The following is a 56,390-nucleotide window of genomic DNA, read 5'->3' as shown; positions in this document are numbered from 1 at the left end:
GCCTCGACCTTTTGCTTCCGCTCTTCGCTGCGGCGATTCTCGGGGGAATCGGCAGCGTCTACGGGGCGGTCGCGGGCGGCCTCATCGTCGGCCTCGCGGAAAGCCTGTCGGTGCCGCTCGTCGGGGCTGAATACCGAGCGGCCACCGCCTTCGTGGTGCTCATCGCCATCTTGCTTGTCCGCCCCACCGGTCTCTTCGGCGAGAGGACGTGATGCCCGATCTGCTCGGTCTGCTCTCATACGGCACCTTCTTTCTCGTCTTTGCCACGATTTTTGGGCTGGTGGTGCTCGGCCTCAACCTGCAATGGGGCTTCACGGGCCTGTTCAATGTCGGCGTGGCGGGCTTTGTTGCGATTGGGGCCTACACGTCGGCGCTCCTAACAGCGCCGGACTACCCAGATCAGATCGGCGGCTTGGACTTGCCCATTCCCCTCGGTTGGATCGGCGCGATGGCGACATCTGGGCTTGCAGCCTTCGTCGTTGGGGTGGCAGCACTGCGGCTGCGGCACGACTATCTGGCCATCACCACATTCGGTATTGCTGTTACCCTGCAACTGATCGCGTTGAATGCCCAGGGCCTGACGGGCGGGCCGTTCGGGCTGCAGTTCATCCCGAAGCCGTTCGCCGACATCATCGCGGATAACCTCGCCTGGAACCTGACCTACTTGGTGATAGCCGCGACATTGCTTGGTCTCAGCTATGTTGCCCTGGAACGCTTGGTGCGCAGCCCCTGGGGTCGCGTTCTGCGAGCGATCCGCGAGGACGAGACGGCGGCCGCGTCCCTTGGGAAGCGGGCCTTCCGGTTTCGTCTGCAAGCCTTTGTGATCGGCTGCATGCTCATGGGGCTTGGCGGGGCGCTTTACGCGCACTTTGTCGGCTACATTGCTCCGGAGGATTTTCTGCCGATTCTTACGTTTCAGATGTGGACCATGCTGATTGTGGGCGGCTCGGGCAACAATCTCGGGGCTGTCCTTGGAGCCTTCGTGGTATGGGCCTTATGGACCCTGTCCGGGAATGTGCTTCGTGAGTTGGTGCCGGCTGAGTATCAGGCCAGGGCAGCAACCCTGCAGGTCGTTCTTATCGGGCTGCTTCTGGTGCTCATTCTTTTGGTACGGCCGCGCGGGCTCCTCGGCGAGGAGACCGTGGTTTCACGGCACATGAAGGACTCAGCTGGCGAAGTTCGGGAGGAATAAGGCTGCCGAGGCGAGCTGGCCTGGTCGCAGTTCGCCGAAGGTGCTCGACGGTGATCCAACAAGCGGCAGGCTGACCTATTAGCACCAGAAGGGCGTTGGCGCAGGGATCGTGAATTTCACGGATTATGGTCTTTGATGCCGTCGTTTATGCGGTGGTTCCAATGCGACGGACGGATTTCGGGCGTGCGCATGCCAGCATGCGATTGAGGACGGTGCAGCCGAGGGCGGCCTCCGTCTGCTGGGCGCCGAACGACCGCGCCCTCAACCGTCTCCCGATGACAGCCTTGGATCGGCCGATCGCACTCTCGACCAGAGACCGTTTGCCGTAACCCATGACGGCTTGCCATGTCATCCGGCCATCCGTGGTGATCGCCGCAATATGGCGGTCCCGCTGGCTGGGCGGTTCGATCCTCGACCGATCGACGGCGTTGACCCGCGGCGGGATGACGACCGCCGCATTGGCGCTGTGGCTGGTGACGGCGTCGTAGGCCGGTTTGCCATCGTAGGCGCCATCGGCGGTGAACTGGCCGATCGGGACGTCGATCTGCTCGAGCACCGGCTCTACCTGCGAGGCGTCGCCGGTGTCCTGATCGGTCATGATATGGGCAATGATCTCGCCGCTGTCGGCATCCAGCGCCAGATGCAGCTTGCGCCATCCCCTCCGCGACCTGGCGCCGTGCTTTTCCTCCCGCCATGGGCCGGCGCCGTAGACTTGGAGCCCGGTGCTGTCGATGAGGATGTGAACAGGCCCTTCTCCTGGAACCCGGCGCCCCTGCCGTCCTACAGATGATTGCCAGGTCCATGCTCGCCGGCTGAGGGTGGTGTGATCGGGCACGGCGAGATCCAGCCTCATCAACTCCAGCACCGATGTGAGCAAGCCCTCCGTCTGGCGCAGCCGCAGGCCAAACACCAGGCCAACGGTCAGGGCCGTTTCGATCGCCAGATCGGAATCGCGCGGCTGCCCGCCGCGCGTCGTGCGCTTCGCCGCTTGCCAAGACGACAGCGCCTCCGCGGTCATCCACAGCGTCAGGCTGCCGCGCCGGCGAAGGCCCGCCTCATATTCCGGCCAGTTCGCCATCTTGAACGTCATCGTGCCGATACGATGGCGGCGGGCAGCAAGCTATTTCGATGACCGCTCGACTACACAAGCACCGCTAACGATCCATGCACCAACGCCCCTCAGCACACCTTCGGCGCTCGATGAGGAGCGCGGCGGCTTCGGGCCTGCTTCGCTTCGCTCCGGGCGCTACTGCCGTTTGACGCACCTGGACAGCTTTCGCGGGGGGCCGAGCCTCCCCGTTCACAAAGCCGCCGCCGTTGCCGGCGCCGTCATTCACAGATCCATGCTTTGGAGGAGGGGAGAGAGGCGCGCGGCCCTCTCTCCCCACGCAACCAGAAAATCCGGTCTCCCCATCCTTCGGGCCAATGGCCCTGCCAGGATCGCTGACGCGGCCCTCCAGCCGCCATGCGGCTTGCGGGTGGGTGATCCCCCTCCGGATTTTCCGGTTGCCCCCTCTCTCCCCGCTGTTCGCCACGAGGCAGGGGCGCTGGCGCTTGCGCCCACAAAAGGAGAGAGAGCATGAACCGGAACCTTTATCGCGATGTCACCGACCGCATTCTTGGAGAGATGGAAAAGGGCGCGCTTCCGTGGGTGAAGCCGTGGAGCGGCTATACAGGTTCACAGATGCCGCATAACGCCGCGACGGGCCGCGCGTATTCCGGCTGCAATGTCGTGCTGTTGTGGATCGCGCAAGCCGCAGGCGGTTTCACAAGCCCCCGTTTCATAACCTACAAGCAGGCTCAGGAGTTGGGCGGCAACGTGCGCAAGGGCGAGAAGGGCCACAAGATCGTTTACGTGAACGCCTTCGAGAAGGAGGAGGTCAACGACACCGGCGAGACGGAAACCCGCCGCATTCCCTTCCTGCGGGAGTTTACCGTCTTCAATCTCGACCAGATCGAGAACCTACCGGAGACCATCACGGGCAGCCAAACCACGGCTCAGAACCCCGAGCAGCGGATCGACGTTGCAGAGGACTTTGTGAAGGCGACCCGCGCCGACGTTCGCCACGGCGAGGGGCAAGCCTATTACCGCGCGAGCGCCGACTTTGTGATGATGCCCGATTTCATCACGTTCAGGAGCGCCGACCACTATTATGCAACCCTCTTCCATGAACTCGGCCACTGGACCGGCAGCGAGAAGCGCCTTGCGCGCGACCTGCGGAACCGTTTCGGCTCCGAAGCCTACGCCGCCGAGGAGCTTGTTGCGGAACTGACGAGCGCCTTCCTGTGTGCCGAATTTGGTTTTGACGGCGATATTCGCCACGCCGGATATATTCAGAACTGGATTGCCATTCTGAAAAAGGACGAGCGCGCATTCTTCACCGCCGCCAGCGCCGCACAGAAGGCCGCGGACCACTTGCGCAGCCTGGCCCTGGCCGACCTCACGCCGCTTGCGGCGTGAGGGGAGGATGGTCCTAAGAGCTGTAGGTCTCAGTCTTGCATGGACCGGATGCCAGGTGGAGCACCCTCAGGCTGCAGCATCCTGCGGCCAGATACGGACCGTCGGCAGGCCTTGGCTGAACTTCACATAGCCATGTCCCTGGCTTAAGGCCGAGATCTGTTCCGGCATCACGGCCCGCTTGGTGCGGTGCTGCACGATCTCGGTCTCGCTGTTGCTTTTGGTCGAGGCGAAGGAGGTTGGATTGTCCCTCGTTTGCGTACCACGTTGCAGACGGGTTTCCTCGACCTCCACGTCGCCGAGCGTCTTTGAGGACCACTCGGCGAGCCGGTGATCGGAGGCGCGCATGATCACCCGGTTACTCAAGGAGGCCAGCACCGTATCGGCTCCAGCCTCGCCATAGAGCTCGACCAGTTGCGTGCGGCTCTGGACGCCGACCAGGATGCGCACGCCTTTCTTGCGCAGGCGCGAGACTGCATCGCGGAAGCGGCCCAGCGCTCCGAGCGCATCCATCTCATCGATGACGATCCAGACCGGCGGGGCGTCGTCAGGCCGTTCGAGGCCGGCCGTCACCAGGATGTCAGCCCAGGTGGCAAGCAGAGTCTTATGGGCTGCGATGTTGGTTGCGTCATACGGCAGCCAGAGCCAGCGGGTGTCCTCGGCCATGAAACGGCGCAGGGAGAAGTCACCACCCTTCATGTACTTCCAGCCGGAGACGAAGGGCACGAGAGTTGAGCGCACCGAGGCGAGGAACGCCTTGTTGTCATCGCTGCAATGAGCGGCTGCCGCCGTGCCTTCAAGGGCGATCGCAAGCTCCGTCCGGTCGGCGACGGTGCACAGGCGCAGCAGTTCGGCATTGGAGGATTGCGCCCCGACATTGTGCCCGAGATTGGCGAGCAGATCGCGGGCGAAATTGCGCCAATCCGTGCTCGCGCCATAGCCTTCCGGCACGACGGAGGCGGCGAGCAGCTCCCAATCGTGTGGCGCGCGCACCTCGTTGCGCAGATCCCAGCCCGGCGAGCCTTCCTCAGCTGGAGACAGCGAGACTGCATCGACCTTCGGGAACTGACGCCGGAAGGCGCCACCATGATCAAAGCAGATCACCCGGTCGCCGCGCTTGGCGAGGTCGTGCAAGGTCTGCGCGATGAGGAAGGATTTGCCCGACCCAGAGGAGCCGGTGATGAGGGTATGTTCGGTCTCCACTTTGCGCGGCATCGGCAGCCCGCCGACGCGCACCATGCCCTGCTCATGAGCAGCGGCGACGATTTTGTGCCACGGTTTTTTGGCGAGGCGGACCACTTGGCGGAACGACATGTCTTTGGCCGAGTGGTGGGAGATCAGGGCCGCAGCCCCGAAGGCCATGTCATCGAGGACAAGCGCGCCACGCAGACGGCGCTCGGAATAGCGCGCTTTGTCCTTGAACAGGCCGAGTCGGCCCAGACCATAGATCACACCGACGATGAGCATCACTTCGAGCACGCCCGCGCCGATAATCACGCCCTTGATCGGAGGGTTGAAGCCGACCTTGCTCACCACCCCGTGGGCCCAGGCGATGGTGTCGCCAGGGCGAGACATCAGGGCGGGAATGGCCTCCCACCGCCAGAGCAAGGCATCGTAAGCGATAGGGAAGAGCGCGAAGTAGAGGTAAGCGAGCACGAGCACCGCAATGATGAGGCCGGCGAACGCCAGCAAGGCGAAGAAGCCGTCTCCTGAAGGTCTCTCGTCCGACATGCTCAGCCTCCGATCTCGGCGAGCAGATCGGCCATGACGGCGCGGTCGCGGTCATTCAGGTAATCAAACAGCGATTCCCGCAGCAGAGCGGCCAGGCGCGGATCGCCCTTGGCGTGCAGCACCCAGCCGCCCAGAATCACCTTCTGCTGGGTTTCGATCTTGCGGCGCTTTTCGGCAAGGGCCGCGGTCTTCTGGGCCAGGCGCAGCTCCGCCAGATCGAGCGAGAGGCGGCGCAGGCGCAGCTTCTCGGCGGGTGTTGCAGTTTTGGCCTTCGACTTTCCCCGCAGCATCTCGATCTCGGCGAGAATGCCGACGGCTGGATCAACCCCTTTGGCTGCCCCACCGGGAGCAGCGTTGTTCACTTCGATACTCATCGTTTGTTGTCAGTCCCCTTTGAATGACGGGTAGGCGGATATTGACGTTGGCCAAGCTTGGCAATAGGGTCCAGGGAAGTTTCAGACGCAATATACAAAATGCTTGTGCATTTTGTGCGCTCTCCGAGGGGTATGACATCCCGCATGGCCATCGAGTTCGCCTCCGTCGCGATTGTACGCGCCGGCTCCGGCTCTGCCGTGGGCCTGTCGCATTACATCGATCGCTCGAACGGGCGCGATCGTGTCAACGGCGCGAGCTATTGCTTCGATGGCAAGGATGTCGACGTGCTCGGGCGGGGCCTGATGGTGCCCGAGACTGCGCCGGACTGGGCGCTCGACACGAATGCGTTGTGGAACGCCGCGACGGAGCGCGAATTGGTGCGCGACCGCAAGACCGGCGAATTGCGGTTTTCGCGCCACGGCGAGCCGCAGGTGGCCAAGTCCTATGTGCTCGCGCTGCCGAAGGAATTGTCGGCCGAGGACAACCGCGCACTGCTGCAATCCTGGCTCGACCAGAAGTTCACCCAAGCCGGGGTTGCCGTGCAGTGGGCGATCCACCGCGATCACGGCGAGAATGGCAACGTGCACGCGCATGTTTTAGTCTCAACGCGCCGGCTTGGACCGGACGGGTTTGGAGCGAAGGCACGCGAGCTCAATCCGCAATTTGCGCGCGCGCCAGGGCTTCAGAAAGGCTTTATTGCCGAGACCGGCGCGCTGACGCGGGAGTGGCGGTCGTTCCAGGATGAATTCTTCCGGGCACGCGGGCTGGCGCTCACCGTCGATCCATCCCGCATGACACCGCAATTGCATCTCGGGGCCGCGTTTCGAACCGAGACCTCGGCACTGCACCAGGCCAATGCGGCGCGGGCGGAAAAAGAGCGGGAAAACGTGCGCCGGCCGGAGCGGGTTTTGGCGCATCTGACGGCCCGCGCGGCCACGTTCACGGGGCGCGATCTCGACACATATCTGAGCAAGTCCAGCCTGCCGGCCCAGGAGATCGAGACCGCACGAGCCGCGGTGCTCGGCCACGCTGATCTGGTGCGTCTCGAGGAGCGGCAATCCGGGCGCGACGGACAGGTGCTGGTCATTGAGCGCTTCACCACAAAGGCGGTGGTGGAGCAGGAGAGGGGAATCCTGGCCGATGCCGGTGCACTCACACGGCAATCCGCGCATCCGGTCAGCGCGCGGGCGGTGCAGGCCGCGCGGTCGACGCGGACGCTTGACGGCGAGCAGGAGAGGGCGCTGACTTATGCTGCGCAAGGGCAGGGTCTGGCGGTGATCCGCGGCCGCGCCGGCACCGGCAAATCCTACACCATGGCGGCGATCCGAGAGGCGCATGAGGGCAGTGGATTCCGAGTGGTTGGATTAGCCCCAACCAACACGGTGGCGGCGGACATGCGCAAGGACGGTTTTGGCGAGGGCCGCACGGTGGCAAGCGAGATGCTGCGCCAGGAGCGCGGCCGTGAGACCTGGGACGGGCGCACGGTGGTGATCGTCGATGAAATGGGGATGCTCTCGCACCGGGATATGGAGCGGGTGCTGTCGCATGCACGCGTGACCGGTGCGAAGGTGATTGGGCTCGGCGATGAGCGGCAACTGGCGAGCGTTGAGCGCGGCGGGATGTTCGCGCTGGTGGCAGAGGAGGCGAGGGCGGTCGAACTGACCCAGGTGCGGCGGCAGCGGGACGAGTGGCAACGCCAAGCGAGCGCGGCGGCGGCGCGGGGTGATCTGTCGGCGACGGTGCGAGCCTACAGCGAACGTGGAGCGGTGCGCTGGTCATCCGATCTGGTGAAGGCGCGCGCTGATCTGGTTCGCGATTGGACAGAGGCACTGCGCGCGCAAGGATCAACCCAGCCGCTTCCCTTTGTCTACGCCGCGACCAATGACGCGGTGGACGCGCTGAACCGAGATCTGCGCCAAGCCCGCATCGCTCTCGGGCAGATCGATGAAGAGGCTGGACGGACCTTTGCGACGGAGAAGGGCGAACGGCAGCTGGAGACCGTTATCAGCCCCGGCGACCGGGTGACGTTCCATGCCACCGTGCGCGACCGAGCGGCAAAACTCGAGCTGCGCAACGGGGAAAGCGGGGTTGTAACCCGCATCCAGGACAATCGGCTCACGGTCCACCTCGACGGCGGACGGGCCGTGAGCTTTGACGCCGTGAAGCATCGCGGCTGGGGGCTGGGCTATGCAGGCACGGTGTATAAGGGGCAGGGCAAGACGCAACGGCAGGTCATGACCCTCTACGATCATGCCCATGCCTGGCGGCGGGAGGCAAGCTATGTGGCGCTAACCCGGCACGCGCAGGACCTGAAGGTCTATGCGAGCCAGGATCTGGCGCGGAACGAGATGGCGTTGGGGCGGCAGATGGAGCGCGGGGACGGCAAGGCGGCCGCCCTATCGTACGACCTCGCGCAGGCGCCGCAGCTCACCCGGGACGCGGAGCTCGTGGCAGAGCAAGTGCGGGAGCCGGTCACAAACCAGAACCGACAGCGGCTGATGGAGGAGGCGCAGATGAGAGCTCAGGGTGAGGCCAGCCGAACAATGACGCCAGAGGAGCGCCGGGCGGCAATGGATGAGATCCGCGCGCGCAGCAGTGGCGAGCAAGCCTTAAGTGCCGACGAGCGGCAGGCGCGTATGGCCCAGGCCCGCCAGGAGCAGGAGGCGCGTCAGCAGGCCGCCCGGGAGCAAAGCCGGAGCCAGGAGGCCGAACGTGTGCCCACCCACCGCAGCCGTGAGGACGATCACCAGTTGAAGCGGTGACGAGCGGGCCTGATCCAAGACGTGATCCGTGCTAGCCTCTGGTGCTCGTAAATCAAGCCGCGGCACCGTCTTTCCTGGTTTTTCCTGCCGATGCAGGTGTGACAGACAAGTAGGTCCGCCCTGCCCATCGTCGATCACCATCATGCTTCAATCCGGCTGAGGCGGCTCTCGATGCCGCCGACGATCGAGGATACAAGGTGCTCTGGAAATCCTGATGGAAGCGATCGCACGACACGTTCAACGGCACCCGGTACGGCTGATTGAAGATCGTCCAGGATCGGCTGCACTACAGGCGCACCAACGCCGGCTTTCTCCGCCGTCTGCAGAAAGTGGCGTGGCATGATGTCGTCGATCCTGTAATGGCGCTTATCGCCCACAGACATGGCAAGCTTCATCTGCTTGCGCTGAATCTGGCCGGCATCAAGACTCGGCTGCGCCGACAGGACATCGTAGAAGGGCGTCAGCCGAAAGCGCCCACCGGGGTTGAGAAAAATGCTGAAGTTCTTGGCGTGACCGTCGGTGGCGCCGAGTAGCCAAAACACGATCGCGGCGCGGAGAAATGTCGACTGGTCCGCCTCGGGCTCGTCGCTTCCCTTCAGCAGGTCCAGAATATCCCGAATCCCAGGGCCGCCCTCTGCCTGGTATTTCAAGGTCGGTGGGATCGAGAGTGCCTGACAGCAATCTTCCTGCGGCAGGCGCAGAAGGCGGCTATCTCTGGTCCAGTGGCGGTCGAACCGCTGCACAACGAGCGCTCGCTTCCCACCGAAATCGCCAATAGCCACTTTCGCGCTCGGAATGCCGAGTTCGGCCGTCAGTCTCAGGCAAATGAATTCGTTCTCGATGCTGTCGGATAGGTCAATACCATTGGGGATCCTTCCGATCTGCGGTTTCAGAATGTGCGTGGTTGCCGTTGTGCCGTGTGGTTTGCACCATCTGCCCTCCCAGAACAGGAGGGCGGTCTTTTCCTGCGCTCCGGCAATCGAAATCCGAAAATCCTGATCGGGATCCAGTCCGAGGGGGGCGGAAGCGAGGTTGTTCAGCAGCCGCGCGATCTCGTCGTCGTCGACGGGTGTGCCATCGATTGTGCCGGCTGGGTCCGGATCTTGCCCATCGGGAAGGAATTGCAGGGCGCCAACACAATCCCGTCCGACGGCAGTCAGAAGACTGTAGGCGTCGACACCGTCGGCGCCGACGCGTTCAGCGACGCGCCTACGGATGGAATCGCTGTCAGGCAGCAGGTTGTCGAAGACCGCGACGACCGGAGCGCCGACATAACGGTCCTCGCGCAGAGGCAGGGACAGAGACACTGGAAAGGCATATTCCCATTCGAGCCATGAGGAATCGTACTGGAAGTCGATCGCGCCGCTTGCCTCCCGGTTCAGTCGTCCAACGAAGCGACTGTTGAGGAAGACATTCAAAGGGACATGCTTGCGGCGGCGAGCCATCAGAAGATATCCTCAATCTCGCTTGCCGAGGCGGCTGTCCGGGGGCGGAGTACAAGCTCCAGGTTTAGAGCGGCCAACACGTCATACAGTGTGCCAATTTGTGTACCTGGCTCTCCGGCCTCAACCGTCGAGATAGTCGCTTGGCGCAGTTTCGTTCTCGCCCCGAGATCGGTTTGGTTCAGGCCAAGTTTTCGGCGGTGCCGTCGCAAAGCTTCGCCCAGCTGCTTGGGAGTGCGGACAATCTGCTCCATGGGGTCTCCCCTCTCTCCTATTTAGTATACGGAGAAAGGTATAAAACTTCAATATACGGTTTAGCGTATTTACCCAAATTAATCGCTTAAGCGTATAAAAACAAAATATACTCTATAAGGTATAAAATGGAAGTTCGAAGCTGTGTGGATACGCTCGGCATTTGGGTTGCAGGGCTCACAGGCCGGATCACCCAGTGAATGCACCAGGCGTTATCAACCTACAAGGCGGGCTACTAGAACGACTGATCGCTCCTATCGTTGCGGTGGTAATGCGGTTCGCTGTCTGATTGCGAATGCCGAGATCAGTTCCAGAGCGCTCCAGAAGAAAGCCGCCGACAAGCCAGCCTGCCGCGATACCGATCTCGATCTGGGCAGCAATGGCGCGTTTGTCCAAAGCGTTCAGCGCCTCCCGATCTAAGCTGATGCGGATTGGCAGCTGTGCGCTGGTCGATTCAGGTGCTTTGCGCCTGCCTTGCGTTTTGCCTGGATTAGGTTTTGACGCTTTCGCCATGGCTTCGATATGGTTGGCCGTGGAAATAATCCAGGAGCTATGCCAGGGCGTGTTAGACCAGTCGGCATTCCCGGTATTCAGGACAGTGAGGGATGTAGTAATCCCCGGAGGTCTGTCCCGGCAGCAATTCCGTTCGGCTTCCGGACTTTTGCGTTGGCTTTCAGCTTCGCGATCTCAGCTTGGAGCAGCTCGATTTTCTCGACCTGCTCCCGGTTGGCGCGGATCAATTCCCTGGCTTCACTCCTCAGGTCAGCAATTTCAGCTTTGAGTTCATTGCAGTCGGCAGCAATGCTATCCTCATGCCTGGCTTGAGCTTGCAGCTCACGCAGCTGCTGCCTCTGATCCGCTACCTTCTCTTGCAACTTCCTGATTTGCTGCTCAGCTTTTGCGAGCAGCCGCCTCATATCCCTTGCCTGTTGTTCGGGCTCACCCAACTCGGTGAGCTTTCGGTCTGATCCTGTCCGAATCATGATCTGGTGGCCTCTCTTGATCTATACCTCGAAAAGAACAAACATAGAACATACGTCAGGGTCAAGTCACGCTTCAGCCTCCCACCCCCTCAGAGCCGATCGCGAGGCCGGGTACTTCCAGGCTTGGATGAAGTGGGTGGATGCGAAGGAGCACCACCTCGTCAGCGGCACCATCTAGCGATAGAGTCGAAGAGGCTGGGAGTTTCTCCTGGCAGACAGCATGGACCAGATGTTCCGACCGCCACAGGCTGATCAACGACCTGTCCTGGAGACTCTCGCGGGCTCGGTCGAGCGCGTCACCTTCCACAATGCCGAGAACGGCTTCGCTGTCCTGAAAGTCCACGCGCGAGGCAAGCGTGATCTTGTGACAGTCGTCGGCCACACCCCTACTGTTGCCGCAGGCGAATGGATCACCGCCAGCGGGCTGTGGATCAGCGACCGCACGCATGGGCTGCAGTTCAAGGCCGAGATGCTCAAGACCACCCCGCCGACTGGGGCGGAGGGCATCGAGAAGTATCTCGCCTCGGGCCAGATGCGCGGCATCGGACCAGCCATGGCGAAGCGGATTGTCGCTGCCTTCGGAGTGGACACCTTCGAGATTATCGAAGCCAGCCCTGAGCGCCTGACGGACGTCCCCGGCATCGGCCCGATGCGAGCCTCGCGCATCGTCTCGGGTTGGGCCGAGCAGAAGGCGGTGCGGGAGATCATGATCTTTCTGCATGCCCATGGGGTCGGCACGGCACGGGCAGTACGCATCTTCAAGACCTATGGCTATGAGGCCATTCAGGTCATGACCGAGGACCCCTATCGTCTCGCGAAGGACGTGCGCGGTATTGGCTTCAGGACGGCTGATGCCATTGCAGCCAAGCTCGGCATGGAGAAGACCGCGCCGCAGCGGATCCGAGCTGGGATCTCGTTCGCGCTGCAGACCGCCACCGATGAAGGGCACTGCGCCTTGCCGGTCGAGGCGCTCACCCGCCTGGCCGAGCGACTGCTTGAGGTCGGCCAGGCGTTGATCCGCACCGCCGTGGTCGAGGAGTTGAGCAAGGGCGAAATCGTCTCGGACACCATTGGCGACGAAACCTGCCTGTTTCTCAAGGGGCTTTATCTGGCCGAGCAGGCCATCGCATCCCGGTTGATCGAGAGAGCCTGCGGCCCGCCGCCCTGGCCTGAGATTGGCCTCGACAAGGCTATTCCCTGGGTGGAAGGCCGCACCGGCAAGACCCTGGCGGCCTCCCAGCGTGCGGCGCTGCAACTGGTGCTCGGCTCCAAGGTGGCGGTGGTGACCGGTGGTCCTGGCGTCGGCAAGACGACGCTGCTTGACACAATTCTGCGCCTGCTGGTCGCCAAGGGCGTTCGGGTCGCGCTTGCAGCCCCCACAGGACGAGCGGCCAAGCGCATGACCGAGCAGACCGGCTTGGAGGCCAAGACCATCCACCGCCTGCTCGAGATCGATCCCAAGCACGGCGGCTTCTCGCGCAACGAGGAGAATCCGCTCGACTGCGATCTCCTGGTGGTGGACGAGACCTCGATGGTCGACGTACCGCTGATGAACGCCCTGACCAAAGCGATTCCGGCGCATGCAGGCCTGCTTTTGGTCGGCGATGTGGACCAGCTACCGTCGGTTGGGTCCGGGCAGGTTCTGGCTGACATCATCGCCTCGGAGAGCATCCCTGTCGCGCGGCTGACAGAGGTTTTCCGTCAGGCGGCGGAAAGCCGGATCGTGGTCAATGCCCACAAGATCAACAAGGGCCAGATGCCCGAGCCGCCGAAGGCTGGAGAGGAGACCGACTTCTACTTCATCAGTATCAATGATCCCGAGGAGGGCGTGCCGAAGATCATCCAGATGATCAAGGAGCGCATGCCGCGCCGGTTCGGGCTCGATCCGATGAAGGACATTCAGGTGCTCTGCCCGATGAACCGAGGTGTGCTCGGAGCCCGCAACCTCAACATCCAGCTTCAAGAAGTGCTCAATCCGAATCCCCCGTCCAGGGTGGAACGGTTCGGCTGGCGCTTCTCGCCGGGAGACCGGGTGATGGAGACGCAGAATGACTATGACCGGGAGGTGTTCAATGGCGATCTCGGCACGGTGGTGCGGATCGATGACGAAGAAGGTGCCTTGATCGCATCCTTCGACAGTCGGGAGGTGATCTATCCCTTTGGTGAACTCGACACCCTGGTACCCGCCTATGCCACTACGATCCATAAATCGCAGGGCTCCGAATATCCCGCGGTGATCATTCCGGTCGTAACGCAGCACTTCACGATGCTGGCCCGCAACCTGCTCTACACGGGTGTCACCCGAGGCAAACGTCTCGTCGTCCTGGTCGGTCAAAAGAAAGCGATCGCCATGGCGGTAAGGGGAGGGCAGATGAAGAAGCGCTGGACGAAGCTGCGGGAATGGCTCTCGCGTGAACTCGCGCTCTCATAATGGCTAAGTGATGAGGATCAATGAGCGCCATCCGCATCGCGTTCCAGATCAGCTCCAAATTACCTGTGGTAATCCGCGCTGAGATTACGGTGGTTAGTGTCGCGGTATGGGGCTGGTGAACTTCAAGTCCTATGACTGACAGGCAATTCTCTCTATCAGCTCCGTTGCACCCACGATGTCCACCACCCGAATGGCTGCCAACAGATGCTCGACCTTATGCTCCCGCCGATCCGTGGGATCCTCAGTGCCTTAGTGGGGCAGGGTGCCCTTGGACGCAAGCGGTACCCAGCACTTGGTAGAATGAGCAGGTCAAGCAGACCATGGGGCAGGGCAATTCGAGAATCCTTCTTTCTCCCAAGTCCATGTTCGCGGAGGAAATTGCCTTGTTTCCGCCGCATCCGCAGGTAGCCTAAGAAGACAAGCTTAGAGGCCGATGCACCCCCAATGAAGAAACTCACCCTTGTCGTTGATGAACGAGAGTTGAGGACCATCCGTGCAGCCCTTCTCCTCCTCCAAGAGCACGTTGATGCACTTCCGGAAGATCTGGCAGAAATGACCGCGATGAGCGGAATGCCCATGACGGCATCCGAGATCGAGCAATTCAGTCTTCGACTTGGCGAAACAGCAAGACCGATACGAGACTATTCCGCACGGGGGCTGCCACAAGCGACGAGAGTTGTTGAGGTCGAGCGGTATCCCAAAAGCACAATTCCCCGGAGCCGCATGTGAGCCGTGTCGTAGGATCAAGGGGTTCAACCGTGATTACGCAAAGGACCCCGCCGATCCAAGACACGATCCTCGATCATCTTCGCGACAACAGGATTGAGGTCATGATGTTCCTGGTGAACGGAATCAGGCTGCAGGGCCGGATCAAGCGGTTTGACAAGTTTACGGTCGAGCTTGTGCGGGGCAACAACTCCCAACTCATCTATAAGCATGCCATTTCGGCGATCAATCCCGCAGAGACGCTCCAACTGGTGGACCCAACTTGATCCGGATAGACTTGGCCTTCTCCGACCCTATCGGGGGATGCCAACCAGGTTCACCTAAGGAAATGTGGCCATGCCGAGAGCGCTTTCTGTCTTCTATCCAATCGGGACAGTAAACGCGCAGTATCCACTCGAGGGGGAACTCGCATGAAAAAAGTGCGTAAGCTCTACGAAAGCTCTAGCGGCGACCGCTGGTACCTGATTGCGGACCCTTCAGGGGCTGTGTTCATTCGTCACGAAGCCAATGCGGCGTCTGGAGGGCAGGTGGATCATGAGGAGATCGCGACTTTCCTGAGTCGCGGCGCAGGTCCGGAACAGCAGGAATTGCTGCGCCTGATCGGAACTCTCGTCGAGGAACACCCCGCCGACGCATGATACCTTCTTTGAGAACGATCGGGTTGGTGATCGTGACGATGAACCGATGAGACAAATGGGCTCAGACAGCATGCCGAATGGAAGTGCGGTCGCGCCGCGTGCTATTCTTCTCACGAACTTCGTTGAAAGCCTTGGCAAAGCAAAGTTCCTGCGTCAAGCATTGTCCCAATACGGCTTTCGTCACTGATTTCACATTCTTCGAGCATGCCCTTGGTCGGGTACGGCAGTGCAGCAGAGCCAGTCGTGCCGTTCTCACACGACCAAGCTCCAGAACGAGCTTTTGCGGCCATGTTGGGCTTTGAGGCGTCGCATGTAGGCCTCATGAGTCTCGAACCTGCCGAAATCCTCGATCCGGTCCGCAAGGTTTTCGCACTCCTCGAGGTGGCGAGCGGCATGTTGATAGCGCTTGGTCCGGTTCCGCTCCAAGGCAAAGTCGATCAAGGCCCGACGAAGAACGGTGGCTGCAAGAGGATGCTTCGCCTCCAGCGCAGCCGCTGCCGGCGCCAGGATCTCGTAGAAGTCGCCATTGAGTTCATCTGCACGGGCAAGCACCAGGTGCGCGGCTTGGTCCAGCGCCGGCCAAGTCACCAGAAAACCCAGTGCATGGTCCACGCTCGGATGGCTCAGGGCATGGGCGATAGCCCGCTCCTCAGCCGCAAGATCCTCAAAGTCAGGCAGGCGCTTGAGATAGGAGCGCAGATGGTCCGGGTTGAGCGAGCGCTCGAAGCAGGCCCAGCGAAACGCCTGCGCCTCATCCACTCGGCTGAGGGCCTCGAGGACTTCTATCCGGGTCTGCTCCCATTCGGCGGGGATCCAGCCGGGCCGGTCCTGATCGACGGCATTGATGGCAGCCCACGCCTCCTCGGCGCGCCCTGCAGCCAACAGCCGGCGAGCAATCTCCACAGCAACACTCGGGACGTGCCGTGCCTTCTCACCTTGTTGTGCAATGAACCCGTCAACGTCTCCCTGAGCATCGGCGATCGCCTCCAGCGCCAGTCGAACAACGCTGCTGCGATGGCGCTCGGCCAAGTCATTGGCGTACAAGGGACCACCTATACCCCAGCTGACAACCTTCCGGTCTTCAGCACGAGGCTTCTGCCGCGGTTCCTGTGACAACTTGAGGATGAGCTGCTTGAGGTGGTCGAGGCCTGATGGGCCGAGGGCTGGAGCCAGAACTTCGATCAGGCCGTCGTACTGACCGTACTCGTTCTCAATCAGAGCCCGGTAAGCCTGCTCGGCCAGCACGTTAGGGGCGGCATTTGCTGAGTTGGCAATCTCACCCAAATCGCGGCAGGCAGATTGAAAGACGGCCATCACGCTTCCGCTGCTGTCGTCACAGCGATCAAAGATCGAATTGGCCAGTGCCATGAAGCGCCAGAGAAGGTCCAGCGCTTCAGCTGCATCGACTTTGGCGACCTGACTGATGGCCTGTCGCTGGGTCTCGAGATCCGCAACAAGGGCCTTGCGCTGGTGCCAATCGACGAAGGCGCGGGAGCGGGCAATGGCGGTCAGGCGCTTGCGGATCTCCTGCGCCATGTCGGCAGGGCTGGCGGCGCCGGCCAGTTCCAGCCGCAGGCGGCGTTGGGCTGTCGCGTTGCCCTGGCTAATCTCGATTAGCAGCTCAGCCAGGCGCTCGGCTCCAAGCGCTTCGAGGTTCTTTGCGTTCAGAGTCTTTCGTGAGCCCATGTCGCATTCCGAGTGCGTCTGAGGCTCTCATTTATGCGATCCAACGGATGACGATCAATCCTGCATGAGTTTCTGGTGGAAAGGGCCTTCAAGAGCCTGTTGTATTTGTGGAATCAAGCCGAAGTGCGACGGGTGGTGGGTCATCGGTCCGTGGTCGGTCAGAGACTGCCGGGGCGGAGCAGGTCAGGGTTGCACAGCCCCGGCCGTCTCGGGTCCAGAGAACTCATCAGGACCTCGTGCGGTGTCCTGTAGCCCAGGCACTTGCGAGGCGTCCCATTGAGCCGCTCGCAAACATCCCGCAGCGCTTCATCGGAGAGTTGCGCTATGTCGGTCTCCCGTGAGAGGAAGCGCCGGACCCGACCATTGGTGTTCTCGACCGAACCCTTCTGCCACGGCGCCTGCGGCTTGCAGAAGTAGCTGTCCATGCCGAGATGTTGCTTGAGCAGCGGGTAGTAAGCGAATTCCGTCCCGCGGTCGAAAGTGATCGACAGACGCGCCGTCTCCGGCAGAACCTTCAGCTTCTCGATCATCCCGGTCATGACACCGGTCGAGTTGCGATCCCGGTTGCGGGTCAGGATCGCGTAGCGGCTTTGGCGCTCGATGAGCGACGTGAGATTCTGCTTTCCCAGATCCTTGCGGAACATCATCAGATCGCCTTCCCAGTGCCCAAAGCTGATGCGGTCTGAGATCTCCGCCGGACGCTGCTCGATGGTGTTCCCGGCCGGAATGAAGAGGCCGCGGGGCTTGCGTTGGTAGCGCGCCCGCCGCCGGCGCCGTGCCATCGGCAGATCCTGGTAGAGCCCAAGCATTTGCCCCTGGGAGCTATAGATAAACCGGTAGATCGTCTCATGCGACAGTCGTTCGGGCGCACCGGATACCCGCAGGCGACCCGCGATCTGCTCTGGCGACCATCCGGCTTTGAGACGGTCCATGACGTAGGTTGCTAACACGGGCTTGCGGGAGAGCTTGCTCAGGCGCTGCCGTCGGGCACGAGCCTGCATGGCGGCGGCGACATGATAATAGCCACGATAGAGCGGCTCTTCATCGTGCACCCAGTTCCGCTTGATCTCACGGTAGACGGTCGAGGGATGTCGCTGCAGGCGTTCAGCAATCACACGGATCGGGATCTCGGCTGCATGCATGCGCGCGATCTCGCGCCGTTCAGCCAGGCTCAGGTGGATGTAGGGCAGGGTCATTCAGCCTCCGAGTGCAAACCCATTGTTTGTAACGGAATTCGCACTTCAGAATAGAATCCACCATTACAGTATAATATTTCGCATTTAGCTTTAGGCCCAGCCTGATACAGCTTTGGATTCAGGAGCTTAGACGTCGTGGACATGTCCAGAGTGAGGGCAGGGTGGAAGTGCCTTCGGCATGCTCGCCGTCAAGAACGGGCCTTCGGCCCGCCGCCTCTGGCGGTGCTGCGCATTCTTGACCGCTGCGCGTGCCTCCGGCCTTGAGTCTCGCATAGCCGATGACGGGTCTCTCCGTCATCGGCTATGACGATCTCACACTCAACCCTTCGAATGGCTGCGCGTCTCCAGTAACTCCGTGACGGCAGCCTGATGCCGGCTGCGCCATTCTTCCGCTTCGCCAAGAGCCTTTTCGAAGCGCCGCTCCAGCGCCGTCTTCTCCTTGCGAAGCTCCGTCAATTCCTGCTCCAGGCGACTGATCTTGTTGCGCAGCGCCAGCTCGATCGTGGCCGCCCGGCCGGCGGAGCGGGCAGGGACCGTCTCGCCTTCCACCACGACCGCCTGATGCTGCCCATCGGTGCGGAGCTGCTCGATGGTGTCCTTGAAGTGGGTGTAGAGATACTGGCGGCTCACCCTCGCCTGCTCGGCCACCGTTTTAAAGGTGATCACCTCACCGCGGCGACGCATCTCCGTGATGGTCTCCTCGACCAGGCGCCGTTTTCCCACACTGCGCTGCTCCGCTGCCGCAAGCAGCCCCCCGATACTTCCGATGGCTCCCACCGTACACCCCTTCCGTTTTGATCGTGCTGATGATCGTGGCGAGGTTCGCCATGCCATCCTCAGTGCGCCCGATCCGCCTGCGGCCGATCTCGGCCATGCGCAGCTGCCCCTTCTGCTCGAAGTCGGTCACCTCTGCCTGCAGGCGTTTCAAGCTTGACGCCATTGAACGCTTCTCCCGCTCAAAAAAGGGTAACTGCTCCACATCGGCCCGGAAGTAGACGCAGGTGAAGCACGCCCCATTGTGCTCGCACCATTCGCCAATCTGGCCGGGGAGGGAGCACAGACCGCCGGGAATATCGACTGCCAGGGCCGCATCTTTCCGGATCGCGAGTTCGGCAATCTTGTCATCCACCTCGCCCTTGATGGTGACGAACTTGCCGCCGCCCTTTTCCAGAAGAGCCTTCTTGCGCAACTTGAGGCGGCGGTTCACATACACGAGGCTCATGTCGGCCGAGGCATGGCCCAGTTCCATCTGGATCAGGTGGATGTCATAGCCGGCCAGCGCCATTTCGGTACCGTAGAAGTGCCGGAAGTCATGCCAGCCGAAGTCGTACAGCTTTCCCGTCGTGTCGCGGATGCCGTTGTCGATGCACCATCGACCGATGATCTCGCGGGTCCGGTTGCTGTCGAGAGCGACTTCCTTATCGCCGAGCCGGTGCGGGAACAGATACTCAGTGGCCCGGCCCCATTGCCGGCGACCTTCTGCGCGCTGCTCCTCGATTGCCTGGATGACCAAGGCATGGGCCGCGTCGTCCTTGTGCAGTGGCTTGGTGTTCCACTGCTTCACCTTCGATTGATAGAATGTCAGCAGCATGAAGCGGTCATCGTCCGGATCGGGCTTCAGACAACTGAGGCCAAGATGGTGAAGATCATGGCAGCGCATGCCGGTGTAGCGGACGATGATCAGCAGCCGCTTGCAGACTGGGGGCAGGGTGTCGAACCGGGCAAACATCTGCTCCACCACCTCCTCCGGAACCAACGCTTCTTCGAACTTGCGCTCGTAGTGGCGGCCCTTCGGATGGTAGCTATGCACCCGGCGAATGTTGCGTGGATCGAAGGAGAGACGTGACCAGCCCAAAGCGGGCAGGTGGGCTGACGCCCATTTGAGCAGGTTGATCGGATCGGCGTACCAGTTCTGCCCGACGAAGCCCCTCTCCTTGCCCCAGGCCAGGAAGGTGTGATCGACAAACTCCTGCGTCACATGCTTTGGCTTCGGCGCAGAGTGCAGCTCATGCAAGCACTCGTCGAGTTGCGACAACCTTTTGACATAGCTCACCAGGGTCGTGGCAGAGAGTTCTTTGTACGCGATCTTGCTCAAAATATAGCGCCGCGCGGCATCGCGCAGCCAGAGAGAGCGAAGCTTGTAGAAGTGGAAGTAGGGCTCCGTCCGTTTGCTCTCCGGAACCTCGTCGGCCGGATACACATCTTCGAACAGGATGAGATCCCTGGTCTCGAGGGGCTTGGCCTTCTCCCGCAGGATCAGGAGCGTCCGCACCAGGGAGTTTGCTGGCGTGAAGTTGCGATAGACGTTCTTAGCCAACGTGCCCTCGCCGCCCCGGAGGCGCCATTCCCCGATGTACTCTCGTGTGCTGTATCCTTGAGACTGGAACCACTCCCGCATCACCTGCGCCAGCCGCGTGCTGCCGTTGCCGTCACCATCCTCAAGCGGATCCCCGAAGTCGATCAGGCACGGGCGCACATTCACTGTTGCGGGCCGTCGGGTTGGATCGGCCAGATCGGCACAGAACGGGATGAGGCGCACGGCCCGGGCGTACCAGTCGTAGTGCCGGCTCTGCGAGCGGGCCAGCCGCCATGTAAAATAAGCCTTGAGCTCGGTCCGATACGGTTCGGGAACACTCGTGAAGTCGAAGCCGACGCCGCCCAGGAAGCGATCGTCCGAGCGCGGATCGGCGGCCAGCGCCAGAGCCTCCTGACGCAGTCTCTGCCGCGTCCGTGGCGGGAACTTGGGTGGCGTGTAGAGCGCTGAGACGCCGTCAATGCCGAAGCACTTTTCCAGGGTGTGATAGCCCCAGCGATCGCGCTTGAGGAGGAGGGGGCTGACGCTGGCAATGAAGGCCTGAAGGCCGCCGAGGTAAGCGTCCTGCGGCTCGTTCGTGACGACGATCTTCATAGCCATTTGACCTGCTCCTGCGTCAGCGTTCGACGCCGCAGATCGCTGAGCCGTCCCTCGAGTTCCTCATGGCTCCTGAGGCGCATCTTGCGGTACTCGGCGTTGAACAGGTGTTTGTAGATCGCGTTCGTGGTCTGCGGACTGGCATGGCCGAGCCGGTCGGCGACATCGAGCAGGCTGTAGCCTTGGGCGATGGCTTCGCTGGCATGGGAATGCCGGAACATGTGCCAAGTGAATGCAACGCCCGAGGCCTTCGCCAGCCGCCCCTGAATGTCGTAGACATTGCTCTCGGACAGCCCGCGCCCGATCAACCCGCCGGCCAGATTGCAGAACACGTAGTCCGTTCCGGCCTCAAAAGCGGGCAGGTACTCGTCGCTGGCGACGTAGTCCTCGTACATCCGCATGAGGAAGTCCGGCACCGGGATCGGCCGGGGATGGCCGCTCTTGACCCTGGCGCGGTTCTCGAGAGCGCGCGGCGTGACCCAGATCAGGTTCTCATCGAGGCGGATATCCTCATGCAGCAAACCCCGCGCCTCGCCGATCCGCATGCCGGTTGTGTAAAGGACGACTACGAGGAACGCATCGCGCATCAACGCAGCCGCCTGGATGATCCGCACGACCTGCTCCGGCTTCAAACGGTGGTCGGCGGCCCGCTTGGCGGCAGCCGCCATAGCGTCAGCATCGGAGCGGCTCTCTGCCTTGCGACGGGCCTTGCGGGCGGCCACATGCGCCAGAAACGGCTGATAAGCCTCGGGAGCATAGGCACGTGGCTTCGCGATCGTGTCGAAGAGCACCGTTGCATCCCGGAGCTTCAGAAAGGCGTAGAAGGCCTTGATGCCAAACAGGATCTGATTGTGCAGGCTGGCCGAGACCTCCACATGCTCTGGCCGCAGTGGAATGATCGTCATGGCGGTTCGGGCATCGAGCTTCCGGCCAGCCTTGGCGACGGCTGGAATGAAGCGGTCGAGATCCGTGGCCGTGATCTCGCGGAAGCTCTTGCCGAGGGCCGCGAGATAGTTGCCGAGCCTGACAGCGTGCCGGGCGTAATGGCTGACGGAGCGAGGCGCGTAGTGCCGGGCTTCGAGATAGATGACGAAGTCGCGGATCTCGGCGACAACCGCGTCGCCGTCATAGGCGGTCCAGGTGATCCGGCCACTGGGCAGAACGATGCGCTGGAGATGCATGAGCGCGCTCCAACCACGTTGTGGACAGCCTGAAGCTAATCTCGTCCACAACGGGCAGCAAATGCCCTAAGGTGGTGCGTGGATTACGTCGTTGACATGAAGAAAGATCCTAGAGCTAATTCCATAAAAAATGTTCAACGAAATTCACTGTAGCCGCAAAGTTAGAATGTCCTGAAAAGCTCGCAAAGTGGTCCGGCATCGATCCGAATGTGGAGACGATCCGGCGCTGGATGCTGTCCGAAGCAATCCAGATCTTCTTTGAAGCGACCCAAAGCCGGCGCGTCCTGGCACCGGATGCTCAACGGTTGCAATCGGCGCTCCTACACCGCACCGCCAGCTGGGTCCGGTACTCCGCACCAGTTTATTCGCCAACGTCAGAGGCCCCTAATTCAAGTCTGTCCGCAGCTTCGCACCCCGTCGCTGAGCGTCCTTCAGGTAATCGACCACGATGGACGGCAGCTCGCGCCGGTGGCCGGAGGCCCGTCGCTGAAACGCATCGAACTCGCCCTTGCGGATCATGGCTGCCTCAAAGCTCAGTCCAAAACGGTCCACAATATCCTCAACCGTATCGGTCGACCTGAGGAGATCGTTGGGAGCCAGGAACATCGCAGCGAAACGTCTTGCCTCACTCTCCTCTTTCTTGGCTTCTAACAACGATCTTCCAGCTGTCGGTTGGGTCGTGCTCCTGTTGCGAACACCCGAGTGCCGCATGGCGAAGTGCCCAATCTCATTGGCGATCATCATCCGAGCTCGTGGCTCACCCCTCTGCATGGCACCAACGACGCTCTCACGGATCCGCAGGACGCCTTTTCGGGCCTCCCATTGCGCCTCGGCATCGGGCATTTCGGCGTCAGGGATCTGCTGGTAACTGAAGTGCCGAAAGCGGGCGGTGAGCTTTTCGATCACGTTCCTCAGGTCGGGGCGGCTCTGGTTCTGAAGACCGAGTTCCCGTCGCAGAACCTTCACGCGCTGCTCAATCTCTTCATCCGTGACATGCCGCAACATATGGGGCCTCGGAATCATAGCACTTACTAAATATAGAATATAGTGTGGTCCTTGGGATTGCAATCCCTCGTCCGAGTGCAGGGTCGGAGGCGCAGTCCTCACGTTTCGAAAGCTGTTCTAATGATCGTCACGGGATGCCGGTAACGGAGAGACCTGCATGGCGGAAGAAGCGGACGATCATTTCGGGGCGGCGCTTCAGCCGGCCGAACTCGCGGCGGGCGAGGCGATGCAGGTCGTCGACTGAGCCGGGCAGAGCGTTCGCCATCGCGTGCTTGACGAGCGCATTGCACTGCTCTTCCGGATTCAACTCGGGGGCATATGCCGGCAGATAGGCCACCGCATAGTCTCGTGCGTGCGCTGAGACGAAGTCCATTGTTGCCCGTGAGCGGTGCGCGTTGAGCCGGTCCCAGACCACCAGCAGCGGCGTGCCGATCTTGCGCCGGACAGAGCGCAGGGCCTGGATGACACAGCGGCTGGAGATAGGGGTGCGGAAATGGCGGGCATACAGCCGCCCGTCGGGCGTGATCGCCACCACGCTCGACACCTCGCGCCGTTTGCTCACCCGCCGTAGCACCGGGGTCAGCCCGCGCCGGGCCCAGGTCGTGCCCGGCCGGATCCGGAAGCTGTGGCCGGTCTCGTCCCAGAGGACGAGGGTGCGCTGCTCCCGGCGCGCCTTTTTTTCAACGCTACCCAGTCCCGCTTGGGCCAGACCGCGATCATGAGTTCGTCGCTCTCCTTGGCCCGTGTGGCGGGACGCTGCACGCTGAAGCCATGCGCCTTGAGAGGCCGCTCCAGGTAGCGCGGATGATAGTGCACCCCAAACTCCCGCTCGATCACGGCCGCGATGCGCGCGAGGGTCCAGCGCTCGGTGGCAAAGCCGGCCGCCACCGCGCCTCGATCCAGCAGCCGGCCCAGCCGAGCCCAGGCCTTCTCATCGAGGCGAGAGGGAGGCCCGAGGTTGGGCCGCGCGGCCAGGCCGTGCCGACCCTCCTGGGCGAGGGTGGTGGCCCAGTGGCAGACACTGGCGCGGCTGACCCCCACGTGCCGGGCGACGTCTGCTTGAGAGAGATGTCCCTGGCGCAACAGCGTCGCGGCCACCAGGCGCCGCTCCTCCATCTGCTCCGGCGTCAGATGCGTCGGACGCCAAACGTTGCCCTCCATCGCGCACCTCCTCACGATGACCGACACCGCCCTATGTTACACCCTCTGCGTGAAGATCATTAGTGCTTAAGCCGGGCGGGTGTGTTTGCGCTGTTCTTCGAGGCCCTCGCGGCGCTGAGCGAACCCGCTCACCTGGTGCAGGTGCCTGACCTTGGTGCGCGCCGATGTTTCGGCCCGCACCGATGCGGCTCTCCGGACGATAACCGGCTCGATGCGTTGCTTTGTCTTGAGGGCGGCGTTCACTGGAATTCCATCAAGCCACAATCGATGGGAGTGGAGGCAAGGTCTGCCAAAAGAGCTACCCACGCGAATGGAACATCTCATCCGCCCAGAGGTCATAGGCGTGCTGAATGATCAGGTAGGTCTCGTAGGCCCGGTCGTACCGGCGGGCTGCCAGAAAGCGCTCCCGCAAGGCATGCAGGTGCTCGAGCCGATGCGTCCACTGGGTTTTCCGCTCGTGTGACATGATCCCGATCCAGGCAAAGGATAGCCGAACCTGATTTTAGACCGCTTGCGTGAATGAAGTGGAAATCAAGGGTATGATCCCGGCAGCGCACGGGGGTTAACCCTCGGAAAGGGGCGCGATCGACGACATTGTTTGACCTTGGGCGGATCGGTTCCAGGAGGGCACCACGCTCACGGATGCGGGCGTTTAAGAAGGCCTTAACCATGCCGGATCGATCATCCCAGCGTGCTGGTAGATGAGGCCTTTGGGAGGTTCGCATGGATGATGAGGTCGAATGTATCGCCAAGGCCTTCTATGCGCTTCAAGACGAGGCACGGGGGTGGGACAGAGAGCCTGAGCGATTGAAAGAAGCCTTTCGCCAAGATGCCCGCACGGCCATTGCCCTGGTTGACGCTGGCATCGAAGCCCGACGTCAGGCGAGCAACAGCTCAACCGTTTGATCTCAAAGCGTGGTCGCTTTCACCTTGCCGATTTATGGGGGCGGGATGCGGCTTCGCTCAGACCCGGGGCTGCGGAAATGATGCCGTCCTGATCGGCCCCTTCCAATTCACCGTCACGACCCGTACACCTCCACGTGACGAAACGGCCCCTCTGGGCTTGGTTCTCGGGCCTGTGGCTGATGGTGCAGTCCGACATGGGCATCTCGTCCATCCGCTTGGCGGAAGCGCTTTGCCTCAGTCAGCCGACGGCCTAGCGCATGGGGTGCGCTCTGCGCGTGATGGTCGGCCGCGAGCGGGCGCTGGATGGCGTGGTCGAGGTTGGTGGGCTCTATGCCAGCGGCACGCCGCGGTGGGATCGGAGCAATGCGCCACCCAGGCGTGGACCCAAAGCTCAGCCCAAGACCGTTAAAACACCGGCGGCTGACCATCGGCGAGAAGCCTGACACACAATCCGCGGCACGGGAATTGAGCACGGCGACTTGGCCGACCGCGCGCAAGCGCGACTAGTCCTAGAGCACTCAGAGTCTGGACTTGGATGGCTCCCTTTCCATCCGAGAACTGGAAGAGGGCGCGCTTGAATGTGAGCTCTCCTCCTCGAGGAAATAGGTATTGATGAGCGCTGTAATTCTGCGGCCCAGCGCCTGATCCTCCTTGGGATTCCCTGTCTCGAGGATCTCGAGCCTGCCTTCAAAATCCGGATCGCAAATGAGAAGCGCCGGTTCCTGCTCGTCTCCTGGGCTGTCCAGGAACCAGCCCTCATCCGGGTTCGGGTCGTCTGGATGGTGACCTGCGTTCAGGCTTTCAATAAGGTACCTGGCGAGATGATCGTTGATCCGCGTGCCATCATCTTCGCCAAAGATAAGCCGAGGCTCGCCTCGAGGATCCCGGATGACATGCTGCCGATCTCGTCCAGGGCGGGCGAGGAACAGCGTCCACGGTGACGACGGATTCATGGCCTTCTCCTCTCGCCATCGGACGGCCGCGGAGATCCAGGATCACCTTCCGAGCGTCCGTGCAGGGAAAGTGATGGCGCATGCATCACTGCGCCGTCGGACCTGCTTAGGTTTCGGTTCATAAAGTCAAGAACGAGTTCTGGTCCTTTGCGAGCAATGGTCGGTGAGAATTCTCCTGCTTGTCCCCGTTCTCCACGGGATTCACAGGGATTGGCATCTCTTCAGGGCACCCATGAACCAAAAGAGAAGAGCAACCCAGCCCCTACGGCATCGCTCACCTATCTGTCATTCGGCTTTGAACCCGGACCCAATCTCGTGCTGAGCGGAAACCTCTGCGCAGCTCGGAACCTTTTCTCAGAGCGAGGAGGTCATAGCCGGCGCCGGTCGTGCACTTATGGTTATAACTATTTGTCTTGGATGTTCAGCCAATTATGCCTGTTCTGACAGGGGGCGACGTTCTGAGCCGATTCATACTTCAAGACCGACTGAGGAGCTTTGCCAACTTGGCTTGTGACAACTGCCAGAGTCGCTTTACTCGCACAGAGAAAGGTGAGGTGACCAATTGTGCTTGGGCCGACGGACGCTGCCCGTCGCTCGACTCTGGTCCTTCATTCCTGAAAGGATCAAGGAATTGTAGCTCTGAACTGCTCGAAAGCCAGCGATCTGCCGCCACCCGCCCTGCATCTCGTAGTTGGAACAGGAAGTGCCGGTCTAGGTTCAGAGCACTTGCTTGGCTCAGCAGGGGGTACTCCGTCTCAGCCGAGACATGGTGAAGACGCAGCTTCTGCAGTCTCTGGAGCAGGCGTGATCCTTGGACCTCAGCTTCGGCGAGCTTCGTCATCGCCGCAAGAGCATCCATATCCCGCAGGAGCGAACTGTTGAATGTAATCTGTTCCATGCGCTTCGCGATTTCAGAGGCCGTTGTCGGCATGTCTGCCCCGGCCGTGGGCATGATTTGTACGATGAGAATCTCGGATGCTCGAGACCTGGCGACCAGCGGGATCAGCGGCGGGTTGGCCGAGTAGCCGCCATCCCAATACGTCTCGCCATCAATGGAAACCGCATGATGGATTACGGGCAGGCAGGCTGAAGCCAGAATGACATCGATTGTGAGATCTTTCTCCTGAAACACATGCATCTTGCCATCGCGAACGCGTGTTGCCCCGATCAAAAGGCGTAGGCTTGGGTTGTTCCTCAGGACATCGAAGTTGATTTCGTTGGCGAGAAGCGTGCGAAGCGGATTCAGGTTGAAAGGGTTGAATTGATACGGCGACAGAATGCGGGTTGCGATCGCAGCGGCAATGCCAGGCTGGATTCGGGGAGCCGCCTCACTGGCTCGGTGCCAGAAGCGTTGCAGACGCTTCCTTGCACCCATTCGCCCACTTTCCGCGAGGCCTGAAGCCAGGAGGACAGCATTCACAGCTCCAGCGCTCGCTCCGCTGACGGCATCGAACAAAAGATGCTCCTCCTCCAGAAGCCGGTCGAGCACGCCCCACGTGAATGCTCCGAACGAGCCGCCACCCTGAAGAGCGAGTGAAATAGATCTCGCTTCTTGGCGGCTCCCAAGAGGATGGCGGATTGAGGCTGCTGTATGAGCCTCGGCCACTTGCTCTTGATCGAGTCGAGCAGACCTGATTCCGGGTGAAGATCTCATCGAGGCAAACCACGCAATGTAGCTTCAGATCTCAAGGATGTGCGTTGTGGTACGATTCTGATCCGTCTCCAATCATGAGGAAATCCCATTTCAAAACGGTGAATGCCTGTTCTCTGATCACGCTGCATATTACGAGTGCGCTGCTGCGCCGATGCCAATCGTGCAGAACAACGGAACGCAAGGGCGCCCTGACGCTGCGTCGAGCAATCCCGTTAGCCAAGAGGACGGATTGAAGCGTAACGCCCCCGAAGGAACAGTCAGTGATTTCAGTCAAACCCGGAAGGCTGCTCCTGGGAACACAATTGCCATGAATTCGCCCCAAGGTGCCGTAGCCTGGTTGAATATCGCTTGTAACAATAGGATTCGATGAATGCACATGCCTTTGGTTGTTGATGAATGGAAAGGAGATCAGTCACCGCAGCGACCGCCTTTCCGGGCAACAACACGCGACTTCAAGTTGTTTCGACGGCAAGCTGGTCCCCACTGATGTGCGGATGGAGATCGAACGGCTTTCCAGTGCTCCTTTGTTCACGAAACAAGAACGACAGGGCACACTTCACCAGCACGAGAAGCAATAACCTTGCTCGGGTATGATCTGCCGGCCATCTCCTGTCCACGCGGGTCGAAAGATCAGAGACTTCTCGCAATGGCCGCTTGCGCAGCGCAATCCGCTTTGCCGCACGACAGAGCGTGGAACCTTGGTCATCATTGACGAATTAACCTGCGTTAAGAACAGCAAGAACGGGTCGCTCCGCGAGCGGCCGGGGTTCAGGGACAAACGTCCTGACGATTGAGGAGCGGGTCACCGCCAGACACGCCGCCGATCGCGTGCGCGAAGGTATGGCCCTGTCGGTCGTGCGGTGTGCGTCGTATTTTTTCGTCCAGTCGACATACAGATGTCACATCCTGTGGCACAACCTACAGCGCTTGAGACTGTCGCTTTCATCTCTTGTGAGGAACAATGACGAACGGACGGCTCAGCCAGGCTCCGCCGGACAAGGCAAATGAGCTCTTCGACAAGCTTCTCGCGACCTCTGACACTGCGGTCAAAACCCGCGAGCGGCTGTTGGCGGAGCTGAAGGAAGAGCTGGAGCTTCTCGCCACCCTCCAGGAAGAACACCTCTTTCCGGTGCTGACGCGGCACGGAATGCACGATCTCCTGCGGGAGGCTATCACTGACAATGAAGAAACGGCCGCACTCCTCAGCGAGTTGGAGCGCATGAAGAACAGTGCTGAGTTCATCAGCCAAGTGACCGAGCTGCGGAACGTGTTCCAGCAGCACATCCGCGACGACAGGAAGGAGCTGCTTCCCGCCGTGCTCAAGGTTCTGAGCGACGAGGATGCCAACGCCATGGTCGAGAGAGTGGAGGATGAGATGGCTACCATTGATGACATGAAACGTGCCGATAGCCGCCGGACCCGTGAGCAGACCGAAGCCGTTCAGCGCGTGACGGAGGACGTGGCGGACACGCTGCGGGCCAGCGTGGAAGGCTCTCAAACCATGGCGCGGGCCATGCAGGAGGCGGTGGAGACCAGCTTCGGCGCATTGTCAGAACTGAGCCGCCGCACAACTGGCCAAAGCCTGCAGATCTTTGGCCGTGTCGACGGTGATGCCCTGGGGTTGAGCGAAGAGGCGGCACACAATCTCCGGGCGGCCGCACAGTCCGGGACTGTTTTGGCCCGTGGTCTCCAGGACGCCTCGCGCGAGGTGGTCGACCGCAGCCAGAAGCGCCTGCAGCGCAACTTCGACGGCCTGCAGGCCCTCGCCCGCTGCCGGTCGGTGACGGACTTCGTCGAGGTGCACAGCTCATTGCTGCGCGACAACCTGGAGCAGACGGTCGAGAACAGCCGGCGCATTGCCGAGCTCACGATCGCAATGGCGGACGAGGCCGCACGCACCGTGACCAGGCAGGTCGAGAAAACCGCCGCCCGGGTCAGCCGCGTCGCCTAGAACCCGATTTTGAGTGGTCAGGCTGCGCACCCAGCTTCGGCTGGGAGTGCTTACCCGTCTGACGTGTCTCGCTCGTCGGCAGCATTGCCAAGTGCAGAATTTAGTCTCGTCACACCTCAATTCCTCTTTTGCGTGACAGGCCCCTGCGCCTCGCGCTCCATCAAAATGTCCTAACAAATTGCTCTGCAGTAATTGACGAAGGGTCGTTGCCTGTCACGCAGGCTACTGAACCTGATCCAATGAAGGACATCCAGTCTGCGAATAGACTGTCGTATGAAGATTTTATGACACTGCCAGCGAAATTCCTTTCCTGCTGTGTCGGATTGCAGACAGACATACTCGTTTCTTTCGTGTGAGGTTAGCTCCCCAAGGTAAGACGTGATCAGGAAGGCTCATGACCGCACGAGATTCTGCGACCCACACGACGAGACGCTTCGTTACCTTGCAGGCATTTCCCAGTTTCCCCGCCACCTAGCCGCATCCGTTCGTCCTGTGTCAGGCCCATCATCGGTGGCGTCGCTACTCGGCAGGCATTGCTTGGATGTGGCATGAACGTCCACCTGCTGATCAAGCCCGGGGAACGACGTTGTCGTCCGCTCATGCTCGCAGTGACGCGGTGACCTCGCATAATCCACTTCGCATCAGGGCAATAACGACTTGCGTCGGATCCGGGCAACATCAGGAGGCTGCCTTTGACCACTGACAGACAATCTGGGGCCGTGGTGAATTCGGGATTTGCGATGACGGATCCCTACCGCTTCGCAGGCAACATGGCCCGTCTGGTGACTGAGGCCGGCAAGGCCGCCACAGCCTACATCCAGCCGCAGATCGGCACACTTGGACCGCTGGCGCAGGCTGACAATGTCACACCGGCTCTACACACCTTCGCACAGGTACAACGGGCTTTGGTGGCTCAGCCAGGAACCCTCATCGAAGCGCAATCCAAACTCTGGCAGGCCTACGTCGATCTCTGGAATTCATCCGTGCGGCAGACGCTGGGCATGGGTGGTGATGAATCCGCTCCGTCCACTCCCAAGGACGCCCGCTTCAAGGATCCGGCCTGGACCGAGCATCAGTTCTTCGATGCCATGCGGCAGTCCTATCTCATTACCTCTCGTTGGGCCGAGCAGTTGGTCGAGGCCACAGAGGGACTCGATCCGGAAGCACAGCGCAAGGCCCGCTTCTACACCAGGCAGATCATCAACGCGCTGGCGCCATCGAACTGGGTGTTCACCAATCCAGAACTTCTGCGCGAGACCTTCGCCTCAGACGGCGAGAACCTCGTGCGCGGCATGCAGCTGCTGGCCGAGGACATCGAGCGCGGGGGAGGGCAGCTCAAGATCCGCCAGACCGATCCCACTCAGTTCGAGGTTGGCCGCAATCTGGCGATTACCCCAGGCAAGGTAGTTTATCAGAATGCCCTGATGCAGCTGATCCAGTATGCCCCCACGACTGAAAAGGTGCTCAAGCGGCCGTTGCTGATCGTGCCACCCTGGATCAACAAGTTCTACATCCTCGATCTCAATCCCGAGAAGTCGTTTATCCGGTGGGCCGTGGATCAGGGGCACACCGTGTTCATCATCTCCTGGGTCAATCCGGACGAGAGCGTCGCCGACAAGTCGTTCGAGGACTATATGCGCGAGGGCGTCTTCGAGGCCCTGGATGCTGTCGAACGGGCCACCGGTGAGAAGGCCGTGAATGCCGTCGGCTATTGCGTCGGCGGGACGTTGCTGTCGGCAACGCTGGCCTACATGGCGGCAACAGGTGATTCGCGGATCAAGAGCGCAACGTTCTTCACCACGCAGGTCGACTTCAAGCAGGCCGGCGACCTGAGGGTGTTCTCGGACGAGGAGCAGATCCGGGCGATCGAGCGTGACATGGCGCAGCGCGGCTATCTCGACAGCAGCAAGATGGCCACGATCTTCAATCTGCTGCGCTCCAACGATCTGATCTGGCCCTACATCGTCAACGTCTACCAGAGGGGCCAGGAGCCGCTGCCCTTCGACCTGCTGTACTGGAACTCGGACGCAACCCGAATGCCAGCCGCCAACCACAGCTTCTATCTGCGGCGCTGCTATCTGCAGAACGATCTGTCAGAGGGCCGGATGGAGTTTGGCGGCATCCAACTCGATCTCTCAGCCATCACGCTTCCGGTCTACCACCTCGCAGCGCGCGAGGACCATATTGCACCACCGCAGTCGGTGTTTGCCGGAGCAGGGCGCCTGGGCGGCCCGGTGACCTTCGTATTGGCGGGCTCCGGGCACATCGCCGGGGTTATCAACCCGCCGTCTCGCGGGCGCTATCAGTACTGGACTGGCGGGGCGCCCGAGAATTCCCTTGAGAGGTGGCTTGAACAGGCGGAGGAGCATCCCGGATCCTGGTGGCCGCACTGGCAGGCTTGGGTCGAGGCGCAGGACCGCAAACGGGCCAAAGCACGGGTAATCGGCGCGGGCAAGCTCACCCCGATCGAAGATGCGCCCGGCCGCTACGTGCGGGCAGCTTGAAGCAATTTCCTGCACAACACCATGAAAGAGGATCCCATGACTTCCATCGTCATTGTCGGCGCGGCGCGCACCCCCGTCGGCTCGTTCAACGGCGCCTTCGCCAACACGCCGGCCCATGAGCTCGGCGCGGTTGCCATCAGGGCGGCCCTCGAGCGCGCCAAGGTCGAAGGCGGGGACGTGGACGAGGTCATCCTCGGCCAGATCCTCACTGCCGGCCAGGGCCAGAACCCGGCCCGGCAGGCCGCCATGGCCGGTGGCGTGCCGCAGGACAAGACCGCCTGGGCGCTCAACCAGCTCTGCGGCTCCGGCCTGCGCACGGTCGCCATCGGCATGCAGCAGATCGCCAACGGCGATGCCAGCATCATCGTGGCCGGCGGCCAGGAATCGATGTCGCTGGCGCCGCACGCCGCGCATATGCGCGCCGGCACCAAGATGGGCGACTTCAAGCTCGTCGACACCATGCTGAAAGACGGCCTGATGGACGCCTTCAACGGCTACCACATGGGCAACACCGCCGAGAACGTGGCCCAGCGCTGGCAGCTCACCCGCGAGGAGCAGGATCAGTTTGCCACCGCCTCCCAGAACAAGGCCGAGGCGGCGCAGAAGGAAGGCCGCTTCAAGGACGAGATTACGCCGGTGACGATCGCGACCCGCAAGGGCGACATCGTGGTCGATCAGGACGAGTACATCCGCGCCGGCACCACCGTCGAGTCTCTCGCCAAGCTGCGGCCGGCTTTCTCGAAGGACGGCACGGTCACGGCCGGCAATGCCTCGGGCATCAATGACGGCGCGGCCGCCATCGTGCTGATGACGGAGGCCGAGGCCGAGAAGCGCGGCCTGACCCCGCTTGCCCGCATCGCCTCCTGGGCGACCGCCGGCGTCGATCCGGCGATCATGGGCACCGGCCCGATCCCGTCCTCGCGCAAGGCGCTGGAAAAGGCCGGCTGGAAGGTGTCCGATCTTGAGCTCGTCGAAGCGAACGAGGCCTTCGCGGCCCAGGCGCTCGCGGTCAACAAAGACATGGGCTGGGATCCGTCGATCGTGAACGTGAATGGCGGCGCCATCGCCATCGGCCATCCGATCGGCGCCTCGGGCGCCCGCGTGCTCGTGACCCTGTTGCACGAGATGGGCCGGCGCAACGCCAAGAAGGGCCTGGCCACTCTCTGCATCGGCGGCGGCATGGGCGTCGCCATGTGCCTCGAGCGGTAAGACCAACGATCAGCAGCCCGGGATCAACCCGGGCTGCTTTGACATGGGATCCAGAGCGATCCCCAGGGATGAACCGTCAGAAGGAGAATCACATGGCGCGCGTTGCATTGGTCACCGGTGGCACCCGCGGCATCGGTGCCGCGATCTCGAAAGGCTTGAAAGACGCAGGCTACACGGTTGCCGCGAATTACGGCGGCAATGACGAAGCCGCCAACCAGTTCAAAGCTGAGACCGGCATTCCGGTCTTCAAGTTCGACGTCTCCGACGCCGCCTCCTGCGAGAGCGGGATCAAGGCGGTGGCGGCCGAACTCGGACCGGTCGACATCCTGGTCAACAACGCCGGCATCACCCGCGACGGCATGTTCCACAAGATGACCTTCGATCAGTGGTCCGCCGTCATCCGCACCAATCTCGATTCCATGTTCACCTGCACGCGCCCGGTGATCGAGGGCATGCGCGAGCGCGGATTTGGGCGCATCATCATCATCTCCTCCATCAACGGCCAGAAGGGCCAGATGGGGCAGGCGAACTATTCCGCCGCCAAAGCGGGCGTGATCGGCTTCGCCAAGGCACTGGCGCAGGAAAATGCCAACAAGGGCGTCACCGTCAACGTGATCGCGCCGGGCTACATCGCCACAGAAATGGTGAAGGCCGTGCCCGAAGAGGTGCTGAAGGCGAAGATCCTGCCGCTCATTCCCGTCGGCCGCCTCGGCGAGGCGGAGGAGATCGCGCGCAGCGTGCTCTTCCTCGCCGCCGACGAGGCCGGCTTCGTCACCGGTTCGACCCTATCCGTCAACGGCGGGCAGTACATGGCCTGACCGAGCGGGCGATCCTGGAGTGAGCTTCTCTGGGATCACCGCTGCCCTGGAAAAAGAGACCTGATGCCCCCATCGCTCCCACGTGTCCAGAACCCTATGACAGCGCAAAACGCCTGGCCTTACGGCCAGGCGTTGAAAGCAGGCTGCCGAAATCTGTTGTTACTTCGTGCGGGCCGCGGGCTTCGCGGAGGCGAAGGTCGACTGCGCGGTCGAGTAGAGAGCGGTGAACGGCGCAAAGCTGTCCTGCGCCAGCTTGGCATAGAGTTCACGGGTCTTCGCCGACTGGGCAACGAAGCCTTCATAGGCGCTCTTCACGTAGTCGGTTTGAACCTCGATCGCCTTGTCGAGCGACTTGACGCCGACGAGCTTCTCAAAGGTGGACGCACTCTGCTCAAACGACTTCTTGGCGTAATCAGTGGTTTCAACAACGATCGCGTTGGTGCCGGCGGACGCAACCTCAAATGCCTTCACGGTGGCATCAAAACCGTCTTTGCCGAGCTTCTGAACGGCTTCAAGCTGCTGGTTCATACAAGTTCTCCGATGCGGGCAAGTGCCCTCTGACAGGTTAGCCGGGCAATGCTTCGGCTGGTTGTTTATTGTGCATCGCACAATGAAAGTCAAGTAAAATTGTGCACCGCACAATCGAGTCATTTTCTAATTGTTTAAGGCTGCGCCGGCTACAACACTTGCTCTGTCATGCTGCACTGCAGTATGCAGTTGAAGCCTCGTGAGCGGAGCAATAACCTGGCCTCCATTCGTGTTCACGAAGCCTGCCTGCCCAGTTCTGCGTGCCTGTCCGGCGTTCTTTCACCCCTTGGAGAGATCCAGACCGCTACCGCTGCAGGCCCTCTGCGGACGATGCAGGATCCTCCAGCCATTTTGCGAGGAATGATGCCCAATCGAACCATCGGCCAAACACCGCCCGATAAAGCCAACGAACTTTTTGCCCAGTTGCTGGCCACTGCCAACGAGGCTGTCGACGCTCGCGAACAGCTGCTCGCAGCCCTCAGCCAAGAACTGGAACTCCTCGCCAGTCTGCAGGAACAGCACCTCCTTCCGGTGCTGGAGAAGCATCCTGAGACCGCTGATCTCGTTCGTGGCGCCCGCGATGACAATCAGCAGACCAGGGTCCTCCTGAGCGACCTCATGGCAACGCCAAAGGACAGCGATGCGTTCCTGGCCAAGGTGGCAGAGCTGAGACAGGTGTTCCAGCAGCACATCCGCAACGACAAGGACGAGTTGCTGCCCGTGGTGTTGAAGGTCCTGGACGAGGATGAGGTCGAGGCTGTCGTCGAGAAGGTCGAGGAGGAGATCGCTGAAGCCGAGGCGATCCGCCGGGCTGCCGGCGAACCGCGACGCACCAGGCGCGGGCGCAAGCAGGCCGCAGCGGTGTCGGACGCAGGTGGGACCTTGCTGGCAGTGGTTGAGGCCGCCGCCGAGGCCGTCCAGGACGGGGGGCAGGAGGTCCACGAGACAGTCGAGGCCAATCTGCATGCCGCTTCTGAGATCGTCGACAGCGTCGTTGAGACGTCCAAGCGTCAGATCCCGGAGGCTCTAACGTGGCTCGATCAGGCCTCGCATCACGTTCAAGCTGTTGTGCAATCCAACCGGATCCTAGCCCGCGGAGCCGGAACGATTACGCTGGAATGGTTCGGTCTGCGCCAGGAGCGTCTGCTGAAGAACGTCGAGAGTGGGATTGACCTTCTGACCTGCCGGTCGATGCCGGATGTCATCCGCCTTCAGAGCGCGCTCGTGCGTCAAAACGTCGAGCAGATGATCGACAACAGCCAGCGCCTGACGCAACTGACGGTTCAAGTGGCCCAAGATGCCAGCCGGATTGTTGCGGGACAGCCTGCGCGGGATCGGAGTGCCGTCTGACGCTCTGTTTCGACAACGCTCCCGGCTGACGAGCCGGGAGCCCGATATCAAGGATCCGCCAAGCAATGTAACGCCGCTTGTTACAAATCCTGCCGTCGTGATCGCCTGCAACTCCCCATGTGAGGCGGCCCTGCATCGCAAATCTCCTACAGGGTAGACATGCGACTGAAGCTTCCGATTGCTCGTCTGTTGAAGGCTCAGCGCCGATGGCAGAGGACCCTTCGCACGGTCACGGCGACCTCGCGCAAGCTCGTCATCAAGCCCCGCAAGACCAAGCCTAAGAAGAGCAAGCTCGTCGAAATCAATACCTTCGGGTCCAACCCCGGCAATCTCCAGATGCTGATCTACGTTCCGCCGCAGCTACCCGCCAGAGCACCGATGGTCGTAGTGCTGCATGGGTGCCTGCAGACCGCTCAGGCCTACGACGAGGGCAGCGGCTGGTCGCTGTTGGCCAAGCGGCACGGCTTTGCCCTTGTCTATGCCGAGCAGACCCGCGCCAACAACCCCAACCGCTGTTTCAACTGGTTCCAGTCCCACGATGCGCGACGGGGCTCGGGCGAGGCGTTGTCGATCCGCCAGATGATCATCCGCATGCGAAGAACCCATAGCATTGACCCTCAACGGATCTTCATCACGGGCCTTTCGGCCGGTGGGGCTATGGCATCGGTGATGCTGGCCACCTATCCTGAGGTCTTTGCCGGTGGCGGGATCATCGCCGGTCTGCCCTTTGGGGCTGCGTCGGGTTCCCGGCAGGTCCTGTCCGCCATGAAGCGACCTCGGGCCCGCACCGCCCAGCAATGGGGCGACCTTGTCCGCGCGGCCTCGGCCCATACCGGACGGCGGCCGACGGTTTCGGTCTGGCATGGCACGGCCGATCGGACCGTTGCGCCTTCCAATGCCGCCGCGTTGCTCAGCCAATGGGCCAACGTGCATGGTGTCCCGGAGGGGGTCTTTGCGGAAACGTCTGTCAGGGGCCACCGCCGGCGAGCCTGGGCGAACAAGCAAGGCGACATAGTCATCGAGTCGTACCTGATCGACGGCATGGGCCACGGCACGCCAGTGCGCAGCACGAAAGCTCAGGCCGCAGCGGGAAGCGCCGGACCGTTCATGCTTGATGTCGGCATCTCATCGTCGCTGCAGCTCGCCCGATCGTGGGGCCTTATTCGGAAGAGGGTAGTCTCAGGCAGAACCTGAGCGACAGCTCAGCCGCAACCGGACTCAACACATACAGAAGGCACCAACACCATGAAAACCCAGATTGTTGTTGTTGGAGGCGGAGCCGGCGGGCTCGAGCTCGTGCGGCGGCTTGGTGCGAAGCTGGGTCGAGATGCTTACGACGTGATCCTCATCGAACGAAACCAAACCCACATCTGGAAGCCTCTTCTGCATGAGGTCGCAGCCGGGTCGCTTGACGCGAACCTGGACGAAGTCGGCTATCGCAGTCACGGACATCGATGGCGATACCGTTTCTTCCTGGGCAGTCTCGAGACGATTGACCGTGAGGCGCGACAGGTCGTGGTGGCGCCGATCCTGGATGAGGATGGCAGTGAGATCATTGGACGCCACAGGATTCGCTACGATTACTTGATCCTGTGCCTCGGCGCCGTGTCAAACGACTTTGGCACTCCGGGCGTGCGCGAGCATTGTCTGTTTTTGGAAGACCGCGAGCAAGCCGATCGCTTCCGGCAGAAACTGTTAAACCATTGTCTGCGCGTCTCGCGAACAATGAGCCTGGATCCGAGCGCCAACGCCTATGTCAATGTCACCATTGTGGGCGGCGGCGCCACTGGAGTAGAGCTCGCCGCCGAACTCTTCAATGCGGCCTCCGCCCTAAAACACTATGGACTGGAGGTCTTTGATGAGAGCCGTCTGCGCGTAACCTTGGTCGAGGCCGGTCCTCGAATCCTCCCCGCCCTGCCCGTGGACCTGGCTGAGGCGGCTCACAAGGAACTGGAGGGGCTTGGGGTACGGGTCCTCGTCAATACTGCGATCACAGAGGTCACCTCAACCGGCATGGGCACCCGTACGGGAGAGGTGATCGGAGCGGACCTGAAGGTCTGGGCGGCTGGCGTGCGCGCACCGGACGTCCTGAAAGATATTGCTGGCCTCGAGACGATCCGTAGCAACCAGCTTGTCGTACGCACGACGCTCCAAACCACGCGTGACGATCGCATCTTCGCCATTGGTGATTGCTGCTACTTTAAGCCTGAAGGTGCCGACCGGCCGGTGCCACCGCGTGCCCAAGCGGCTCATCAGATGGCTCGGACAGCATATCGCAACGTTCTCTCCCTGATCGCCGAAAAGCCGCTGAGGGCGTTCGTATACCGCGATCACGGGTCTCTGGTGTCCCTCAGTCGTTACACGACGGTTGGCAGTCTCATGGGCAACTTGGTTGGCGGACGCATGGCCGTCGAGGGGCGGATCGCTCGTATGGTCTACCTGTCACTCTATCGGATGCACCTGATCGGCGTCCACGGATGGTTGAAAGGATTGGCTCTCATTCTGGTCGGGCACGTGAACCGGGTTGTCCGACCCAAGCTCAAGTTCCATTAGCGCCAATTAGACGCCATCAGATTAACCGACGAATGACCGAATAGGAGGGGCAGTTCTGACGATGGCTCTGTTTCGGCGTGCATCGGGGCTAGCCGCTGGAGCCCAAGGTGCCCGTATTGTCTGCGGCTCCGCTTGACGGGTATACCGTCGCTGTCGAGGTCTGAGGCGAAAGGAGGCAGTCGGTGGCGCTCACAACCAAGGTCATCGATGGCGACCTTCTCATGCCCGGATCATATTCCCTGATGGCAGGACCGTGACGATGACAGCCGGCAGGAACGGCAAGAGCGTCAGCATCGATCCCGATGACAGGGAAATCGCCGAGAGGCTGTCGTCTATCTTCCATTGGAGCACTGACAGGGTGGGTGAACCAGGCTATCCGTTCACCAGCCTCAATCAGATGGTTTACGGAATCGAAACGCTGGCCCGGTCCGCGATGAGCATGGAACAGTTCATTGAGGGGCTGCGGGAGGTGCTGGAGGTGGCCGGTCAGCATCCTGTGCCCGAGGGCAGCGTCAGAACTTCATCACTTACCGTCGTCGACCTGAGCCCGAGTGGCAACGGATGGTTTGTCGATGCCCGCTTCCAGAGTGGGGAGCGCTTCAAACTCGCCATCAACAAGGCCAGCATCGGCTGGGTTGCAGACCCTCCGGATCCCATGCGCGATCAAGAGGTCATGAAGCTCCTCTCGGGAGTGAAGGGTGCCAGGGTCTCGTCGGATGAAGATCTTGCGCTGCTCGTCATGGAGGTGGCGCATTATTCATCCGACATTGCCGGGTGGCTCCAGGGCCTGCACTCTGCCATCTCTGAGAAGTTGAAGCCCTAGAGAGAGCCTCGCGCCATTATCGTGTTGGGACAAGACCGTTCATTTGTCCTAATCCTCGAACTCCCCGTGGAGGGTAGCCCAGCCAATCCACCACACAATTCCAGAAGGCCATCGTGAGAACGAGCAGCGTGCCTCCAGTGATGCACTTGTAGTCATTCGCCTTGGCGTTCCGAGCGGCATCCGCGCTCAGGACGATTACCAATCAAAGTTCGACTGGCGCGGGAATCCCTCGGATCACCTGAAGGTCCACAGGCCTTACCGCGTGGCCTGAAAAATCATAGACGATCCTGTCTTGTTTCGACGCTTGGCCGAATGTGCGGCAGATCCTGACAAATTGGTGATTTCAGGTCCGTTCGGTGGCTTGAGGCCGGCAACAGACTTGTTGCAGAATGCGCCAGAGATGTCAGATGCGGAAAATCCCTGGCGCAGATTTCTAAAAATCTCTGGGCGCGGGCAAGAGGAAGGATCCCATCGCCTGGGAAGGCCGCAGGATGGGCTTTTCAGGTCCTTTGACCATGAATCGGGTGGCGGCTGGATCGAAGTCGAGTTCCAAGTCCATCGCGGCCTTGAGAGCTTCGGCGTTGGCCGGTCCGTAGAGTCGGTCAAGAGACGCCGCATCGTCAGCGGAAACGAGGATGGAGAGGTCGGTCTTCTTGGCGGCTGCGGCCAGCGTTGTCATGCCCGAGATCGGCTCGGCCTGATCAGTGTTTGTGAAGATGAACACGGCAGGCCGCTGAGGCTTGTCGGCCGCCTGTTCGCTGCGGCCGTGAATCGCTTCATCAATGATCTGCTGCCACAGGTGGCGTGTCAGGAGATTGTAGGCCGCGGCATGCGGACCGTGTCGGGTCGGGCAGCACACGTAAACGGTTGCCGGGCCGCTGATCTCGACCGCCTCAGAGGTGCTGATGTTCCGATGCGCCGCCCACTGGCCGCGCGGATCGCCGGAGGCCCAGGAGGTTTCGGGGGTATGAAAGGGCGCCAGCCGTTGCATGATCGCGTCGTGGATCACCCGACGGCGCTCATCGGACAGAGCCGCGTAGGTGCGCAATTCGAACAGTGCTCTGGGGCTCCCGGAGTTGTCGGCGGCGGCAACATAATCAGCAGCTTTATCGTCAAGACGGTGCTCGATGAGGCCCGTGTACAGACCCATCAAGGTCGGCTCAGCCAGACGCAATCCGCCGGCGTTCGCGACTTGGGCGGTGGCGAGCTCCAGAAGGCCCCAGAGAGCGGAGATCGCTTCCTGCTCGATGGTGTCGTTGCCATCGTTCGTTTTGATCTCTGGAATCCTGTCGTATCCTTCTGTCCATTGGCTGATGAACGTTTCCGCGATGTTGTGCAGCCGCCGGGAGCGGGTTTCCGGATCGGCGCCCAGATTGATGTCAGCGAGTGGATTATAGGAGCTTCCGTTGTGCCACCGAATGCGCGAGACGGGTCCCAGTTTGGCGCGGGTCGCAGCGGTAAGGTCGTAAACTTCCCCAGTCGGGTCGTCGACGATGTAGCTGGCCGATGTGCCCCGCAGAAGGGTCGGAACGATCACCCTCTCCACCCGCTGGCGCGAACTGGCTCCGAGGAGGAGGGTATTGGCGTTCCGGGTCGTGCCGTGAGGAACGCCCCGGCGGTCCTCTCCGAGCGTGAGGAGCGCACCGTGGGGAGCGATGATGGCGTCTTTAGAGAGCCCAAGTCCAAAGAGTTTTTTGAGAAGGTCTTTCACGTGGTCTGATCCATTCGGTGGACAGGAAAAGGAAAATGACTGGGAACGTTAGTGATGCTGTTACGCAGGAGAGGAACGCACAGGCCCACGTTTTGCAGAACTTTGCGGCAGGTTTCCGCATCCGAGCGAGAACAACGACAAGCTCGGCGTCAATTGTCGGGGTACTCCATCGCGCTGGGGACTGAGGGATGTATCACTCGGATCGGGAGCGAACAGAACACCGAAGCGGTCCGCCGGACCCGGTGATTGTACCAGCAGATAGGAAGCCGACCTAATCAGTGTCACCGGACTGGTTGCCATTGAGGGAGCACCCAGTCCCAGCATTTTGATGTCGAGCAACGCTGATTCAGCCATGGCGTGCTTTTTCGCCGAGACCGCATAGAGGTCGTTCTCAAACTCCTTGCCCCTGATAAGCGAGCGCTCGGCAGGGTTGAGATTCCATTCGTCGTAGTCTGGGTGAAGTGTAGTTGTCGGGTGCAGGACATCAGGGGCATCGAACGGAAAGCGGTGGAACGCCCAGTCTGCGATGCTCGCAGATGCTTAACCAGTCCGCAATCCAAATGGGTCAGCCTTCCACCAGATGAGACCTCCGATTCGAAGTCTGGAGACGATATCCATGACGGAAGCGACCTTTGAGAATGCCGTCGACGAGATGCTCGGCAGGCTTGACCCGATCGTGCTGGCGATCCAGCAGGGCGGCGCAGAAGCGGCTTTGTACAGCCTGCAACAGCAGCTGATAGAGCTGATGGCTCTGATTGAACGGAATCCCGGCCTTGAGGCCGCAATCGGAGATCTCTACGCTGCGGCGGAGGCGTTGGTTGTCGATCGGACCGCAAATCTGCGGCCAATGGCTCGAAAGCTGCGGTTGCTGGTTGATGCCCATCGGCGTTTCCGTGACCAACTGTCCGCCGCTCAGCCACTCAAACCAGGTCACAAGGGCATCTGGTTACATGGAAATCTCCGGTTCGCCGCGTGATTTTATGGGATGAACTTCCGCGCTCATGCAATCTTGCGACTATCCGGCCATCCTGGCGTGATTAGCTTCATTCATCATTCCAAGACCCATGGAAATCACCGGCCTGTCACGGCACCATGAATGCCCTAACCTGGATTTTATCTAATTCGACAGAGATCTCCCGCGTGGGTCTGTCCCTGCATGCAGTCCAAGCGTCATTTCACGCACGCTGGTGGCACCGGTCGTTTCATCAGGTGAGATCTTACGTGACTGATCGGCACCAGTCACCTTGCTTGCAGAGCCAACAGAACGCGGCGCCGGATCAAGTATCGACAGAACGCTTGGGTCGAAGAGCTCCTCATGGATCGATCCATCCACTCGGATGACCGTTTTGATACCGGTCTCGGCATCAAGAGAGATCGATCTGATCGCGGCCCTTGAGAGGCTCTCAGGTCTGACAGGTTCAGCAGGGTCACGAAGGTCTGGTGCCATTGGATGGGCTGCTGCTGGTTGAGTTGCCGCGATGGCCACTGCGGCCGCCGGCGCGCGCTCATTGACGCTTGCGGTTTCTCCAGCCTGCCCGTTGGCGGGTTTTGCGACACTTTCGTCTTTGGTTGCCTGCATAACTCGTTGGCGCTTGCCAGCCGCCGCCTCCTGCTCCGCAATGATCTGCTGTAAGTGCGCCTGAGCCGCTTCAGCCTTCTGTTGTGTCTGCGACCCGAAGATCGTGACCAAGGGATTGCTTGCACGCTCTGCCGCCGCCTGCGCCGTGGCAGACTCGGCGGTCTTCGCCGCTTCGATCTGCTTACGGGCAGTCGCCGTCTGCTGACGGTTGTTGGTATCATACGAATACCGCTGACCGTTGATCTCGTAGAAGACGGTTTTGGCCTCGACACCACCAAGGAAGGCCCCGAGTGCAACAATTGAAGCCCCGAGGGTCGTGGATACCTTGCTCATTTCCTATCCTTTTTCCAGCGACGGTAAGAGTCGGTTCGGGATTGCGGCAACTCTATGGCGCACCTCATTCCTGTCTGCGCTCATGCTGGGAGAAACTCTGGACGGGGTGAGGGTGAGACACTTCATGAGGGCTGCGTGTCTCACCAGTCAGTCTGCTGCGTGAATGGGCGGCAAAATCCCGGTTATATTCCTGCCCGCGCAACATCTGCGACAGGGCCCTTGATGACTGCTATTGCGAGCAGGCCAAGGTGGCTCGGATCGCCGGATACGACAGGCGCTCCTGACGCTCGGGTTCTTATAGGGACGAAAAGGCCCGAACCTGTGCAAACGCATAGTGGGACTTCCGAACGTCCGGAGCTCTTCGCAGCCGAATGCGCGATCACGGATATCTCCGCCAGATGCCGTTGGGGAGAGCGGCCTGAAATCGTCACATTCGTGCGCGACCTCGGGGGTGACACTTCGTTAACCGTCAGCCCGCCCAAGGCCACCAATGCTCAGACCTCTTGTTGCCCTTGCTCTCGTCCTCGCGACCCCAGCCCTCGCTCAGACCTATAATCGTCCAGACATCATCCGCGGGCTCTGCCGCTCTGATGGCTGCGACGAGTTCGCCATCCTGGCGGCCTCTCCTCTGACCAAGACAGGGGAGGGCACGCTCATGCAGACCCGGGTGAGGACCTTCCATGCCAGCGCGAGCGGACGCCGGGAACTCAGCGAGGAGAACGGGTACGTGTATTGCTCGCGCACCAAGCCGGCGATCGTGGCCGAGAAGGGTGGGCGCACCATGGCGTTCTATCTCGCGCCGTTCGCCACCAAAGAGAACCGTGAGACCATCCGGCAGAACGCCAACTTCCATGCCTTGTACTTCAGCATCTGCCATGGCCTGGAGGCGGGCCGGACAGCGGTCCAGAATCTACCTGGCGTCGCTCAGAAGCTCGGCTACCGCGTGGCATTGCCTCAGTCGCAATCCGTGGCGTTGAGCCGGGTCGAGGACATTCTGCCGCCCGAGAACCGTCGCTCGGTTGAGGCGAGGCATGACCTGCGTCCGCCGCCGCCAACGAACATGCTTCCTGCCGTGTCTCAGCGAGAGCGGGCTTTCGACAAGCCAATCGACGAATTCAGCGAGTACCGTGAGGCGATGCCGCCCCAACAGCAGCCCTATAATGTGGAGCGGGAGGAGGGGCTTCTGGCCGGTCCGCGCCGTCTGACCAATAGAGCGTTTGATGCCCTCGATGAGGTGGGCAATTGGATGCTCGGACGGCGATACTGATCGTGAGGACAGGGGTGCACTTTGTCATCTGGGCAGCGTAAGCGGTCCCGACTGATCTTCGGACAAGAAGTAGCTCATGAGCCCATCGTCACAACGGACCCTCTTCTTCGCCCGCCCTGGATGCGCCCTCCATCGAGTTGCCTATGAGCCATGGACTGTGGCGCTCATACAAAAGAACCCGGCACAAGGCCGGGCTCCAATCTCGGGTAAGGTCATGAGCATCAAATAGGCTACCGATCAACGCCTGATGTCACGTTTCGTTCCTATAGGGTCAACTCGCTTACATGCTCCTGCGACGCCTCATGAAGTAGACGACAGCCGCAACAACGATAATGGCAATGATAATCCACCAATAGCCCGCAATGCCGCCCCCTGAAGCTGGGGCGTCTCCGGCCGGAGGTGATCCGGGCGTGGCGGGTGGAGTCTGCGCCCATGCCGACGAAACCGCCAGGAAGAGGAAGCCCATCAATGCTGTGAGTTTGCTCATGGATGTGTCTCCGGTTGAGGAGGCCCAACGCAGACGGCCTACGGAATTGCTAAGCTGGACCTGTCAGTGAACGCCTCTCCGGATGGCATGTTCCTATGCAAGCCAACGCCCTGCGCATAAGCTTCAGAAGATATACCCCGAGGCTGGAGCAGCAGAGATGATGAAAAGGCAGATCCTCGCCATCCAGGATGTCTATGTGCCGGTGCAGCGTCGGCAAACTCTTGATCCCCAGAAGGTCGAGGCTTTGGCCGAGAGCATCATCGAAAAGGGGCAGCAAGCTCCCATACTTGTGCGGCCTGACGGCACACGCTTTGTCTTGGTTGAGGGACTACATCGTCTGGAGGCGTGCAAGGCTCTCGGAGAGACAACCGTTCCAGCCTACTTTGTGCAGGCGCGCAAGCACTAGGCTCGGAAGACTTTCGCGTTGCTGCCTCTCTCGCTTCGGGCAGAGAGGGCAGTACCATTCCGCCGCAGTATGCCCTCCCCAGCCATCCATTGCTCTTCACCTGATCCGTTGAATCGTGCCCGTATGAAGCGACTTGTCTTTCACCGGCCGCAGGCCATCGATCTTTGGCTGTCGGCCACGGCGGCTTCGGCTGTGATTGCGTCATCACCCTGTGCGCTCAACTGCCTTAGGAACCTCCTCAGCAGCAGCCTCGCGACACAGTGACCTCCACGATCGGGCGTGCCACGATCAAGCTGTTGATAGCTGAAGCCAGCGTGGAACTCTTCCACGCCCTCATCGTGTTGCTCTCCGGTCCATGTACCGGATGTCAGAGCCATGCCTGAGATCAGTGAACCGCCCCCGCAGACCCGAACCACCCTGTTCAAGCTCCGAGCGCGGCAATGCCGCTTCATCGTCTCGGACAAGCAGCCCAATGCGATCTTCTGCGGAGGGGAGACGCAGGCGGGCTCAAGCTGGTGCCCGTGGCACCGGCGCTTGGTCTATACGAGGCCCCTCGGAGCTGGATCGGGTACCGAAAGGCGCCCTGCATGAGGACCTGCGATACCATTCCATAAGCAGATCAGTGCTTCAGAGATCGTCCTTACGGCCTGAACCGTCCTCAGCCACGCAAAATTCCCCTATGGGAATACGTTACGACCTTGCATTGTTGAACTGTTTCATGAGAATTGCGACTTGATCATGCGTTGCGCGCATGATCGCGTTGTTGAAATTTCATACTAAGAATAACCCCATTTTGGTAACAACCTTCCGGGCCGTCGCTTTTCTACCCTGCGGCACCGTTCCCTTCAGAGGGAGAATGTCCTCTGCACCTCAGGTCGCTGGCAACAGCGGCCTTTTTCTTAAGTGAATGACCAGCATCGAGGGATCATCATGGCGGGCAAGACGATCACCCGGGCCGATCTGACCGAGGCTGTCACTGCCAAAGTCGGCCTCTCACGAGCGGAGTCAGCGGAACTCGTCGAGCAGGTTCTTGGGGAGATGAGCGCGGCTCTCGCAGCGGGTGAGATCCTGAAGCTGTCAGGCTTTGGCGTTTTCACCGTCCGTCACAAGAGCAAGCGGGTCGGCCGCAATCCCAAAACTCGCGAAGCAGTGCCCATCGAGCCTCGCCGGTCACTGACCTTCAGCGCCTCGCCTCTTCTAAAGGCCCGCATCAACGGCGGCGTCCCTAAGCCTCGCCCACGGCAGCGTCGTAAAGGACCCCTTGTGTTGGGTATGGCTGCAACGGAATGAGACCCATGCCTGATTTTTACCGGATTAAGCGCCTTCCGCCTTACGTCTTCGAGCAGGTCAACCGGATCAAGGCGGCCGCCCGGGCCAATGGCGCCGACATCCTCGATCTCGGGATGGGCAATCCGGACCTTCAGGCCCCGCAGCACGTCATCGACAAGCTCATTGAGACCGTCGGCAAGCCACGCACCGACCGCTATTCCGTCTCCAAGGGCATCGGCGGCCTGCGCCGCGCCCAGGCCGGCTATTACGAGCGCCGCTTTGGCGTGAAGCTCAACCCGGATACGCAGGTGGTGGCGACGCTGGGCTCCAAGGAGGGCTTCGCCAACATGGCCCAGGCCATCACCGAGCCGGGCGACGTGATTCTGGTGCCGAACCCGAGCTACCCGATCCATGCCTTCGGCTTCCTGATGGCCGGCGGCGTGATCCGCTCGGTGCCGGCCGAGCCGACGCCGGAGTTCTTCGTCGCGGCCGAGCGCGCGGTGGCGCATTCGATCCCCAAGCCGGTGGCCCTCGTCGTCTGCTATCCCTCGAACCCGACCGCCTATGTGGCCTCCCTCGACTTCTACCGCGATCTCGTCGCCTTCGCGAAGAAGCATGAGCTGATCCTGCTGTCGGATCTGGCCTATTCGGAGGTCTATTTCGACGAATCCAACCCGCCGCCGTCGATCCTGCAGGTGCCGGGCGCCATCGACGTGGCGGTGGAATTCACCTCGATGTCCAAGACCTTCTCGATGGCCGGCTGGCGCATCGGCTTTGCGGTCGGCAACGAGCGCCTGCTGGCGGCGCTGGCGCGGGTGAAGTCCTATCTCGACTATGGCGCCTTCACGCCGGTCCAGGTCGCCGCCACCGCCGCCCTCAACGGCCCGGACGAGTGCATCCGCGAGATGCGCGCCACCTACAAGCGCCGCCGCGACGTGATGGTCGAGTCCTTCGCCAAGGCCGGCTGGCAGGTGCCGGTGCCCACCGCCTCCATGTTCGCCTGGGTGCAGATCCCGGAGAAGTTCCGGTCGCTGGGCAGCCTCGAATTCTCCAAGCTGCTGGTCGAGAAGGCCGATGTGGCGGTGGCGCCCGGCATCGGCTTTGGCGAGCACGGCGACGACTATGTCCGCATCGCGCTTGTGGAAAACGAGCAGCGCATCCGGCAGGCCGCGCGCAACATCCGCAAGTTCTTCGACAATGCCGACCAGACCCTCCATAACGTCGTGCCCCGATCAACACAGGCAAAGTAGGCTCGCCAACCCGCCGCTCTGCTTGGATCGGAAGGATACAAGAGCGTAAGGGAGCATACGGACTCCCCTGCTGAACCAGGAAGGCATCTCTGACGTGCACGACTACATCCGCAAGATCTTGACCGCCCGGGTCTATGACGTGGCGATCGAGAGCCCGCTCGATCCCATGCCGCGCCTGTCTCAGCGCCTGGGGAGCCCTATTCGGCTCAAGCGCGAAGATCTTCAGCCGGTGTTCTCGTTCAAGCTGCGCGGCGCCTACAACAAGATGGCAGGCCTGCCGTGGGCGGCGCTCGAGCGAGGAGTGATCTGCGCCTCGGCTGGCAATCACGCCCAAGGCGTGGCTCTCGCGGCTCAGAAGCTCGGTGCCAAGGCCACCATCGTGATGCCACGCACCACACCTGCGATCAAGGTTCAAGCCGTGAAAGGGCAGGGCGGCCGTGTGACCCTGCACGGCGAGAGCTTTGACGAGGCGTATGCCCACGCCCGTCAGCTTGAGGCGGAGAAAGGCCTCACCTTCATTCATCCCTATGACGATCCGGATGTCATTGCCGGACAGGGCACCGTCGGCATGGAGATCCTGCGCCAGCATCCCGATCCTCTCGAAGCCGTATTCGTGCCGGTTGGGGGAGGGGGATTGGCTGCGGGAGTGGCCGTCTATGCCAAGTTCCTGCGGCCCGAGGTGAAGGTGATCGGGGTCGAGCCTGAGGATGCCGCGAGCATGGCCGGCGCCCTTGCGGCCGGCGAGCGCATCATCCTGAACCAAGTCGGGCTGTTTGCAGATGGTGTTGCTGTGCGCCAAGCGGGTGAGGAGACGTTTCGCCTGTGCCGGGAGCTGCTCGACGAGGTGATTACCGTCAGCACGGACGAGATCTGCGCAGCAGTGAAGGACATCTTCGAGGATACGCGTGCCATTGCCGAGCCATCCGGAGCTGTGAGCCTGGCAGGGCTGAAGAAGTATGTGGAACGAGAAGGATCACGGTCGAATGGGCTGGTTGCCGTCAACAGCGGCGCCAACATGAACTTCGACCGGCTCCGGCACATCGCCGAACGGGCCGAGCTCGGTGAACATCGCGAGGCCCTGCTGGCGGTGACCATTCCCGAGCAGCCCGGCAGCTACCGCCGCTTCATCCAGCTGCTGGGCAAGCGCTCGATCACCGAGTTCAACTATCGCTATTCGGATCCTCAGGCGGCGCAGATCTTCGTCGGCGTGCAGCTCTCGGACGGCGATGTCGAGAAGCGGCAGATCATCGCCATGCTGCGGGAGCAGGGCTATCCGGTGCTCGACATGAGCGACAACGAAATGGCCAAGCTGCACGTGCGCTACATGGTCGGCGGACACACGCCTGGTCTTGAGGATGAGCTGATCTTCCGCTTCCAGTTTCCCGAGCGGCCCGGAGCCCTGCTGAAGTTCCTCAATGGGCTGTCCGGCAGCTGGAATATTTCACTGTTCCACTACCGCAATCATGGCGCCGATTACGGCCGCGTGCTGGCCGGCATCCAGGTTCCTGCCGCGGAGCGAGCGCAGCTCAAGCGCAGTCTGGATGAGCTCGGATACCCGTACTGGGACGAGAGCGACAATCCGGCGTATCGCTCCTTCCTGAACCGGGACACAGCGGGTGTCACCAGCTGATCAGATGCTCGCGAGAGCAATCGCCGCGTGGCCACCCGGTTGATGTGCGGCTAATGCGCGGAGCGGGCATCAAGCGGGATCATCTGCACGGCTCGTCCTGAGGTATCGACGATCTCAAGCCGCCATCCCTGCCACTCGCTCGAATTGGACGGATCCTGAGCGCGCAGCTCCTCGGCCGCTTCCAGGGCCGACACCACGGCCGCCTGAAGACTGACCGTCTCAATCCCCTCCTCATCGCGGATCATGATCTCGCCATCCGTGAGATTGAAGTAATAGCGGGTTAGCCCTGAACGAGCCGAAGAGGATGAAGCGACGGCATGAGCCTGCGGGTCGGCGTCGATGACGCCGTCAGTACGCGCCATTTTGCTCTTGATAAGATTTGTCACGGCTTGAACGCCCTACTGAATGGCCGGAGATGAAACGTTGGTCAGATCCACCCAGCCGGTGCAGGTCGGGACATCGGGAACAAGGTACACACGGCTTCCATCGACCTTCTGAACCCGACATGGATAGGCTCTCTTGTCTCCCGGAGGACGGTATAAAATCAGGCTTCCGACAGTGACCCCCTCGTGTGAGCCCGGATCAAGGTGAGCTTGAAGGTTCTGGCTCACCTGCTCGATCTCGATCGGGTCCGGAGCTTGCGCCTGCGTGGCTGCCCGGACGCGCTCAAGAGCGGCAAGGGCAAGGCGGGCTCGGTCGCGATAACGATTCATGACCAGCTTCAGCGGGCCGCGCTCGTGCCCTGCATGCCAGGAGACGCCACCGGCCTTGGCAAGTTCCGCCGCTACAATCTCTACTTCATCGTCCGTCATCATCAGCCCTCCTCGATCCAAGCTAGCGTTCATGCCCGCCGGAACAATGGTGACAAACCCGCTCACCTGTTTTGCAAAGGTGAGATCTGGCGCTGTCTGAGAGAAGCAATCATGCAGAAATCATTCTGATGTCGTTCGAATTTGCGAGCACTTCCGATGGTGAATGACGTGTGCTCTTGGTGTTGACGTCGTGCAGACAAGATCTTAGGTCACTATCTTTTCCAGTTCATAGTCAGCATATGAGATGAAGCGGAACACCAAGCCTTTCTCGGTTGAGATCAAGAAATCCCGCATTCCAGGGCAGCCTCATCACCTCCCGCCAAGGCGCCTGTTCGAGCCGACGCCGGTTGCGCCAACCAAGATCTTTCAGAAGGAAGAGCCTCAGGCCGCCGCCGAGCCATCTCCTGTCCCTCGCATCCTACCGAGCATTGTCGAGCATCCGTGGAGCAACTCGAAGCCCGCTGAACCCGCCCGCCGCAAGCACTCTGCAGCGGAGACCAATCGGAAGCAGATGGAGCTTGATTTCGCAATGAGCGCCTCCGAAGACGGGAAGGAAGCGCACGCAGTTGTGCCGGTGATCACCGAAGTCGTGCCACTGCCCGATATTGCAATTGAAGAGGACGGAATGTCCGTTCATGACGTTCCGCCGGTGCAGGTTGAAAGTGCGAAAGCCAGTGCGCGGAAGTCGGGGAGGAAAGCTCATGGAGCTGTTGAACAGATCGAATTTCTCCAACCAGTGGATGATCTTGAGCGAATACCAGAGGCCGGGTTCAGTTGGCCATCGGCGGAGACGCCGCCGAAAGCGATCGAGCGCAGGCTGACCAAGCGCCAGGCTGCTGCTGTTCAACTGGCTCGACATGAGCGTTGGAAGCGGCGCCTCCATCCTGCGTCCTGGTGAGGCTCGCAGAAGCTGGGACCGAACTGATGGATAGTCATGCGCATGATGGGAGGGAAGGGATCAAAGACCCATAGCCGAGCCATGTTCTCAGCGCAGCCCCTGCATGAGGCATGCTGCATTGTAAAGAGGCGCGATGCCGCCGATATCAGCAGCGGCTGATTTCAACGCGGCACCGCCTTCTTCCTCCCGGCGCTGTCGTATCGGCCGTTCCCTCTGGAAGGTTTTGACTTTTGTCGGACCTTAACTCTGCCGGGCTTTTGGCCCGGCTTTTTCTTGTCTGCCGATACTGGGCCGTTGACGCGTCTTAGCGAAAAACTGGCCGAAAAGCTTTTCGACTTTAGGCGTGGGATAGGCTGATGGGTGCAAGAGTGATCTTGCTACCGACGAAGCGGCCTTATCGCTCTCAACGCGCAGCACGTATCGTCAAAGATCTTTCATAAATGCCGCCGTTTGCGGCAGCAGCGGATCTGCCCGATCATGCTCTTGCCTTTGTCTCGCGAACAGAACATTGCTCTGTCCTGCACGCGCTTGGCAATCGTGATTGCGGTCCATCGCTCAGCGGATCAGAACGCGGGGCGCTCTGCGCTCGACAACAACCGGCGGTCGGCTTGGCGCAAACCGAGCTTGCGCTGGCGGCCTGACAGCGAGACGCGGCCTGACAGGAGCCATCTTCGGGATTGCGGCTCTAACGTCGGCCTCGGGCAATCCCATCAGCCTTGCCGCAATCTCGACCTGATCATCCACGTTATCGGTGAGGCCCTGCGCGGCAAAGATCGCCTCCTCCAGAGTAGGCGGCTCAAAGCGGAGCGAGGTCCGGACGCTGGACGGCTTCTTCTTGGGTGCAGGCATCGACGTTGCTCTTAACGGAACGATTTGGCGCTTTATCCAGGCAGACAGGCTCGTGCTCAAAAAGGAACGCCCGCCGGAGGGGCGGGCGATTGATTCTGAGCCGGACGACTGCTTAGGCGAAGGCACTCTCACGTGCGACGCGGGCGATATCGAAACGGGCAACGCCCAGATCCGCCAACTCACGATCGGACAACTCCGACAGTTCGCTCACGGTCTGACGGTAGAGCTTGTAGGCGCGGATCTTGGACAGGATAAAGGTAACGAACATGGTTTTCCCCCAGCAGGTGACCGGCCCCGATGGCCGGCGATCATTGCTCTTGCTGCACTGCACATATAGGGATGCGCCAAGGCGCAGAGGAGCGGCACCAACGAAGGCCTGTTATGCTTTAGTAGCATAGTAGTCGTGGCTGGCGCTGGATCGCCTCGGGACGTTGGTGAGTTGCCTGGTGTCACTCTCCACGGACAATCCTGCCTTCTGGACGACCCCATGTCTGATCCGTACCCGCATACACCTGATGGTCGCTACTTCGTGGTTCGTGGCCGGCTCTGGCGGCTGAGCAATCCCAGGCTGGATCCCAAGATACGTGACGCCCTTGTTCGGGAGTTGATGGCAGCACGTCGGGCCGTCCGCAGCGCCAGAGGTGATCCCGAAGCCTTGGCCCGAGCCCGGGCCCGGATCGATGCCGCGAAACGTGACTTGGGCGAGCGTGGCCCCGTGTGGTGGACCGATGGCACGCCTGACTACAACAGGCGGTTGGTCGGCAACACACCCTATGCCGAGTGGTTTCGCTCACTCGATAGGAGCACAGATAGTGGTTCATAGATGAGGCGCCATGTGCATGTGGTCCCCTCGCAATGGTTACCCGCCGGCGCATGTCGGGCATGTGGCCGACAGCTTCGGCAGGATCCGGAAACTCATCAAGATTCGGTTTCCTGCAGACTTGCCGGCTTACCACCCGGCAATGACGGCGCCCTTGAAGTGCTTATCAATGAACTCCTTCACATTGGGGGACTGGAACGCAGCCACCAACTGCTTGACCCACGGTTTTTCGACATCCTGACGACGAACCACGACTTCGCAGATGTAGCGGGATTGCGGTCCCTCCCTGACGAGAGACTCCAGAGGATTCAGTCCCGCCTGAAGGGCATAGTTCTTGTTCACCGCCGCGGCATGAACGTCATCGAGAGTGCGCGCCAATTGCGCTGCCTCGAGTTCGATGAACTTGATGTTCTTGGGGTTCTCAATGATATCGACCGGGGTGGCCTTGAAGCCCGCCTCGGGGCGGAGCTTGATCAAACCGGTCGTCTCGAGGAGCAGAAGTGTGCGCGCCTCGTTGCTGGGATCGTTTGGGATCGCGATCGTCGCGCCTGCCGGGATCTCGTTCACGCTCTTGTAGCGCTTGGAATAGAAAGCGATCGGAACCAGAATTGTCCTGCCAACAGGGACAAGGTCGTAGCCACGGGCATCGATCTGAGCCTGCAGGAAAGGCCGGTGCTGGTAGGAATTTGCTTGCAGGTCGCCCGCGGCCAGGGCTGCATTCGGCCCAACGAAGTCGCTGAACTCCACTGACTCGATGATGAGCCCCTCACGGGCCGCATTCGTCTTAGCGACGTCGAGCACCTCGGCGAAGGGGCCTGCCGTAACTCCGACTTTGATCGTCTCGGCCTGAGCGCCGACAAGAGTGATCAAGGACAGGCAAGAGGCAGCAAGCAAGCGTCGCAGCATGGGATTTCCCTCTGGGATTGGATGGCTCTGCGCTTAAGGGCAGGTGCTTTCTGGCACTGTGGCCAGGGATCCGTTTGTTGTCAAGGATTCGTTCTTCATAACGAACCAATTCGATCACTGTCAGAATGGATACTCTTCAACTTCCCTCAAAATTTGCAGTGTCCGTTGCGACATTTTCAGCTTTTTCGCGTTCAAGGGGTTTCCAGATCCCGGACGCGTTCTATAGAAAGGACACGCCAGCAAAGATACAATCAGGGGTTAGCCCAGCGGGGTTCAGATGAAGAAGCAGATCCGCCTCAACGCCTTCGACATGAACTGTGTCGGCCATATCCAGCATGGCCTGTGGGCCCACCCACGCGACCGTTCTACGGCCTACAACACGATCGAGTACTGGCAGCATCTCGCTAGGACCGCCGAGCGCGGCCTGTTCGACGGCATCTTCCTGGCTGACATCGTCGGCGTTTATGATGTGTATAAGGGCAGTGCAGCCCCGTCGCTGGCCAATGCCGTGCAGGTGCCCGTCAACGATCCGCTCCTGGTAGTGCCGGTCATGGCTGCGGCTACCAAGCACATTGGCTTCGGGGTCACGGCCAATCTCACCTACGAGACGCCCTATCTCTTTGCCCGCCGCATGTCGACGCTGGATCACCTCACCGGAGGCCGCGTCGGGTGGAACATCGTCACAGGCTATCTCGACAGCGCTGCCCGGGCTATGGGGTTCAAGGCCCAGCGGGAGCATGACGATCGTTATGATATAGCCGATGAGTTCATGGAGGTGGTCTACAAGCTCTGGGAAGGCAGTTGGGAAGGTGATGCAGTCGTGCGGGACCGGGCGCGGCGTCTTTATGCCCGCCCCGACAAGGTGCATCGGGTCCAGCATGCCGGGCGGCACTACAACGTCGATGCCATTCACCTGTCAGAACCGTCACCGCAGCGGACCCCAGTGCTCTATCAGGCCGGTGCCTCGGCACGCGGCAAGGACTTCGCGGCCAGTCATGCGGAATGCGTCTTCCTCTATGGACCGAACAAGGAGCAGACCCGCAAGACCGTCGAGGACGTGCGGCAGCGAGCCGCCAAGGCGGGACGGGACCCGAATGGCATACAGTTCTTCCTGGGACGCGCCATCGTGGTCGGGCGCACGCGCAAGGAGGCGGAAGAGAAGTACGAGGAGTACTTCAAGTATGCGAGCGCCGAGGGCGCGCTGGCGCACTTCTCGAGCACGGTCGGCATCGACTTCTCGAAACAGGATCTTGATGAGCCGCTTCAATATCAGAAGACAGATGCGATGGCATCGATGCTTGAGGCATTCACCCGCGACAGCTCCCAGGTTTGGACTTTGCGCAAGATCTTCGACAAGGGGCTGGGTGCCCGCAACCCGCCTTTGATCGGCTCCGCCGAGGAGATCGCCAATGAGCTCCAGTCCTGGGTTGAGGAAGCCGACGTCGACGGATTCAACATCAGCCGCGTGGTAACACCAGAGACGCTGGAGGATTTCGTCGATCTGGTCGTGCCGATCCTGCAGGAGCGCGGCGTCTACAAGCGGGATTATGCCGAGGGCACCCTACGCGAGAAGCTGTTCGGCCAGGGGCAGGCGCTCTTGCCTGATACCCATCCAGGCGCGTCCTATCGCAGGCCCGGGCAGAGCCTGAATGCCGCTGAGTAGACGCCGCTGCGATGCAAGGGCAACGCGAGAGTTCAATGGCCTCCTCAGATGATTTCAAACAGGCCATGCGCCACTTGGCCGGAGGTGTTGCAATCATCGCGACGGAACACGAGGGCCGCCGGGTCGGGCTTGCGGCAACGGCCGTGTGCTCCGTCTCGGCGGATCCGCCTACGCTTCTGGTGTGCATCAATTCCGGGGCCAGTGCTCACGAGCCTATCCGCGCGAGCGGCCGCTTTTCTGTGAACCTGCTGGCGAGCGGTCAGGACAGCATCGCTCGTTGCTTTTCGGGAGAAACCGGACTTAAGGGCGAGGAGCGCTTTACCGTGGGCGAATGGTCGCCTCTGCTGACCGGTGCCCCGGTACTTGCGGGAGCTCTCGTCAGCTTCGACTGCCGTCTAACCGAAGTCGTAAAGATGGCAACGCACAGCGTCTTCTTCGGAACCGTGGCAGACATCACCTTGCGGTCAACCACACGGCCGCTGATCTACGCCCACGGAACCTACGGCACGTTCTTGCCTGAAGGGGCTGGCTTGTGGTGGTGAGGCTAGGCTCCTCGCCTTGATGCGGTTATATCAAGCATCTGCACCTGACCGGCAGCGCCGGATGGGTGCATCCTTCATAGCTAACGGATTGATTTCTCAGACCCAGCATGACCTACAGCCTGATCCAACTCGCTCCCGGCGCCTATGATCTCCTCCTGAACGGGCAAGTGATGGGCAGCATAGTCAGAGCTGGCCACCGCAGTACCAACACGACGTGGACAGCCGAGCTGCTCGAGGATCTGCCCAGGACCAGGAGACCAGCTCCGTTCAAGAACGTCGAGCACGACTTCGCAACCTTAGAAGAGGTGTGTGCTTGGCTTGGCAATCCGCCTGTGCAGAGCAACTTTGGACGCAGCTCGACCGCTCGTTGACCTCAAATGAACCCTTGCAGAGCGGACTGCGAATTCCCAACGAAGACGTACGGGATCTAAATTGGGTGCTTCATCCCAGATTGATATCCGACACACGCCGTCAGACGGTCACGATCAGCGAAGCCTCTTCCAAACTCCAGTCAGGGCCATGCGATGCCGGTTGCAACACTGCATCCCTAACCTATCCTGCCTCCGATGAGCGACAACGGCGGTCGAAC

General features: G+C 61.1%; 55 protein-coding genes (1 of these 55 cut by a window edge). 29 read left to right on the top strand and 26 right to left on the bottom strand.

Annotated elements, in window-relative coordinates; translation table 11 throughout:
- A protein-coding gene (locus tag JO965_RS45260; RefSeq protein ID WP_203447948.1) for a branched-chain amino acid ABC transporter permease crosses the window boundary here: on the top strand, positions 1-212 show its end. The gene continues 694 nt to the left of window position 1, outside the view; only the last 212 of its 906 coding nucleotides appear in the window; its start codon lies off the left edge, out of view; its stop codon occupies positions 210-212.
- Positions 212-1,192, top strand: coding sequence for a branched-chain amino acid ABC transporter permease (locus tag JO965_RS45255; RefSeq protein WP_203447650.1), 981 nt, complete (start codon positions 212-214; stop codon positions 1,190-1,192). Before JO965_RS45260 ends, JO965_RS45255 begins: the two co-directional genes overlap by 1 nt.
- Before the next feature lie 145 nt (positions 1,193-1,337).
- Here the strand turns inward: JO965_RS45255 and JO965_RS45250 are convergent, their stop codons facing one another.
- On the bottom strand, positions 1,338-2,282 hold the full coding sequence (locus tag JO965_RS45250) for an IS5 family transposase (protein ID WP_203447649.1): 945 nt from the start codon (positions 2,280-2,282) through the stop codon (positions 1,338-1,340).
- 489 nt (positions 2,283-2,771) lie between these two features.
- Here JO965_RS45250 and JO965_RS45245 point away from each other — a divergent pair, with 489 nt between their 5' ends.
- Positions 2,772-3,653 (top strand): ArdC family protein, encoded by an 882-nt coding sequence (locus JO965_RS45245; RefSeq protein WP_203447648.1) that lies wholly within the window; start codon positions 2,772-2,774, stop codon positions 3,651-3,653.
- A gap of 66 nt (positions 3,654-3,719) precedes the next feature.
- On the opposite strand, the gene JO965_RS45240 is transcribed toward JO965_RS45245, so the two are convergent.
- Positions 3,720-5,381, bottom strand: a complete 1,662-nt coding sequence (locus tag JO965_RS45240) for a type IV secretion system DNA-binding domain-containing protein (RefSeq protein WP_203447647.1) — start codon at positions 5,379-5,381, stop codon at positions 3,720-3,722.
- A gap of 2 nt (positions 5,382-5,383) precedes the next feature.
- Positions 5,384-5,755 (bottom strand): hypothetical protein, encoded by a 372-nt coding sequence (locus JO965_RS45235; protein ID WP_203447646.1) that lies wholly within the window; start codon positions 5,753-5,755, stop codon positions 5,384-5,386.
- Positions 5,756-5,899: 144 nt separating this feature from the next.
- On the opposite strand from JO965_RS45235, the gene JO965_RS45230 reads away from it, so the two are divergent.
- Positions 5,900-8,518 carry an AAA family ATPase gene (locus JO965_RS45230; RefSeq protein ID WP_203447645.1) on the top strand — a complete coding sequence of 873 codons (2,619 nt, stop codon included), beginning with the start codon at positions 5,900-5,902 and terminating at the stop codon, positions 8,516-8,518.
- Positions 8,519-8,658: 140 nt separating this feature from the next.
- Here JO965_RS45230 and JO965_RS45225 read toward each other — a convergent pair whose 3' ends face one another.
- The 3 genes from JO965_RS45225 to JO965_RS45215 form a co-directional block, all read right to left on the bottom strand.
- Positions 8,659-9,963 carry a type II toxin-antitoxin system HipA family toxin gene (locus JO965_RS45225; RefSeq protein ID WP_203447644.1) on the bottom strand — a complete coding sequence of 435 codons (1,305 nt, stop codon included), beginning with the start codon at positions 9,961-9,963 and terminating at the stop codon, positions 8,659-8,661.
- The gene (locus JO965_RS45220; protein WP_203447643.1) at positions 9,963-10,214 is read right to left on the bottom strand and encodes a helix-turn-helix domain-containing protein; all 252 of its coding nucleotides are present in this window, start codon (positions 10,212-10,214) and stop codon (positions 9,963-9,965) included. The genes JO965_RS45225 and JO965_RS45220 overlap by 1 nt, the downstream gene beginning before the upstream one ends.
- Before the next feature lie 187 nt (positions 10,215-10,401).
- Positions 10,402-10,725, bottom strand: a complete 324-nt coding sequence (locus JO965_RS45215) for a hypothetical protein (protein WP_203447642.1) — start codon at positions 10,723-10,725, stop codon at positions 10,402-10,404.
- A gap of 179 nt (positions 10,726-10,904) precedes the next feature.
- Between JO965_RS45215 and JO965_RS45210 the strand changes: the two genes are divergently transcribed.
- The 5 genes from JO965_RS45210 to JO965_RS45190 all read left to right on the top strand — a co-directional run bounded on the left by JO965_RS45210 (position 10,905) and on the right by JO965_RS45190 (position 14,990).
- Positions 10,905-11,180, top strand: coding sequence for a hypothetical protein (locus tag JO965_RS45210; protein ID WP_203447641.1), 276 nt, complete (start codon positions 10,905-10,907; stop codon positions 11,178-11,180).
- A 235-nt stretch (positions 11,181-11,415) separates the two neighbouring features.
- A complete protein-coding gene (locus tag JO965_RS45205) occupies positions 11,416-13,626 on the top strand; it encodes an ATP-dependent RecD-like DNA helicase (RefSeq protein WP_203447640.1) in 2,211 nt (736 codons plus the stop codon).
- A gap of 444 nt (positions 13,627-14,070) precedes the next feature.
- Positions 14,071-14,355 carry a hypothetical protein gene (locus tag JO965_RS45200; protein ID WP_203447639.1) on the top strand — a complete coding sequence of 95 codons (285 nt, stop codon included), beginning with the start codon at positions 14,071-14,073 and terminating at the stop codon, positions 14,353-14,355.
- Positions 14,356-14,387: 32 nt separating this feature from the next.
- The gene (gene hfq / locus JO965_RS45195; protein ID WP_371827046.1) at positions 14,388-14,618 is read left to right on the top strand and encodes an RNA chaperone Hfq; all 231 of its coding nucleotides are present in this window, start codon (positions 14,388-14,390) and stop codon (positions 14,616-14,618) included.
- Between the two features lie 144 nt (positions 14,619-14,762).
- The gene (locus JO965_RS45190) at positions 14,763-14,990 is read left to right on the top strand and encodes a hypothetical protein (protein WP_203447637.1); all 228 of its coding nucleotides are present in this window, start codon (positions 14,763-14,765) and stop codon (positions 14,988-14,990) included.
- 252 nt (positions 14,991-15,242) lie between these two features.
- Here the strand turns inward: JO965_RS45190 and JO965_RS45185 are convergent, their stop codons facing one another.
- The 9 genes from JO965_RS45185 to JO965_RS45145 form a co-directional block, all read right to left on the bottom strand.
- A complete protein-coding gene (locus JO965_RS45185) occupies positions 15,243-16,676 on the bottom strand; it encodes a DUF6880 family protein (RefSeq protein WP_203447636.1) in 1,434 nt (477 codons plus the stop codon).
- A 158-nt stretch (positions 16,677-16,834) separates the two neighbouring features.
- Positions 16,835-17,872, bottom strand: coding sequence for an IS30 family transposase (locus JO965_RS45180; protein ID WP_203447635.1), 1,038 nt, complete (start codon positions 17,870-17,872; stop codon positions 16,835-16,837).
- Positions 17,873-18,190: 318 nt separating this feature from the next.
- Positions 18,191-18,595, bottom strand: coding sequence for a DUF6262 family protein (locus tag JO965_RS45175; protein WP_246777301.1), 405 nt, complete (start codon positions 18,593-18,595; stop codon positions 18,191-18,193).
- Entirely contained in the window at positions 18,540-20,786 is a 2,247-nt protein-coding gene (locus JO965_RS45170; RefSeq protein WP_203447580.1) for a tyrosine-type recombinase/integrase, read from the bottom strand. The genes JO965_RS45175 and JO965_RS45170 overlap by 56 nt, the downstream gene beginning before the upstream one ends.
- Entirely contained in the window at positions 20,777-21,964 is a 1,188-nt protein-coding gene (locus JO965_RS45165; RefSeq protein ID WP_203447581.1) for a tyrosine-type recombinase/integrase, read from the bottom strand. Before JO965_RS45165 ends, JO965_RS45170 begins: the two co-directional genes overlap by 10 nt.
- 384 nt (positions 21,965-22,348) lie before the next feature.
- A complete protein-coding gene (locus JO965_RS45160; RefSeq protein WP_203447634.1) occupies positions 22,349-22,969 on the bottom strand; it encodes an ImmA/IrrE family metallo-endopeptidase in 621 nt (206 codons plus the stop codon).
- A gap of 127 nt (positions 22,970-23,096) precedes the next feature.
- The gene (locus JO965_RS45155; RefSeq protein WP_246777328.1) at positions 23,097-23,585 is read right to left on the bottom strand and encodes a transposase; all 489 of its coding nucleotides are present in this window, start codon (positions 23,583-23,585) and stop codon (positions 23,097-23,099) included.
- Complete coding sequence (locus JO965_RS45150; RefSeq protein WP_203447632.1) at positions 23,549-24,130, bottom strand: winged helix-turn-helix domain-containing protein; 582 nt, start codon at positions 24,128-24,130, stop codon at positions 23,549-23,551. The genes JO965_RS45155 and JO965_RS45150 overlap by 37 nt, the downstream gene beginning before the upstream one ends.
- Before the next feature lie 298 nt (positions 24,131-24,428).
- Positions 24,429-24,596 (bottom strand): hypothetical protein, encoded by a 168-nt coding sequence (locus JO965_RS45145; RefSeq protein WP_203445640.1) that lies wholly within the window; start codon positions 24,594-24,596, stop codon positions 24,429-24,431.
- 257 nt (positions 24,597-24,853) lie between these two features.
- Between JO965_RS45145 and JO965_RS45140 the strand changes: the two genes are divergently transcribed.
- Entirely contained in the window at positions 24,854-25,036 is a 183-nt protein-coding gene (locus JO965_RS45140) for a hypothetical protein (RefSeq protein WP_203447631.1), read from the top strand.
- Positions 25,037-25,554: 518 nt separating this feature from the next.
- Here JO965_RS45140 and JO965_RS45135 read toward each other — a convergent pair.
- Both JO965_RS45135 and JO965_RS45130 read right to left on the bottom strand, forming a co-directional pair.
- Positions 25,555-25,989, bottom strand: coding sequence for a hypothetical protein (locus JO965_RS45135; protein WP_203447630.1), 435 nt, complete (start codon positions 25,987-25,989; stop codon positions 25,555-25,557).
- Positions 25,990-26,464: 475 nt separating this feature from the next.
- Positions 26,465-27,643, bottom strand: a complete 1,179-nt coding sequence (locus JO965_RS45130; RefSeq protein WP_246777300.1) for a patatin-like phospholipase family protein — start codon at positions 27,641-27,643, stop codon at positions 26,465-26,467.
- 961 nt (positions 27,644-28,604) lie between these two features.
- On the opposite strand from JO965_RS45130, the gene JO965_RS45125 reads away from it, so the two are divergent.
- The 4 genes from JO965_RS45125 (at position 28,605) to phbB (ending at position 34,125) form a co-directional block, all read left to right on the top strand.
- Positions 28,605-29,594, top strand: a complete 990-nt coding sequence (locus JO965_RS45125; protein WP_203447628.1) for a phasin family protein — start codon at positions 28,605-28,607, stop codon at positions 29,592-29,594.
- A 740-nt stretch (positions 29,595-30,334) separates the two neighbouring features.
- The gene (phaC, locus tag JO965_RS45120) at positions 30,335-32,098 is read left to right on the top strand and encodes a class I poly(R)-hydroxyalkanoic acid synthase (RefSeq protein ID WP_203447946.1); all 1,764 of its coding nucleotides are present in this window, start codon (positions 30,335-30,337) and stop codon (positions 32,096-32,098) included.
- A 36-nt stretch (positions 32,099-32,134) separates the two neighbouring features.
- The gene (locus JO965_RS45115) at positions 32,135-33,307 is read left to right on the top strand and encodes an acetyl-CoA C-acetyltransferase (protein WP_203445702.1); all 1,173 of its coding nucleotides are present in this window, start codon (positions 32,135-32,137) and stop codon (positions 33,305-33,307) included.
- Between the two features lie 92 nt (positions 33,308-33,399).
- Positions 33,400-34,125: an acetoacetyl-CoA reductase gene (gene phbB, locus JO965_RS45110; RefSeq protein WP_203447627.1), complete on the top strand. Its 726-nt coding sequence runs from the start codon at positions 33,400-33,402 to the stop codon at positions 34,123-34,125.
- A gap of 159 nt (positions 34,126-34,284) precedes the next feature.
- Here the strand turns inward: phbB and JO965_RS45105 are convergent, their stop codons facing one another.
- A complete protein-coding gene (locus JO965_RS45105; protein WP_203447626.1) occupies positions 34,285-34,653 on the bottom strand; it encodes a phasin family protein in 369 nt (122 codons plus the stop codon).
- Positions 34,654-35,013: 360 nt separating this feature from the next.
- Between JO965_RS45105 and JO965_RS45100 the strand changes: the two genes are divergently transcribed.
- The 4 genes from JO965_RS45100 (at position 35,014) to JO965_RS45085 (ending at position 39,379) form a co-directional block, all read left to right on the top strand.
- On the top strand, positions 35,014-36,003 hold the full coding sequence (locus JO965_RS45100; protein WP_203447625.1) for a phasin family protein: 990 nt from the start codon (positions 35,014-35,016) through the stop codon (positions 36,001-36,003).
- Between the two features lie 159 nt (positions 36,004-36,162).
- Positions 36,163-37,197, top strand: a complete 1,035-nt coding sequence (locus JO965_RS45095; protein ID WP_203447624.1) for a PHB depolymerase family esterase — start codon at positions 36,163-36,165, stop codon at positions 37,195-37,197.
- Between the two features lie 51 nt (positions 37,198-37,248).
- On the top strand, positions 37,249-38,556 hold the full coding sequence (locus JO965_RS45090; protein WP_203447623.1) for an NAD(P)/FAD-dependent oxidoreductase: 1,308 nt from the start codon (positions 37,249-37,251) through the stop codon (positions 38,554-38,556).
- 259 nt (positions 38,557-38,815) lie between these two features.
- A complete protein-coding gene (locus JO965_RS45085; protein WP_203447622.1) occupies positions 38,816-39,379 on the top strand; it encodes a hypothetical protein in 564 nt (187 codons plus the stop codon).
- A gap of 433 nt (positions 39,380-39,812) precedes the next feature.
- Here the strand turns inward: JO965_RS45085 and JO965_RS45080 are convergent, their stop codons facing one another.
- On the bottom strand, positions 39,813-41,090 hold the full coding sequence (locus JO965_RS45080; protein WP_203447621.1) for a type IV secretory system conjugative DNA transfer family protein: 1,278 nt from the start codon (positions 41,088-41,090) through the stop codon (positions 39,813-39,815).
- Between the two features lie 616 nt (positions 41,091-41,706).
- On the opposite strand from JO965_RS45080, the gene JO965_RS45075 reads away from it, so the two are divergent.
- A complete protein-coding gene (locus tag JO965_RS45075) occupies positions 41,707-42,066 on the top strand; it encodes a hypothetical protein (RefSeq protein WP_203447620.1) in 360 nt (119 codons plus the stop codon).
- 141 nt (positions 42,067-42,207) lie between these two features.
- Here JO965_RS45075 and JO965_RS45070 read toward each other — a convergent pair whose 3' ends face one another.
- The gene (locus JO965_RS45070; protein WP_203447619.1) at positions 42,208-43,002 is read right to left on the bottom strand and encodes a hypothetical protein; all 795 of its coding nucleotides are present in this window, start codon (positions 43,000-43,002) and stop codon (positions 42,208-42,210) included.
- A gap of 490 nt (positions 43,003-43,492) precedes the next feature.
- On the opposite strand from JO965_RS45070, the gene JO965_RS45065 reads away from it, so the two are divergent.
- Positions 43,493-44,269, top strand: a complete 777-nt coding sequence (locus JO965_RS45065) for a hypothetical protein (RefSeq protein ID WP_203447618.1) — start codon at positions 43,493-43,495, stop codon at positions 44,267-44,269.
- A 280-nt stretch (positions 44,270-44,549) separates the two neighbouring features.
- Here the strand turns inward: JO965_RS45065 and JO965_RS45060 are convergent, their stop codons facing one another.
- Positions 44,550-44,756 (bottom strand): hypothetical protein, encoded by a 207-nt coding sequence (locus JO965_RS45060; RefSeq protein ID WP_203447617.1) that lies wholly within the window; start codon positions 44,754-44,756, stop codon positions 44,550-44,552.
- Positions 44,757-44,913: 157 nt separating this feature from the next.
- On the opposite strand from JO965_RS45060, the gene JO965_RS45055 reads away from it, so the two are divergent.
- The 5 genes from JO965_RS45055 (at position 44,914) to ilvA (ending at position 49,311) form a co-directional block, all read left to right on the top strand.
- The gene (locus JO965_RS45055; RefSeq protein WP_203447616.1) at positions 44,914-45,162 is read left to right on the top strand and encodes a ParB N-terminal domain-containing protein; all 249 of its coding nucleotides are present in this window, start codon (positions 44,914-44,916) and stop codon (positions 45,160-45,162) included.
- A gap of 375 nt (positions 45,163-45,537) precedes the next feature.
- On the top strand, positions 45,538-45,753 hold the full coding sequence (locus JO965_RS49945) for a GcrA family cell cycle regulator (RefSeq protein ID WP_203447615.1): 216 nt from the start codon (positions 45,538-45,540) through the stop codon (positions 45,751-45,753).
- A gap of 339 nt (positions 45,754-46,092) precedes the next feature.
- A complete protein-coding gene (locus JO965_RS45045; RefSeq protein WP_203447614.1) occupies positions 46,093-46,452 on the top strand; it encodes an integration host factor subunit alpha in 360 nt (119 codons plus the stop codon).
- A 5-nt stretch (positions 46,453-46,457) separates the two neighbouring features.
- Positions 46,458-47,681 carry an LL-diaminopimelate aminotransferase gene (locus JO965_RS45040; protein WP_203447613.1) on the top strand — a complete coding sequence of 408 codons (1,224 nt, stop codon included), beginning with the start codon at positions 46,458-46,460 and terminating at the stop codon, positions 47,679-47,681.
- A 94-nt stretch (positions 47,682-47,775) separates the two neighbouring features.
- The gene (gene ilvA / locus JO965_RS45035; RefSeq protein ID WP_203447612.1) at positions 47,776-49,311 is read left to right on the top strand and encodes a threonine ammonia-lyase, biosynthetic; all 1,536 of its coding nucleotides are present in this window, start codon (positions 47,776-47,778) and stop codon (positions 49,309-49,311) included.
- A gap of 50 nt (positions 49,312-49,361) precedes the next feature.
- Here ilvA and JO965_RS45030 read toward each other — a convergent pair whose 3' ends face one another.
- The gene (locus tag JO965_RS45030) at positions 49,362-49,673 is read right to left on the bottom strand and encodes a hypothetical protein (RefSeq protein WP_246777298.1); all 312 of its coding nucleotides are present in this window, start codon (positions 49,671-49,673) and stop codon (positions 49,362-49,364) included.
- Positions 49,674-49,709: 36 nt separating this feature from the next.
- Positions 49,710-50,126 (bottom strand): hypothetical protein, encoded by a 417-nt coding sequence (locus JO965_RS45025; protein ID WP_203447611.1) that lies wholly within the window; start codon positions 50,124-50,126, stop codon positions 49,710-49,712.
- Positions 50,127-50,634: 508 nt separating this feature from the next.
- On the opposite strand from JO965_RS45025, the gene JO965_RS45020 reads away from it, so the two are divergent.
- The gene (locus JO965_RS45020) at positions 50,635-51,021 is read left to right on the top strand and encodes a hypothetical protein (RefSeq protein ID WP_203447610.1); all 387 of its coding nucleotides are present in this window, start codon (positions 50,635-50,637) and stop codon (positions 51,019-51,021) included.
- Between the two features lie 555 nt (positions 51,022-51,576).
- Here JO965_RS45020 and JO965_RS45015 read toward each other — a convergent pair.
- Positions 51,577-51,870, bottom strand: a complete 294-nt coding sequence (locus JO965_RS45015; protein ID WP_203447956.1) for a hypothetical protein — start codon at positions 51,868-51,870, stop codon at positions 51,577-51,579.
- Between the two features lie 112 nt (positions 51,871-51,982).
- The gene (locus tag JO965_RS45010; protein ID WP_203447609.1) at positions 51,983-52,138 is read right to left on the bottom strand and encodes a DUF1127 domain-containing protein; all 156 of its coding nucleotides are present in this window, start codon (positions 52,136-52,138) and stop codon (positions 51,983-51,985) included.
- A 219-nt stretch (positions 52,139-52,357) separates the two neighbouring features.
- On the opposite strand from JO965_RS45010, the gene JO965_RS45005 reads away from it, so the two are divergent.
- Positions 52,358-52,693, top strand: coding sequence for a hypothetical protein (locus JO965_RS45005; protein ID WP_203447608.1), 336 nt, complete (start codon positions 52,358-52,360; stop codon positions 52,691-52,693).
- Between the two features lie 126 nt (positions 52,694-52,819).
- On the opposite strand, the gene JO965_RS45000 is transcribed toward JO965_RS45005, so the two are convergent.
- Positions 52,820-53,596, bottom strand: coding sequence for a MetQ/NlpA family ABC transporter substrate-binding protein (locus JO965_RS45000; protein ID WP_203447607.1), 777 nt, complete (start codon positions 53,594-53,596; stop codon positions 52,820-52,822).
- A gap of 277 nt (positions 53,597-53,873) precedes the next feature.
- Here JO965_RS45000 and JO965_RS44995 point away from each other — a divergent pair, with 277 nt between their 5' ends.
- Positions 53,874-55,259, top strand: a complete 1,386-nt coding sequence (locus JO965_RS44995) for an LLM class flavin-dependent oxidoreductase (RefSeq protein WP_203447606.1) — start codon at positions 53,874-53,876, stop codon at positions 55,257-55,259.
- 35 nt (positions 55,260-55,294) lie between these two features.
- The gene (locus tag JO965_RS44990; protein ID WP_246777297.1) at positions 55,295-55,801 is read left to right on the top strand and encodes a flavin reductase family protein; all 507 of its coding nucleotides are present in this window, start codon (positions 55,295-55,297) and stop codon (positions 55,799-55,801) included.
- Positions 55,802-56,390: the final 589 nt, after the last annotated feature.

Origin of the sequence: Microvirga sp. VF16 (assembly GCF_016864375.1) — a bacterium.
Classification (GTDB): Bacteria; Pseudomonadota; Alphaproteobacteria; order Rhizobiales; family Beijerinckiaceae; genus Microvirga.
This window is presented reverse-complemented; position numbering and strand designations above follow the sequence as displayed.

Coding starts and splice junctions, on each gene's coding strand:
- JO965_RS45020 (WP_203447610.1), top strand. CDS start 50,635: ATGGAGCTTGATTTCGCAATGAGCGCCTCCGAAGACGGGAAGGAAGCG.
- JO965_RS45240 (WP_203447647.1), bottom strand. CDS start 5,381: ATGTCGGACGAGAGACCTTCAGGAGACGGCTTCTTCGCCTTGCTGGCG.
- JO965_RS45055 (WP_203447616.1), top strand. CDS start 44,914: ATGATGAAAAGGCAGATCCTCGCCATCCAGGATGTCTATGTGCCGGTG.
- JO965_RS45000 (WP_203447607.1), bottom strand. CDS start 53,596: ATGCTGCGACGCTTGCTTGCTGCCTCTTGCCTGTCCTTGATCACTCTT.
- JO965_RS45135 (WP_203447630.1), bottom strand. CDS start 25,989: ATGAATCCGTCGTCACCGTGGACGCTGTTCCTCGCCCGCCCTGGACGA.
- JO965_RS45255 (WP_203447650.1), top strand. CDS start 212: ATGCCCGATCTGCTCGGTCTGCTCTCATACGGCACCTTCTTTCTCGTC.
- JO965_RS45125 (WP_203447628.1), top strand. CDS start 28,605: ATGACGAACGGACGGCTCAGCCAGGCTCCGCCGGACAAGGCAAATGAG.
- JO965_RS45165 (WP_203447581.1), bottom strand. CDS start 21,964: ATGCATCTCCAGCGCATCGTTCTGCCCAGTGGCCGGATCACCTGGACC.
- JO965_RS45010 (WP_203447609.1), bottom strand. CDS start 52,138: ATGTTCGTTACCTTTATCCTGTCCAAGATCCGCGCCTACAAGCTCTAC.
- JO965_RS45100 (WP_203447625.1), top strand. CDS start 35,014: ATGATGCCCAATCGAACCATCGGCCAAACACCGCCCGATAAAGCCAAC.
- phaC (WP_203447946.1), top strand. CDS start 30,335: ATGACGGATCCCTACCGCTTCGCAGGCAACATGGCCCGTCTGGTGACT.
- JO965_RS45185 (WP_203447636.1), bottom strand. CDS start 16,676: ATGGGCTCACGAAAGACTCTGAACGCAAAGAACCTCGAAGCGCTTGGA.
- JO965_RS45095 (WP_203447624.1), top strand. CDS start 36,163: ATGCGACTGAAGCTTCCGATTGCTCGTCTGTTGAAGGCTCAGCGCCGA.
- JO965_RS45150 (WP_203447632.1), bottom strand. CDS start 24,130: ATGGAGGGCAACGTTTGGCGTCCGACGCATCTGACGCCGGAGCAGATG.
- JO965_RS45090 (WP_203447623.1), top strand. CDS start 37,249: ATGAAAACCCAGATTGTTGTTGTTGGAGGCGGAGCCGGCGGGCTCGAG.
- JO965_RS45180 (WP_203447635.1), bottom strand. CDS start 17,872: ATGACCCTGCCCTACATCCACCTGAGCCTGGCTGAACGGCGCGAGATC.
- JO965_RS45170 (WP_203447580.1), bottom strand. CDS start 20,786: ATGGCTATGAAGATCGTCGTCACGAACGAGCCGCAGGACGCTTACCTC.
- JO965_RS45070 (WP_203447619.1), bottom strand. CDS start 43,002: ATGAGCAAGGTATCCACGACCCTCGGGGCTTCAATTGTTGCACTCGGG.
- JO965_RS45040 (WP_203447613.1), top strand. CDS start 46,458: ATGCCTGATTTTTACCGGATTAAGCGCCTTCCGCCTTACGTCTTCGAG.
- JO965_RS45160 (WP_203447634.1), bottom strand. CDS start 22,969: ATGTTGCGGCATGTCACGGATGAAGAGATTGAGCAGCGCGTGAAGGTT.
- JO965_RS45025 (WP_203447611.1), bottom strand. CDS start 50,126: ATGATGACGGACGATGAAGTAGAGATTGTAGCGGCGGAACTTGCCAAG.
- phbB (WP_203447627.1), top strand. CDS start 33,400: ATGGCGCGCGTTGCATTGGTCACCGGTGGCACCCGCGGCATCGGTGCC.
- JO965_RS45220 (WP_203447643.1), bottom strand. CDS start 10,214: ATGGAGCAGATTGTCCGCACTCCCAAGCAGCTGGGCGAAGCTTTGCGA.
- JO965_RS45250 (WP_203447649.1), bottom strand. CDS start 2,282: ATGACGTTCAAGATGGCGAACTGGCCGGAATATGAGGCGGGCCTTCGC.
- JO965_RS45190 (WP_203447637.1), top strand. CDS start 14,763: ATGAAAAAAGTGCGTAAGCTCTACGAAAGCTCTAGCGGCGACCGCTGG.
- JO965_RS45085 (WP_203447622.1), top strand. CDS start 38,816: ATGACAGCCGGCAGGAACGGCAAGAGCGTCAGCATCGATCCCGATGAC.
- JO965_RS45145 (WP_203445640.1), bottom strand. CDS start 24,596: ATGTCACACGAGCGGAAAACCCAGTGGACGCATCGGCTCGAGCACCTG.
- JO965_RS45065 (WP_203447618.1), top strand. CDS start 43,493: ATGCTCAGACCTCTTGTTGCCCTTGCTCTCGTCCTCGCGACCCCAGCC.
- JO965_RS45075 (WP_203447620.1), top strand. CDS start 41,707: ATGACGGAAGCGACCTTTGAGAATGCCGTCGACGAGATGCTCGGCAGG.
- JO965_RS45045 (WP_203447614.1), top strand. CDS start 46,093: ATGGCGGGCAAGACGATCACCCGGGCCGATCTGACCGAGGCTGTCACT.
- JO965_RS45225 (WP_203447644.1), bottom strand. CDS start 9,963: ATGGCTCGCCGCCGCAAGCATGTCCCTTTGAATGTCTTCCTCAACAGT.
- JO965_RS45030 (WP_246777298.1), bottom strand. CDS start 49,673: ATGGCGCGTACTGACGGCGTCATCGACGCCGACCCGCAGGCTCATGCC.
- JO965_RS45140 (WP_203447631.1), top strand. CDS start 24,854: ATGGATGATGAGGTCGAATGTATCGCCAAGGCCTTCTATGCGCTTCAA.
- JO965_RS45005 (WP_203447608.1), top strand. CDS start 52,358: ATGTCTGATCCGTACCCGCATACACCTGATGGTCGCTACTTCGTGGTT.
- JO965_RS45115 (WP_203445702.1), top strand. CDS start 32,135: ATGACTTCCATCGTCATTGTCGGCGCGGCGCGCACCCCCGTCGGCTCG.
- JO965_RS45200 (WP_203447639.1), top strand. CDS start 14,071: ATGAAGAAACTCACCCTTGTCGTTGATGAACGAGAGTTGAGGACCATC.
- JO965_RS45060 (WP_203447617.1), bottom strand. CDS start 44,756: ATGAGCAAACTCACAGCATTGATGGGCTTCCTCTTCCTGGCGGTTTCG.
- JO965_RS49945 (WP_203447615.1), top strand. CDS start 45,538: ATGCCTGAGATCAGTGAACCGCCCCCGCAGACCCGAACCACCCTGTTC.
- JO965_RS45130 (WP_246777300.1), bottom strand. CDS start 27,643: ATGAGATCTTCACCCGGAATCAGGTCTGCTCGACTCGATCAAGAGCAA.
- JO965_RS44990 (WP_246777297.1), top strand. CDS start 55,295: ATGGCCTCCTCAGATGATTTCAAACAGGCCATGCGCCACTTGGCCGGA.
- JO965_RS45015 (WP_203447956.1), bottom strand. CDS start 51,870: ATGCCTGCACCCAAGAAGAAGCCGTCCAGCGTCCGGACCTCGCTCCGC.
- JO965_RS45205 (WP_203447640.1), top strand. CDS start 11,416: ATGGACCAGATGTTCCGACCGCCACAGGCTGATCAACGACCTGTCCTG.
- JO965_RS45235 (WP_203447646.1), bottom strand. CDS start 5,755: ATGAGTATCGAAGTGAACAACGCTGCTCCCGGTGGGGCAGCCAAAGGG.
- JO965_RS45230 (WP_203447645.1), top strand. CDS start 5,900: ATGGCCATCGAGTTCGCCTCCGTCGCGATTGTACGCGCCGGCTCCGGC.
- JO965_RS45215 (WP_203447642.1), bottom strand. CDS start 10,725: ATGGCGAAAGCGTCAAAACCTAATCCAGGCAAAACGCAAGGCAGGCGC.
- JO965_RS45105 (WP_203447626.1), bottom strand. CDS start 34,653: ATGAACCAGCAGCTTGAAGCCGTTCAGAAGCTCGGCAAAGACGGTTTT.
- JO965_RS44995 (WP_203447606.1), top strand. CDS start 53,874: ATGAAGAAGCAGATCCGCCTCAACGCCTTCGACATGAACTGTGTCGGC.
- JO965_RS45245 (WP_203447648.1), top strand. CDS start 2,772: ATGAACCGGAACCTTTATCGCGATGTCACCGACCGCATTCTTGGAGAG.